The following is a 54799-nucleotide window of genomic DNA, read 5'->3' as shown; positions in this document are numbered from 1 at the left end:
ATCGAGCCCGACGAGGTCGAGCAGCTCCTCGACCCGGGCCCGGATCCGCGCCTTCGGCCAGCCGATCATCCTCGGCACCAGGGCGATGTTCTGCGCGACGGTCATGTGCGGGAAGAGACCGGCGGACTGGATGGCGTAGCCGACCTTGCGGCGCAGCTTCACCGGGTCGATGTCGGTGACGTCCTCGCCGCCGATCCGGATCCGGCCGCCGGTCGGCTCGATCAGCCGGTTGATCATCTTGAGCGTCGTCGACTTCCCGCAGCCGGACGGGCCGACGAAGACGACCGTCTCGCCCGCCTTGATCTCCATGCTCACGTTGTCCACGGCCGGCTGCGCGCCGCCCGGGTAGCGCTTGGTCAGGTTCTCCAGCTCGATCGAGGCGCCGTGCGCGGTCGTCTCCTGGGCGGCGGTCTCAGACACGGATCCCCCTGGGGATGGTCAGCCGCCCGATCAGGACGTACGCGGCGTCGAACGCAAGCGCGAGGATGATGATCCCGAGGGTGCCCGCGAGCACCTGGTTCAGCGCGTTCTTGCTGCCCAGGGAGGCGAGCCCGCGGAAGATCTCGTTGCCGAGCCCGGGGCCGGAGGCGTAGGCGGCGATGGCGGCGATGCCCATCAGCATCTGCGTGGAGACCCGGATCCCGGTCAGGATCGGCGGCCAGGCCAGCGGCAGCTCCACCCGCACCAGCCGCATCGCCCGGGACATGCCGATGCCCTGGGCCGCGTCCACCAGCATCGGGTCGACCCCGCGCAGGCCCACGATCGCGTTGCGCACGATCGGCAGCAGCCCGTACAGCGTCAGCGCGATCACCGTCGGCGGCACGCCCAGCCCGACGACCGGGATGAGCAGACCGATCAGGGCGAGCGAGGGGATGGTGAGAATCGTGGAGGTCGCGGTGGTGGCGAGGCTGCCCGCCCAGTCGGAGCGGTAGGTGACGACCCCGATCACCACCCCGATGACGGTCGCGAGGACCATGCACTGGAAGACCGCGCTGGCGTGCTGGTAGGCGTCCGCGAGCAACTGCTGATGACGATTGCCCAGGTACTCCCAGAAGTTCACCCGCGCTCACCCCAGACCGGTCACACCGCTACAGGTCACGTCCCTTCACTGTCCCGGGCGGCCTGCTCCACCAGCGGGATGATCCGCAGCGGAACGGGGTTCTCCATGACGATCGCCGTGGAGGCCCGGACGATGCCATCAAAACCGACGACGCGGTCGATCACCCGTTGAAGATCGGCGTTCGACCGGGCCACCAGCCGGCACAGCATGTCCCCGCTGCCGGTCGTGGTCAGCAGCTCCAGCACCTCCGGCACGGTCGTCAAGTGGGCCCGGACGTCGGGGCCTTGGCCCTGCCGGATCTGGAGCGTGGCGAAGGCGGTGACCGGGTAGCCGAGGGCCGCCGGCTCCACCTGGGGGCCGAATCCGCGGATGACTCCGTTCGACTGAAGCCGGTCCAGGCGCGCCTGCACGGTCCCGCGCGCCACCCCGAGCCGCCGGGACATCTCCAGCACCCCGATGCGCGGCTCGTTCGCCAGCAGCACGATGATCCGCCCGTCCAGATGATCGATCGCCACGGCACCTCCAGGGATGGTCATCCTGTACAGAAAGCTCGCCGGTACGGCAGTGCCGCTGTACAGACTGCCCAGCGGATACGCAAACTATTGCGCACCTTGCAGAGCGGGGCCACGCTTCCGCCATGACGCAGACCACACACCAGACCCCCGACACCGCCCGGCAGGCCGATCCCTTCCCGGTCAAGGGAATGGACGCGGTCGTCTTCGCCGTGGGCAACGCCAAGCAGGCGGCGCACTACTACTCCACCGCCTTCGGTATGAAGCTGGTCGCCTACTCCGGACCGGAGAACGGCAGCCGCGAGACCGCCAGCTACGTGCTGGAGAACGGCTCCGCCCGGTTCGTGTTCACCTCGGTGATCAAGCCGAGCACCCCCTGGGGCGAGTTCCTCTCCCGGCACGTGGCCGAGCGCGGCGACGGCGTCATCGACCTGGCCATCGAGGTCCCGGACGCCCGCGCCGCCCACGCCTACGCCGTCGCGCACGGCGCCCGCTCGCTCGCCGAGCCGTACGAGGTGAAGGACGAGCACGGCACCGTCGTCCTCGCCGCCATCGCCACGTACGGCGAGACCCGCCACACCCTCGTCGAGCGCACCGGCTACGACGGCCCCTACCTGCCCGGCTACGCCGCCGCCCGGCCGATGGTCGCCCAGCCCGCCCAGCGCACCTTCCAGGCCATCGACCACTGCGTCGGCAACGTCGAGCTCGGCAGGATGGACGAGTGGGTGGCCTTCTACAACAAGGTCATGGGCTTCACGAACATGAAGGAGTTCGTGGGCGACGACATCGCCACCGAGTACAGCGCGCTGATGTCGAAGGTGGTCGCGGACGGCACGCTCAAGGTCAAGTTCCCGATCAACGAGCCCGCCATCGCCAAGAAGAAGTCCCAGATCGACGAGTACCTGGAGTTCTACGGCGGCGCCGGCGTCCAGCACATCGCGCTGAACACCAACGACATCGTGCAGACCGTGCGCACCATGCGCGCGGCCGGCGTCGAGTTCCTCGGCACCCCGGACTCCTACTACGACACCCTCGGCGAGTGGGTCGGTGACACCCGCGTGCCGATCGACACCCTGCGCGAGCTGAAGATCCTCGCCGACCGCGACGAGGACGGCTATCTGCTGCAGATCTTCACCAAGCCGGTCCAGGACCGTCCGACGGTCTTCTTCGAGATCATCGAGCGGCACGGCTCGATGGGCTTCGGCAAGGGCAACTTCAAGGCCCTGTTCGAGGCGATCGAGCGCGAGCAGGAGAAGCGGGGCAACCTCTAGTCCCGTACAGGGCGCCCCTGCGGGTGCTGGTCGGGTACGCCGGTCAGCACCCGCAGCGCCGCCCGCGCCGGCGCCCGGACCACCGTGTGCGGCCGCTCCTGCGGCAGCAGCGTCAGCACCGCGGCCACGGCGGCACCGGCCGCCGGCAGAGCCAGCAACAACACCCGGCACGTACCCGGCATGGTCAGTCGGTTGTCCATGGCGCTCACTGTGCGTCAGTACGACGAGCACATCCGGGCGGCCCAAGGGAGGTCGGGACGGGGTTCACACCGATGGCCGTGAGTGTCACGCTGTGATCATGAGCCGTAGCGAAGCCCCTCGCTCCGAAGACACCGCAGAGACGAGCAACCTCACCGACCGGCTCCTGGCCGGCCTGCCCGCAGAGGCCGTCCTGACCGACCCCGACGTCACCGCGTCCTACGCCCGCGACATGGCGAGCTTCTGCCCGGCCGGCGCCCCCGCCGTCGTCGTCCTGCCCCGCACCGTCGAACAGGTGCAGCACGTCATGCGTGTCGCGACCGAGCTGCGCGTCCCCGTCGTCCCGCAGGGCGCCCGCTCCGGTCTGTCCGGCGCCGCGAACGCCACCGACGGCTGCGTCGTGCTGTCCCTCACCCGGATGGACCGGATCCTGGAGATCAGTCCCGTCGACCGGATCGCGGTGGTCGAGCCGGGCGTCGTCAACGCCACGCTCTCCCGCGCGGTCGAGGAACACGGCCTGTACTACCCGCCGGACCCCTCCAGCTGGGAGATGTGCACCATCGGCGGCAACATCGGCACGGCCTCCGGCGGCCTGTGCTGTGTGAAGTACGGCGTCACGGCCGAGTACGTGCTCGGGCTGGACGTGGTGCTGGCCGACGGCCGCTTGATGTCCACCGGCCGCCGCACGGCGAAGGGCGTCGCCGGCTACGACCTCACCCGGCTCTTCGTCGGCTCCGAGGGCTCCCTCGGCATCGTCGTCCGGGCCGTCCTCGCGCTGAAGCCGAAGCCGCCGCGGCAGCTGGTGCTGGCCGCCGAGTTCCCCTCCGCCGCGGCGGCCTGCGACGCCGTCTGCCGGATCATGGAGGCAGGCCACGTCCCCTCCCTCCTCGAACTGATGGACCGGACGACCGTCAAGGCGGTCAACGACCTCGCCCACATGGGTCTGCCGGAGACCACCGAGGCGCTGCTGCTGGCCGCCTTCGACACCCCGGACCCGGCCGCCGACCTCGCCGCCCTCGGCGCCCTGTGCGAGGCCGCCGGCGCCACCGAGGTCGTCCCGGCCGAGGACGCCGCCGAGTCCGAACTCCTCCTGAAGGCCCGGCGGCTCTCGCTGACCGCGCTGGAGGCGGTCAAGGGCACGACGATGATCGACGACGTGTGCGTGCCCCGCTCCCGGCTGGGCGCGATGCTCGAAGGCGTCGAGCGGATCGCCGCCACGTACGACCTGACCATCGGCGTCTGCGCGCACGCCGGCGACGGCAACACCCACCCCACCGTCTGCTTCGACGCCCAGGACGAGGACGAGTCCCGGCGGGCCCGCGCGTCCTTCGACGAGATCATGGCCCTCGGCCTGGAGCTGGGCGGCACCATCACCGGCGAACACGGCGTCGGCGTACTGAAGAAGGAGTGGCTGGCCCGGGAGATCGGCCCGGTCGGGGTGGAGATGCAGCGCGCGGTGAAGCACGCCTTCGACCCGCTGGGCATCCTCAACCCGGGCAAGCTGTTCTGAGCCCCCGGTGCCCCGTCGGCCGGCCGGGCCGGCCGGGTTCGCCGGGCTCACCGGGCGAGCAGCTGGTCGAGGGCGTCGTCGATGCCCAGCTGCTCGCCCTCCGTCCCCGGCGGCACCGCTGTCAGGGTCCGCTCCAGCCACGCCGACACCTGCGGGATCGGCGCCTCCAGCAGCGCGTCCCCGTCCGGCGAGCTGAGCGCGATCAGCACGACGCTGCGCCCGTCGGCCTTCGTCGGCCACACCCGCACGTCCCCCTGCCCGCATGGCCGGAACACCCCCTCCACCAGCAGATCGCGGGCGAACGTCCAGTTGACCGGGGACTCGGAGTTGATGTGGAAGGTGATGTGGACGGCGTACGGATCGTCGGAGCGGTAGGCGAGCCGGGCCGGGACCGGGATGCTGCGCTCCGGCGACAGGATGAGCTTCAGCTCCAGCTCCCGCTCCACCACGGTGTGATGCATGACGTTGCCCTTCGTCTCTTGCCGGGGGGCCTCGGAACGGGCCCGCACCGGGGGAGAGAGGGCAGGGGCCGCGCCATTACGCGGGTTCTGGGAAATTCTTTCCGGGGATCTGTGAGAGCCGGGTCCGGCGTTGCCCGGAAGGGGTTCGGTCGGGCGGGACTGGCGCTGCGGGCCGCCCCGGTCTGATAGATGTGGAGCCTTCAGCACACCCCCGAGCAGATACGGGACGACGGACATGAGCGCCCCAACCCCGGCCCCAGGTGACGACAGGCCCCGCGAGGGTTACTACCCGGACCCGTCCATCCCCGGCTACGTCCGGTACTGGAACGGCGCCTCCTGGGTGCCCGGCACCAGCCGCCCGGCGCCGCAGGACGGTGAGCCGCTCACCCCGCCCCCGGGCGTCCGCCCGGTGACCCCGGCCCCGGCCGTGGAGGAGACGGGGCCGCACTTCTTCGACGAGGACCCCCAGCCCGCGCCCACCGGGCAGCAGCAGGGGCAGCGCGATGGTGCGGGCGGGGCGCAGGGCCGGGCGGGCGCCGGTGACGGGCGTACCCCGTGGGGTGCCGATCCCAGGATCCCGGCGGCGGGGCAGGGCGGGCCGGGCGGCCGTACCGACGCGGCCTCGAACCCGCCGGCGCAGGACGACGGCCCGGACCCCGGCGGCACCTTCATCTTCCGCCGCCCGGTCCCCGGCCCCGCCGCGGTCAGGGACGAGGGCACGATGACGTTCCGCCCGGTACCGGGCCAGGGCCGGCCGGGCGACCGGCCGGCCGCCGCTCCGGACGCCGGGGCGGGCTCCGGTTTCGGCCCGCAGACCCCTGGCCCGCAAGCCCCCGGCCCGCAGAGCTCCGGCCCCGGAGCGCCCGCCGCCGGCCGGCCGGGTACGGGCTTCGTGCCGGGCCAGGCCGGGCCCGGCGCCGGTACGGCGAACTCCGCCGGCGCCCCGGGCGGCTTCGGCCCGCAGGGGCCCGTCGGCCGGGCCACCCCGCCCGACGCCGCGCCTTCTCAGGCCGCGGGCCCCGGATTCGGCGCGGGCAAGGCCGCCGCCGCGCGTGCCGCGGCCGCTCAGCCGCCGCAGCCGCCCCAGGCTGCCCAGCAGGCCCAGGCGCCCGCCGCCGTCGCCCCCTCGGTGCCGGCGCAGGGCGGTGCTCCCGCCGGGGGCCCCGGCACCCCGCTGACCAGCGGGCCGGGCGGCGGCCAGGCCTCCTGGGCGCAGCAGGTGCACCAGCTGGCCGGCGGCGGGGACGAGCAGCCCATGACGCCGTGGAAGCCGCCGGTGGAGGACGTCTTCCAGGCGGCCGCGCGCCGCCAGGCCGCGGCCCGGCCCGCCGGAGTCGGCAAGCGGCTCGCGGCCCGGCTGATCGACACCCTGATCGTGCTCGCCGTGACGGCCACCGCCGCCGTACCGCTCGGCCTGCGCGCCGCCGACCATGTCCAGCAGAAGATCGACGCGGCCAGGCTGTCCGGCCGTGAGGTCACCGTCTGGCTGCTCGACGACACGACCGCCACCAGCCTCGGCATCGTGCTCGCCGTCCTCCTCCTCGTCGGCGTCGCCTACGAGGTGGTGCCGACCGCCAAGTGGGGCCGCACCCTGGGCAAGCGGGCGCTGGGCCTGGAGGTGCGCGACATCGAGGCCCACGAGCCCCCGACCTTCGGCCCGGCGCTGCGCCGCTGGCTCGTCTACAGCATCCCCGGGTTGCTCGGCATCGGGATCGTGGGCGTGCTGTGGTGCCTGTTCGACCGGCCCTGGCACCAGTGCTGGCACGACAAGGCAGCGCACACCTTCGTCGCCGGCTGACGTACCGGCCGGCGTACGCGAGGGGCTACTCCGTACGGCCGCCCGCCGGGTGCGGAGCCGGGGTGTTCGCGATCCACTCGGGCCATGAGCAGCGAACCGCCCCCCGGCTCCGGAGAGCAGCCCCCCGAGGACGACCCGTTCAGGAAGCGGCCCCCGTCGGACCAGGGGCCGGGCTCGCCGTACGACACCCCGTACGGTGGTGCCCAGCCGCCCCCGCCGCCCGGCGGCGGACCGTACGGCGGCGGCCCCTACGGCGGCTACCCCGCCGACCCGCTGGCCGGCATGCCCCCGCTGGCCGACAGCGCCCGGCGCACCCTCGCGCGGATCCTCGACATGATCCTCGTCGGCATCGTCGTCTGGCTGCTCACCTGGGCGTTCGGGGTGCGCGAGTACAACATCAACGGCGATCACGTCGAGGTCGGCAAGTCCGTCGGGCAGTCGTTCATCGGCGCCGTGCTCTACATCGCGTACGACACCTTCACGATGAGCAAGTACGGCCAGACCCTCGGCAAGAAGTGGCTCGGCATGCGGGTGGCGAACCTGGACGACGGTGCCACCCCGTCCGTGCAGACGATGCTGATCCGCTCCCTGGTGCTGTGGGTGCCGTTCGCGTTCTGCTGCGCCTGCGTCTGGACCGCGATCTGCGGCGGCTGGAGCTACTTCGACAAGCCGTACAAGCAGGGCCTGCACGACAAGGCGGCCAAGACGGTGGTGGTCAGCACGGGTTGACGGGGTGCCGTGACCGGGTGCGGTGGACACGACACGAGAGCGGCGGGTCCGTGAGCTGTCACGAGCCCGCCGCTCTCGGGTCCGTCCCTCACAGGGAGACCGGCTCTTCCTGGGGCGCGGGCTCGACGGGGTCGGCCGGTGCCACGGCCGCGCGGGCCTTCGGCAGCGGCACCGTCATCGCGACGAGCAGTCCGAGGGCCAGGGCCGCGAGGGCGATGACGGTGATCCCGAGGCCCGAACTCGTCTGGGACAGCAGCAGCATGGCGAGCGTCGAGAAGATCACGGTGCAGGAACCGTAGGCGAGCTGTGCGGCGGTCGGACGAGGCATGGCAATCGTGTCCTCGGAAGTCTTCGGGGGATTGTCGGGGGAACAGGTGGGGTGCCGTTCGACTCTCTCCGCGTGCATGCCCGAGCGGGACGGCTGGTAAGCGTGACCTAACCCACGGTATCGGTGCACAGGGGGCGCACGGAGTCATGGGGTGGAGGCATAGTCCGCTTGCAGGTGCGTAAAGCGAACGTCAGCTCCGCATAGTGCACACGGCCTGAGCGAGTCAAGATCTGTCTTTTCTTCTAAACCTCTAGTCAAATTACGTCACTTGACATGCGTCGGACAGACGCAGGGGAGGAACTCAAGTGACCAGCAGATCCTGGACGTTCAGAGCGGCCGCGATCGGCGTGACGCTGGCGGCGGCCTCCGCCACGTTCGCCACCTTCGCCGTCGCGGAGGCCGCCACCCGGCCGGACCGCACCGCCGCCGCCCACCGGCACGACCCGGCCCCGGTGAAGCAGCAGGCGCACGACCTCGACGGCCCGCTCAGCAAGACGCAGAGGGCTCAGCGCCAGGAGGCCCTGAACCAGCTGATCGCGGGCAAGGCCAAGGCGAAGGACCGTGACGGCTCCAAGGTCGTGGAACTGGGGGGCAAGAAGGGCGACGGCAAGTACGTCGAGCTGAGCCGCGAGAAGACCGACAAGATCTTCACGATCCTGGTGGAGTTCGGGGACCGGACCGACCCCAAGTACGGCGGCACCGCGGGCCCGCTGCACAACACGATCGCCGCCCCCGACCGTACGAAGGACAACTCGACGGCCTGGCAGGCGGATTACGACCGGAAGCACTACCAGGACCTCTACTTCGGCACCGGCAGGACGACCGAGTCGCTGAAGAAGTACTACGAGAAGCAGTCCTCGGGCCGCTACTCGGTCGACGGCGAGGTCGCGGACTGGGTCAAGGTCCCCTACAACGAGGCCCGTTACGGCAACAACGCCTGCGGCTCCACCAACTGCCCGAGCGTGTGGAACGTGGTCAGCGACGGTCTGAACGCCTGGGTCGCGGGGGCGAAGGCGGCCGGGAAGTCGGACGCCGACATCAAGAAGGACCTCGCCCAGTACGACCAGTGGGACCGCTACGACCACGACGGCGACGGGAACTTCAACGAGCCCGACGGCTACGTCGACCACTTCCAGATCGTGCACGCCGGCGAGGACGAGTCCGCGGGCGGCGGCGCCCAGGGCACCGACGCGATCTGGGCCCACCGCTGGTACGCCTTCGGCACCGACGCGGGCGCGACCGGCCCGGCGGGCAACAAGCTCGGCGGGGCCCAGGTCGGCGACACCGGCATCTGGGTCGGCGACTACACCATCCAGCCGGAGAACGGCGGCCTCGGCGTCTTCGCGCACGAGTACGGCCACGACCTCGGGCTGCCCGACGAGTACGACACCGCGGGCGGCGACAACTCCACCGGCTTCTGGACCCTGATGTCCTCCGGCTCCTGGCTCGGCACCGGCAGGGAGGCCATCGGCGACCTGCCCGGCGACCTGAACGCCTGGGACAAGCTCCAGCTGGGCTGGCTGAACTACGACACCGCCAAGTCCGGCGTCTCCTCCTGGCACAAGCTGGGCTACGCCGAGTACAACACCAAGTACCGTCAGGCGGTGGTCGTCTCACTGCCGGACAAGGCGGTCACGACCGAGGTCGTCACCCCGGCGCAGGGCGCCTCCCAGTGGTGGAGCGGCAGCGGCGACAACCTCAAGAACACGCTGACCCGTTCCGTCGACCTCACCGGCAAGGCCTCGGCCACCCTGAGCCTGGACGGCTGGTACGACATCGAGAACGGCTACGACTACCTCTACACCGAGGTGTCCACCGACGGCGGCGCCGACTGGACCGCCCTGGACGGCACGGTGGACGGCCGGGCCGTCCCGCGCGACGGCTCCGGCAAGCCCGCGCTGACCGGCACGACCGACGCGTACAAGAAGCTGTCGTACTCGCTCGACGCCTACGCGGGCAAGAAGATCGACCTGCGCTTCCGCTACCAGACCGACGGCGGCGTGGCGTTGAAGGGCTTCGCGGCGGACGAGATCACGGTCGCGGCGGACGGGGCGCCGCTGTTCTCCGACAACGCCGAGTCCGCGGACGCCGGTTGGACCGCCTCCGGCTTCTCCCGCATCGGCGCGTCCTTCACCAAGGACTACAAGCAGTACTACCTCGCCGAGAACCGGCAGTACGTGTCGTACGACAGGACCCTCAAGTCCGGCCCGTACAACTTCGGTTACCAGAACACCGGCCGCCCCGACTGGGTGGAGCACTACCCGTACCAGAACGGTCTGCTGATCTGGAAGTGGGACACCTCCCAGGCGGACAACAACACCAACGCGAACGCCCACCCGGGCACCGGGCTGATCCTGCCGGTCGACGCCCACCCGAAGGCGCTGCGCTGGTCCGACGGCACGCTGCTGCGCAACCGGATGCAGGCCTACGACTCCACCTTCACGCTGGAGCCGACGGACGCGATCACGCTGCACCGGTCCGGCGTCGCGACCAAGATCAAGTCGCAGAAGGGGGTGCCGGTCTTCGACGACCACGCCGGCACCTACTACGACCCGGCGAACCCGACCGGCGGTGTCAAGGTCACTGACACCAACACCAGGATAAAGATCACCAAGCAGGCCCGAAACGGCTCGACGATCGAGCTGGAAGTCGGTCCCGCGATGAAGTAGTCGGCATTTGTGCAGGTCAGACGCGTATCGGCGGCAAACCCTTGGCGGGTTGCCGCCGATCGTGTTTAGGTGCGTCCTGTGGACCGCTTATTGACACCGACCGGAACGGGGATCTGACGGCATGGCCGCTGGAGGCTTCACCAAGCTGCCGAACGGCACGGTCGTGGTGGCACTCAACCTGCCCTACGACTCCGCCGGGGTGCGCGTACTCGTGCACGCCCAGAACCGGGCGCGCGCCCTGACCAGGCTGCGCAACCTGGGGTTGCGCGCGATCTATCTGCGGGGCAACGGCGCCCCGCCGACCCCGGACGAGATCACGGCGGTCCTGCACCACCCCGACGGCCTGATATGGCGGACGGCTCCCACCGACAACGGTGTCATCGTGACCGAGCTGTGGCACCCGATCAGGGCACTTCTTCGCAGATCGGCGGTGGCGTAGCCGTGCGGGGGAGCGGGGTCTAGCCGCTGACGACCGGCTTGCCCGTCAGCTCCACGCCCGCCTCCCGCAGCTCCTCCAGCGCGCGCTCCGTCGTCTCCGCGGCGACGCCCGCCGTGAGGTCCAGCAGGACCTGGGTGCGAAAGCCCTCGCGGGCGGCGTCCAGGGCGGTGGCGCGGACGCAGTGGTCGGTCGCTATGCCGACCACGTCGACCTCGTCGACGGCGCGCTCGCGCAGCCAGTCCGCCAGGGGGACGCCGTTCTCGTCCCTGCCCTCGAAGCCGCTGTAGGCCGCCGAGTACGCGCCCTTGTCGAAGACCGCGTCGATCGCCCCGGAGGCGACGGCCGGGGCGAAGTTCGGGTGGAAGCCGACGCCCTCCGTGCCCGCGACGCAGTGCGCGGGCCAGGAGCGGACGTAGTCGGGGTCGTCGGCGAAGTGGCCGCCGGGGGCGATGTGGAGGTCGCGGGTGGCGACCACGTGCCGGTATCCGCTCCCGGCCGCCTGGCCGATCAGCTCCGTGATCGCGGCGGCGACGTCGGCGCCGCCGGACACCGCGAGGCTGCCCCCCTCGCAGAAGTCGTTCTGCACATCTACGACGATCAAGGCGCGGCGCATGGTGGGTGTCCTTCGACTGTCGGTTAATCAACCGAGCCTAGAGACTTCCGGGCCCGGACGGGAGGGGGCGGACGAGAGGCGGACGGGCGGGTCCCGCTCCACGACAGGGCCTAGCTACCCGAGCGCTCCGTCAGGTACTCCGTCGGAAGGACGGGTTCCCCTCGGGAGAGCTGTGTGGCGGAGAGCGGGAGATTCGCGCGGGCGGCGATGTGCCGGCTGCGGGGGACGTCCAGCGGCTCGCGGCCCAGCACGTCCCCGCCCTTGATCAGCTGCACCAGCAGCTGCCGGTCCGCGAGCTCCGGCGGCACCGGGCCCGTGCCGACGACCTCGGCCTCGGCGACCCCGTCCGCGTCGAGCCGGCGCGCCGCCCACTTGCGGCCGCCGATGGAGGTCTTGCCGCCGCTGGACTTCTTCGCGACCGGCACCAGCGGCGCCTTCGGGTCGCCGGACTCGGCGCGCGCGACCAGCTTGTAGACCATGGAGCAGGTCGGGTGCCCGGAGCCGGTCACCAGCTGGGTGCCGACGCCGTACGCGTCCACGGGAGCGGCGGCGAGGGAGGCGATGGCGTACTCGTCCAGGTCGGACGTGACGACGATCTTGGTGTCGGCCGCCCCCAGCTCGTCCAGCTGCTGGCGCACCCGGTGCGCGACGAGCAGCAGGTCACCGGAGTCGATGCGGACCGCGCCCAGCTCGGGTCCGGCCACCTCCACGGCCGTACGGACGGCCTCGGCGACGTCGTACGTGTCCACGAGCAGCGTGGTGCCCCGGCCGAGGGTGTCGACCTGGGCCCGGAAGGCGTCGCGCTCATGGTCGTGCAGGAGGGTGAAGGCATGGGCCGAGGTGCCGACCGTCGGGATGCCGTAGCGGAAGCCGGCCGCCAGGTCGGAGGTGGTGGCGAAGCCGCCGACGTACGCCGCCCGGGCCGCGGCCACCGCCGCCAGCTCGTGGGTGCGCCGGGCGCCCATCTCGATCAGCGGGCGGTCCCCGGCGGCCGAGGCCATCCGGGAGGCGGCCGCGGCGATGGCGGAGTCGTGGTTGAGGATGGAGAGGATCACCGTCTCCAGCAGCACGCACTCGGCGAAGGTGCCCTCGACCCGCAGCAGCGGGGAGCCGGGGAAGTACACCTCGCCCTCGGGGTAGCCCCACACGTCACCGCTGAAGCGGTAGTCGGCGAGCCAGGCCAGGGTCCGCTCGTCGACGATGTTCCGCTCCCGCAGGAAGCCGAGGACGTCCGGGTCGAAGCGGAAGTTCTCCACCGCGTCCAGGACGCGTCCGGTGCCCGCCACCACGCCGTAGCGGCGCCCGTGCGGCAGCCGCCGGGTGAAGACCTCGAACACGCTCCGCCGTTCGGCCGTACCGGCCTTCAGAGCCGCCTGGAGCATGGTCAGCTCGTACTGGTCGGTGAAGAGCGCCGTCGAGGGAACGTCCACCGGCAGCCCAAGGTCCGCTGTGTTCATGGCCATGGATGCTACACCCCTTTTCGTCGGTGTGACGATTTTTCCTCGCCGTGGCAGCATGGGCACTGTGACGTCACCCGCGCCCGTAGAGATCGAACGCACCGAGTCGGCGGAGGAGGTCTTCGCCGTACCCGAGCCCGACGTCCCCTGGGTCACGATCGTGCACAACGACCCGGTCAACCTCATGAGCTATGTGACGTACGTCTTCCAGTCGTACTTCGGCTACACCAAGGACAAGGCCACCAAGCTCATGCTCGACGTCCACCACAAGGGCCGGGCGGTCGTCTCCAGCGGCACGCGCGAGGAGATGGAGCGCGATGTGCAGGCGATGCACGGATACGGTCTGTGGGCCACCCTCCAGCAGGACCGGAAGTAGCGAACCCCTTCAGATGCCCGGACATTTCGAACCGCTTCCCGGCGGCGGCGCGGCCGTCGCGCTCGACGACGTCGAGATCTCCATCATCCGGTCGCTGGCCGTCCAGCTCCTGGAGCTGATCGGCCCCGGCCCCGGCGCCGAGGCCCCCGAGGACCCGCTCGCCGAGCTGTTCGCGGAAGGGCCCAGCGAGCCGCCCGCCGACCCGGTGCTGCGCCGGCTCTTCCCGGACGCCTACAGCGACCCCGAGAAGGTCCCGGACTCGCCCGCCGAGGCCGAGGAACGCCGGGCCCACTCCGCCGAGTTCCGCCGCTACACCGAGAACGACCTGCGGGCCGGCAAGCGGGAGAACGCCCTCGCGGTGATCCGCGCCCTCGACGCGCTCGCCCCGGTGGGCGAGGGCGGGGCGGTGCTGAAGCTGGCGCCGCAGGAGTCGAGGCAGTGGCTCGGCGCCCTGAACGACCTGCGCCTCGCGATCGGCTCCCGGCTGGAGATCACCGACGAGGACGACACCGACCTGCTCTACCGGCTCCCGGACGAGGACCCGCGCAAGCCGATGGTGATGGCCTACCTGTGGCTCGGCGGCCTCCAGGAGACCCTCGTGACGACCCTGATGCCCTGATATGCCCGCTCTCGTGTTCGCTCAGCGGACGCTCAAATCCGGATAACGATCCCGTTACCATTGCGGCCGGTTATGCCGCATTTGGCCGTTCTTTGTCCGCTTTTTCCTGTGTGGTGCGCCACAACGCGCCCCTGCAATCAATATTGCGGCCGTGATAAATCTTCACGACCGCCCGGCCGACGCCACCCATGTCGGGCCGGGTGCGCCACCGAGCCGACGACCGTCGGCCAGGCACAACTCCATCAATCCGGGGGGATCGAAACCCGATCCGAGGCCGACGAGGGGCCGCGGTTCGGCATGGAGAAAGGCGCACCACACATGACCTCAGCGCAGGTCGATCAGCATCACGACGGCAATGAGGCCGTGCGGGACGGCGAGGGCGGCGAGGGGTATCAGCGCGGGCTCGGGGCCCGGCAGATCCAGATGATCGCCATCGGCGGTGCCATCGGCACCGGCCTGTTCCTCGGCGCGGGCAAGGGCATCTCCAAGGCCGGCCCGAGTCTGATCCTGGCGTACGCCGTCGCGGGCCTCGTCATCTTCCTGATCATGCGGGCACTCGGCGAACTGCTGATGTACCGCCCGGTGTCGGGTTCGTTCTCGGAGTACGCGCGCGAGTTCATCGGCCCCTTCGCGGGCTTCGTCACCGGCTGGACGTACTGGCTGTTCTGGGTGGTCACCGGCATCACCGAGGTCACCGCCGCGGCCGCCTACATGACGTACTGGTTCGCGATCCCGCAGTGGGTCTCGGCCCTGATCTTCACGATCGTGCTCTACGCCGCCAACCTGATCTCCGTGAAGCTCTTCGGCGAGCTGGAGTTCTGGTTCTCCATGGTCAAGGTCACCGCGATCATCGGCATGATCCTGATCTGCGTCGGCATCCTCACCGTCGGCTTCTCCGACGCGGGCAGGACCGCCTCCGTCAGCCACCTGTGGAACGACGGCGGCTTCTTCCCGCACGGCGTCGGCAGCACCCTGATGACCCTCCAGATGGTCATGTTCGCCTTCCTCGCCGTCGAGCTGGTCGGGGTGACCGCGGGCGAGTCCAAGGACCCGAAGAAGGTCCTGCCCAAGGCGATCAACACCGTGCCCTGGCGCATCGCCGTCTTCTACGTCGGCGCGCTGATCATGATCCTGTCGGTGGTGCCGTGGACCGAGTTCCACCCGGGCGTGAGCCCCTTCGTGGCCGCGTTCCAGAAGATGGGCCTGTCCGTCGGCGCCGGCATCGTGAACTTCGTCGTCCTGACGGCCGCGCTCTCCTCCTGCAACTCCGGCATGTACTCCACTGGCCGCATGCTGCGCGACCTGGCGCAGAACGGCCAGGGACCCCAGGCGTTCACCCGGCTGACGCGCAGCGGCACCCCGCTCGTCGGCACCACGTTCTCCGCCGCGCTGATGCTCGTCGGCGTCTGGATCAACTACCAGTGGCCGGGCAAGGCGTTCGACTACGTCGTCTCCTTCGCGACCATCTCCGGTATGTGGGCCTGGATCGTCATTCTGATCTGCCAGATCCGCTACCGGACGAAGGCCGACCGCGGACTGCTGCCGCAGAGCGAGTTCCGCGCGCCGTGGGCGCCGTACACCAGCTACGCCGCGCTCGCGTTCATCTTCATGGTGATCGTGCTCATGGGTATCGACAAGGACGCCCGGGTGTCGCTGTACTGTGCTCCGCTGTGGGCCGCGATCCTCGGCGTCTCCTACTGGGTGCTCAGGCGCCGCAACCCGCAGGCCGCGGCCTTCGTCAAGCGCTGACCTCCTCCCCGGGACGTCCGGCATATGGGCCGTTCCGTACCATCCCTCGGTACGGAACGGCCCTTCTGCTTTCCCGCCCGTCTCCCACCACCACCCCAAACGAGCGCTTCGCGCGCTCCGCTTATTCTGGCCAGCATGCTGACCATCACCCAGGCCCTCGTCGACCAGATCGTCGCCCACGCGCGCAAGGACCACCCCGACGAGGCGTGCGGCGTCGTGGCGGGCCCGGCGGGCTCGGACCGTCCCGAGCGCTTCGTCCCCATGCTGAACGCGGCGATGTCGCCCACGTTCTACGAGTTCGACTCGGGCGATCTGCTCAAGCTCTACCGCGAGATGGACGACCGCGACGAGGAGCCGGTGGTCATCTACCACTCCCACACCGCCACCGAGGCCCACCCCTCGCGCACCGACATCTCCTACGCCAACGAACCCGGCGCCCACTACGTCCTCGTCTCCACCGCCGACACCGACGGCCTCGGCGATTTCCAGTTCCGTTCCTTCCGGATCGTGGACGGCGAGGTCACGGAGGAGGAGGTCACGGTCGTGGAGGCCTACTGATCTCAGTCGTCGGACGAAATGCGTCCGGCATGCGGGATCACACTCCGGGACCCGGACCGGGAATCGTTACGATGAGCGCATGGTTCTGAACGACGTGAGCGAGAAAGCGCCGGGCATGCTGCTCGTGGCGCGGCTGCACGTCGATCTGTGCAGGCTGAACAGCGCCATCTGTTGACGTTTCCCGCCGCCGTACGGCCGTGAGCCACGGCGCGCTACGCCGTGCGCCCACTTTCCGACCCTTTCCGACAGGAGCCCGCAACCATGGCCATCGAGGTCCGCATCCCGACCATCCTCCGCACGTACACCAACGGTGAGAAGGCGGTGGAGGGCAAGGGGAACACCCTCGCCGAGCTGTTCGCCGACCTCGAGACCCGGCACGCGGGCGTCGAGGCCCGCATCGTGGACAACGGCCAGCTGCGCCGCTTCGTCAACGTGTACCTGAACGACGAGGACGTCCGTTTCGTGGACGGCATCAACACCAAGCTGTCCGACGGCGACACCGTGACGATCCTGCCGGCCGTCGCCGGCGGCATGCGCTGATCGGTCGCTGAGCAGCGATGCGCTACGACTCCCCGCTGGCCGCGGTGGGCAACACCCCCTTGGTGCGCCTGCCGCGGCTCTCGCCGTCCGCCGACGTCCGGATCTGGGCCAAGCTGGAGGACCGCAACCCCACCGGCTCGGTCAAGGACCGCCCCGCGCTGCACATGATCGAGCAGGCGGAGAAGGACGGCCGGCTGACCCCGGGCTGCACGATCCTGGAGCCCACCTCCGGCAACACCGGCATCTCGCTGGCCATGGCCGCCAAGCTCAAGGGCTACCGCATGGTGTGCGTGATGCCCGAGAACACCTCGCAGGAGCGCCGGGACCTGCTCGGCATGTGGGGCGCCGAGATCATCTCCTCGCCGGCGGCGGGCGGCTCCAACACCGCCGTGCGCGTGGCCAAGGAACTGGCCGCCGAGCACCCCGACTGGGTGATGCTCTACCAGTACGGCAACCCGGACAACGCCGGCGCCCACTACGCCACGACGGGCCCGGAGATCCTCGCCGACCTGCCGTCGATCACGCACTTCGTCGCGGGCCTCGGCACCACCGGCACCCTGATGGGCGTCGGCCGCTACCTGCGCGAGCACCGGCCGGGCATCCAGATCGTCGCCGCCGAACCGCGCTACGACGACCTCGTCTACGGCCTCAGGAACCTCGACGAGGGCTTCGTACCGGAGCTGTACGACGCCTCGGTCCTCACCACCCGCTTCTCGGTCGGCTCGGCCGACGCGGTCACCCGCACCCGTGAACTCCTCCAGCAGGAGGGCATCTTCGCGGGCGTCTCCACCGGCGCCGCCCTGCACGCGGCGATCGGCGTGGGCCGCAAGGCGGTCAAGGCGGGGGAGTCCGCCGACATCGTCTTCATCGTGGCCGACGGCGGCTGGAAGTACCTGTCCACCGGCGTCTACACGGCGGCCACCACCGAGGAGGCCATCGAGACGCTCCAGGGCCAGCTCTGGGCGTAACGCCGTAACACCGCATTAACGCGCATCAAGCGGTCGCCAGCCCCCTCTCATGAGGGGGCTAAGCCATTCCTATGGCGAGGCAAAGAAATCCCCCCGGTACTGCCGGTCCCGACCCCGCCGGAGCTACGTTCCTCGGCGCACCCTGTCATGTCACGCTCACTCGGCGCCATGGCAGGTGACTGCGAGTGTCATGCTCATGACTGCGCGGCACCGCCGCTACGCGCGTCACGGGCCTGCCAATCCAGTGAAATCCCCACTTCAACCGGAGGCAGCACCCCATGCGTGAGTCACGCCCGAGCAGCCGGAGACGCAGTCTGCGAAGACTCGTCGCCGTCGCCTTCCCCGCCCTCGCCCTCACCGTCGCCGGACTCACCGCGGCACCCACGGCAGGGGCGGCCCAGGCGGCCACCGCTCCCGCGCCCCACACCTCCAAGGTGACGCAGAACAGCAAGGCCCTGACCGACCCGAAGCGGCAGGCGTTCCACTCGACCGGCAAGGCCGGCCAGAAGGTGCCGACCCAGCACCTGTGCGCCACCGCCAAGCCCGGCGAGGCGTCCTGCTTCGCGCAGCGCCGCACCGACGTCAAGCAGCGGCTCGCCGCGGCGCTCGCCGCCGCCACCCCCTCCGGCCTCTCGCCGGCCAACCTGCACAGCGCCTACAACCTGCCGACGTCGGCCGGTTCGGGCATGACCGTCGGCATCGTCGACGCCTACAACGACCCCAACGCCGAGTCGGACCTGGCCACTTACCGCTCCACCTACGGCCTGTCCGCCTGCACCAAGGCCAACGGCTGCTTCAAGCAGGTCAGCCAGACCGGTTCCACCACCTCGCTGCCGACCAACGACACCGGCTGGGCCGGTGAAGAGATGCTCGACATCGACATGGTCAGCGCGGTCTGCCCGAACTGCAGCATCGTCCTGGTCGAGGCCAACTCCGCCACCGACTCCGACCTCGGCACCGCCGAGAACGAGGCCGTCGCGCTCGGCGCCAAGTTCGTCTCCAACAGCTGGGGCGGCTCCGAGTCCTCCGCCCAGACCAGCGAGGACTCCCAGTACTTCAAGCACCCGGGCGTCGCGATCACCGTCTCCGCGGGCGACTCCGCCTACGGCGCCGAGTACCCGGCGACCTCCCAGTACGTGACCGCCGTCGGTGGCACCGCGCTCTCCACCGCCTCCAACTCCCGCGGCTGGACCGAGTCCGTCTGGAACACCTCCAGCACCGAGGGCACCGGCTCCGGCTGCTCGGCGTACGACCCGAAGCCGAGCTGGCAGACCGACACCGGCTGCTCCAAGCGCATGGAGGCCGACGTCTCCGCGGTCGCCGACCCGGCCACCGGCGTGGCGGTCTACGACACCTTCGGCGGCTCCGGCTGGGCGGTCTACGGCGGCACCAGCGCCTCCTCGCCGATCATCGCGAGTGTCTACGCCCTCGCGGGCACCCCGGGCGCGAGCGACTACCCGGCGAAGTACCCGTACCAGCACACGAGCAACCTGTACGACGTGACGAGCGGCAACAACGGCTCCTGCTCTCCGTCGTACTTCTGCACCGCGGGCACCGGCTACGACGGCCCGACCGGCTGGGGCACCCCGAACGGCACCGCCGCCTTCACCTCCGGCGGCAGCAGCGGCGGCAACACGGTGACCGTCACCAACCCGGGCAGCCAGTCCACCACCACGGGCAGCTCGGTCAGCCTGCAGATCAAGGCCTCCGACAGCGGCAGCGCCTCCCTGACCTACAGCGCCTCCGGCCTGCCGACCGGCCTGTCGATCGGCAGCTCCACCGGCCTGATCTCCGGCACGGCGTCCACCGCGGGCACCTACCAGGTCACCGTCACCGCGACCGACTCCACCGGCGCGACCGGCTCGACCTCCTTCACCTGGACCGTCGGCACCTCCGGCGGCGGCTGCACCTCCTCCCAGCTGGTGGCGAACCCGGGCTTCGAGTCGGGCAGCACCGGCTGGACCGCGACCAGCGGCGTCATCACCAACGACACCGGTGAGGCGGCCCACAGCGGCTCGTACAAGGCCTGGCTCGACGGCTACGGCTCCAGCCACACCGACACCCTGTCCCAGTCGGTGACCATCCCGGCCGGCTGCAAGGCGAGCTTCACCTTCTACCTGCACATCGACACCGCCGAGACCGGCAGCACCGCGTACGACAAGCTGACGGTGAGCGCCGGTTCGACGACCCTGGCGAGCTACTCGAACCTCAACGCCAACTCGGGTTACGCGCAGAAGACCTTCGACCTGTCCTCGTTCGCGGGCCAGACGGTCACCCTGAAGTTCAACGGTGTCGAGGACTCCTCCCTCCAGACCAGCTTCGTCATCGACGACACGGCCGTGACGACCAGCTGATCCGCACCGCCTGAACCACCCGGACCACCCGTGATCCCGCACGCGGAAGGAAATATTCCGCGTGCGGGATCCGTTCGTCGTGCCGGTACGTCTCATCTGCACCAGGCGGCCGACTCCCCACGGCCACGGCAGAAAGGCGAAACCCATGCGTCGTAGCGCGACGTCCCTCGCAGCCCTCGCGGCCGCGGTGCTGCTGCTCGCCGGATGCGGCTCCAAGAGCGGCACGAGCGACCAGGGAGGCAAGGGCGGCAAGGGCACGGACACCGGAACTGCGGGCACGGTCTCGCCCTCGGCACCGGTCGGCGGCTGTGCCTCCACCGTCGAGCTGAAGGCGACCGACGCCGGCCGCACGGTCTGCGTGGCCAAGGGCGGCGAGGTCCGGCTGACCCTGGAGGGCACCAAGTCCCGCCCCTGGAAGCCGGTCCAGGCGAGCGGCACCGCCCTGAAGGCGGTCAACACCGGCTTCGTCATCCGGCCGGGCCAGGCCACGGCCGCCTACCACGCCGTGACGGCCGGCACCGAGAAGCTGACCACGTCCCGCCCGCTGTGCGCGCAGCCGACGAAGCCCGGCGGGGTGTCGTGCATGGGCATCCAGGAGTGGGCGGTCACGGTGACCGTGAAGTAGGGGCGCTCAGCCCGCCAGATGCCGGACCTGGTCCCACAGCACCGGGTCCACCACACCCACCCGGCGCCGGAAGTCGCCGACCGGCACTTCGCGCAGTTCGTCGGTCTCCAGGAAGCTGGGCCTGCCCCGGGCGTCGCCGACCGCGCCCGGGGGCAGCGGGATCACCCCGGACCGCTCGTCGTGGTACTTGCTGGTGATCTTCGCGACCGTTGCCCGGTTCCCGCGCACCGCCAGCACCAGACACGGCCGGTCCTTCGCCCTCCCGTCGCCCGCCACCGCCCTGTCCGACGCGCTAGCGCCCCCCTTTGATTCTGTCCGGTCCTCGTAGGGAACGTCCGCCCACCAGATGTCCCCCGGGACGGGCCGTCCGTCACGCGCGCGCGTACCGGCGCGCCCCGGCGGCCGCAGCCGCCGACCGCCGGGCCGGCGGCCACGGCCCCAGCCGTCGACGAGCGTGGCGACCAGCGCGAGCAGTACCACCGCCGCGAGCGCCAGCCACCAGGACGTGTCCATACGACGACGTTACCGGCGCGCGCTGCGGATCGCGCGCCCTTGGCGTTTCTTCTGCGCCCCCTTTCCAGCCGAACCGGTGACAGCGCAGGTGAGTTCGCCCACAACGGCCCTTTGCGGAGGAGCGACCCGCGCTTTCGCGCCTTACGCTCGACAAACCGCACGACCCCCGTTTTCCCGCCCATTTGATCTTGCTGTTCTGATCTTCACCGCCAACGGAGGTTTCTGCTTCATGAAGCTCACCGTCGTCGGCTGCTCGGGGTCGTTCCCGTCCGCGGAATCGGCCTGTTCGAGCTACCTCGTCGAGGCCGACGGCTTCCGGCTGCTTCTCGACATGGGCAACGGCGCCCTGGGCGAGCTGCAGCGCCACTGCGGTCTCTACGACCTCGACGCGATCTTCCTCAGCCATCTGCACGCCGACCACTGCATCGACATGCTCGCGTACTTCGTCGCGCGGTACTACCGCCACGACGGCGGCCGCTGCGACCCCATCCCGGTCTACGGCCCCGAAGGCACCGAGCACCGCCTCACCACGGCGTACGCCGACACCCCTTCCGCCTCCTCGATGAGCGAGGTCTTCGACTTCCACACGGTCAAGCCCTCCACGTTCGAGATCGGCCCCTTCACGGTCCACACCGACCTGGTCCGCCACCCCGTCGAGGCGTACGGCATCCGCGTCGAGCACGCCGGGAAGTCCCTGACGTACTCCGGGGACACGGGTGTCACCGAGGCCCTGGACGAGCTGGCCCGGGACACCGACCTGTTCCTGTGCGAGGCCGCGTTCACGCATGGCAAGGAAGAGATCCCCGACCTCCACCTCAACGGCCGCGAGGCGGGTGAGTCGGCCGCGCGCGCCGGCGCCCGGCGCCTGGTCCTCACCCACATCCCGCCGTGGACCGACCCGGAGGCCAACCTCCGTGACGCGCGCGCGGTGTTCGGCGGGCCGGTGGACCTGGCCGCGCCCCGGGCGACGTACGAGATCTGAGACCACGTACGAGAAAGGCCCCGGAACCGAACGGGTTCCGGGGCCTTCGCGTGGAGTGCTATGCCTTCGTCAGGTCCTCGACCTCTTCATCGGGCTCGCGGCCCGGGGTGGGGAGGTTGAACCTGGTGATCGCGAAGCGGAAGACCACGTAGTAGATCGCCGCGAACACCAGGCCGATCGGGATGATCAGCCAGGGCTTGGTCGCGAGGTTCCAGTTGAGCGCGTAGTCGATGAAGCCCGCGGAGAAGGTGAAGCCCGCGTGCACGCCGAGCGCCCAGGTGATCGCCATGGACAGGGCCGTCAGCACCGCGTGGATCGCGTACAGCATCGGGGCGATGAACATGAAGGAGAACTCGATGGGCTCGGTGACACCGGTGACGAAGGACGTCAGCGCGAGGGAGATCATCATGCCCAGCACGGCCTTGCGGCGCTCGGGGCGGGCGGAGTGCGCGATGGCGAGCGCGGCGGCCGGCAGACCGAACATCATGATCGGGAAGAAGCCCGACATGAACATACCGGCGTGCGGGTCACCGGCGAAGAAGCGGTTGAGGTCACCGTGGACGATCTGACCGGCGGAGTTCTTGTAGTCGCCGATCTGGAACCAGGAGACGGTGTTCACGAACTGGTGCATGCCGACCGGGATCAGCGCACGGTTGACCAGACCGAACAGTCCCGCGCCCAGCGCGCCGAGACCGGTGATCCACTCACCGGCGTTGGAGATGCCCTCACCGATGGGCTTCCAGACCAGACCGAAGAAGACACCCATGAGCGTGCCGACGAAGGCCATGATGATCGGCACCAGCCGGCGGCCGTTGAAGAAGCCGAGCCAGTCCACCAGCTTCTTGCGGTGGTAGCGCTGCCACAGCACGGCGGCGAACAGACCCATCAGGATGCCGCCGAGCACACCCGGGTTGTTGTAGGTGGCCTCGACTATCTTGCCGCTCTCGATGTGCTGCTGGGTCAGCGGGAACGCCTTCAGCACGTTGCTGTAGACCAGGAAACCGACCAGGGCGGCGAGCGCCGTCGAGCCGTCGGACTTCTTGGCGAAGCCGATCGCGACACCGATGCAGAACAGCATCGGAAGGTTGTCGAAGATCGCACCACCGGCCGTGGCGAACACCGCCGTGACCTTGTCGGGCAGGTGCAGCTTGTCATGGACGTCCTGCTGCCCCAGACGCAGCAGAATGCCCGCCGCCGGCAGTACGGCGATCGGCAGCTGGAGACTGCGGCCGACCTTCTGCAGGCCCTGGAACAGGCCGGATCCCCGCTTCTTCGCGGGAGCCGCCGTGGCGGTGGCGGTGCTCATGGTGGGTTCCTCCATCGGTGGTGGTCTACACCACTCAGTGGTGTAGACCTGTTGTAGCACGATGAAGGTGGGATAAGGAACCACGAAATCCGCTACCAGAACGCTACGCGGTGTGCCGGTGTGCTAAAGGGGACCGGGCCCGGCTCAGGCCTTGGTGATGTCCTCGACCTCTTCCTCGGGCTCCCGGCCGGGGGTCTTCAGGTCGAACCTCGTGATCGCGAACCGGAAGACGACGTAATAGACCGCCGCGAAGCACAGACCGATCGGAACGATCGCCCACGGTCTCGTCGCCAGGTTCCAGTTGATCACGTAGTCGATCAGGCCCGCCGAGAAGCTGAAGCCGTCGTGCACCCCGAGCCCCCACGTCACCGCCATCGACACGCCGGTGAGCACGGCGTGGACGGCGTACAGCAGGGGCGCGATGAAGAGGAAGGAGTACTCGATGGGCTCGGTGATGCCCGTCACGAACGACGTCAGCGCCACCGAGAGCATGAGACCGCCGACCTCCTTGCGACGGCTCGGCCGCGCGCAGTGCGTGATGGCGAGCGCGGCGGCCGGCAGCGCGAACATCATGATCGGGAAGAAGCCCGAGGTGAACTGCCCCGCGTGCGGGTCGCCGGCCAGGAACATGTTGATGTCGCCGTGCACCACCGTGCCGTCCGGCTTGGTGAAGCTGCCGAACTGGAACCAGATGGGCACGTTCAGGAACTGGTGCAGGCCGACCACCAGCAGCGCGCGGTTCGCCAGCCCGAAGACGCCCGCGCCCCAGGCGCCCGCGTCCCGCAGCCAGTGGCTGAAGCTCTCCAGCCCGCTGCCGATCGGCGGCCAGATCCACAGGCACAGCGCCGCGAACACGATCGCGACGAACGCCATCAGGATCGGCACCAGCCGGCGGCCGTTGAAGAAGCCCAGCCAGTCCACCAGCTTCGTGCGGTGGAACCGCGCCCAGAAGAACGCGGCCAGCAGACCCATCACGATGCCGCCGAAGACACCCGGGTTCTGGAAGGTGTAGGGCGTCACCGACCCCACGCCCGCACCGGTGCTGACCTGACAGCCGACCTGCGGGACCGCCTTCGAGCCGCCCGGACAGGACTCGGGGAACTGGTGCAGCACGCCGTAGTAGACGAGGAACCCGGCCACCGCCGCGAGCGCCGTCGAGCCGTCCGCCTTCTTCGCCATGCCGATGGCCACGCCCACGCAGAACAGCAGCGGCAGGCCGAGCGAGCCGTCGAGCAGGGCACCGCCCGCGCCCGTCATCACCTTGGACACGTTCGTCCAGCCCAGTCCGTCCTTGCCGAACACGTCCGGCTGGCCGAGGCGGTTGAGGATGCCCGCCGCGGGCAGCACCGCGATCGGCAGCTGGAGGCTGCGGCCCATCTTCTGCAGGCCCTGGAAGGCACGGTTCCAGCGGGCGCGGGCGGGGCTCACCTCGGCCTCTGTGGTCATCGGTTGGCGACCGCCTGTCCTGTGGTGTAGACCAGTCGTGGACGATTGAGTTTGCTGTGACGTCATCCTTCGGTACGCACGGCGCAATCGCTCGCGAAGTTGGGCCAACTGTGCGTGAGGAGACCAAATGGCCAGCAAGGCTGAGAAGATCGTCGCCGGCCTCGGCGGTATCGACAACATCGACGAGATCGAGGGCTGCATCACCCGGCTGCGCACCGAGGTGCACGACGCCGCCAAGGTCGACGAGGCCGCCCTGAAGGCCGCCGGCGCCCACGGCGTCGTCAAGATGGGCACCGCCATCCAGGTCGTCATCGGCACCGACGCCGACCCGATCGCCGCGGAGATCGAAGACATGATGTGAACCGCGCCGGTTCACCTGTAAGGGGCTCTTCCCGACGCGGGAGGAGCCCCTTCCCCGTGTGCGGCTAGGCTCGTCGCCATGTCTCGCATCGACGGCCGTACCCCCGAACAGCTCCGCCCGGTCACCATCCAGCGCGGGTGGAGCAAGCACGCCGAGGGCTCCGTCCTCGTCTCCTTCGGCGACACCAAGGTGTTCTGCACCGCCTCCGTGACCGAGGGCGTCCCGCGCTGGCGCAAGGGCAGCGGCGAGGGCTGGGTCACCGCGGAGTACGCCATGCTGCCCCGCGCCACCAACACCCGCGGCGACCGCGAGTCCGTCAAGGGCAAGATCGGCGGCCGTACCCACGAGATCTCCCGCCTCATCGGCCGCTCCCTGCGCGCCGTCATCGACTACAAGGCGCTCGGCGAGAACACCATCGTCCTCGACTGCGACGTCCTCCAGGCCGACGGCGGCACCCGCACGGCCGCGATCACCGGCGCGTACGTCGCCCTCGCCGACGCCGTCGCCTGGGCCCAGGGCAAGAAGCTGATCAAGGCCGGCCGCCAGCCGCTCACCGGCACGGTCTCCGCCGTCTCGGTCGGCATCGTCGGCGGCGTCCCCCTCCTCGACCTCTGCTACGAGGAGGACGTGCGCGCCGAGACCGACATGAACGTCGTCTGCACCGGCGACGGCCGCTTCGTCGAGGTCCAGGGCACCGCCGAGGCCGAGCCCTTCGCCCGCGACGAACTGAACGCCCTGCTCGACCTCGCCGTCAGCGGCTGCGACGAACTGGCCCGGATCCAGCGCGCCACCCTGGACGCCACGCTCGGGAAGTAAAGCGCGGACCAACAGAAGGGGTGCGCGGGGGCAACCCGCGCACCCCTTCCCGGCGTCCTTCGGGTACAGCAGCCCAACCAGGGGAGGGGACCACCACCATGGCCGTCAGCCGACGCCGCCGTCTCACCGCCGTCGCCGTCGTCGCGGCGACCGTCGCGCTCACCGCCGGCCTGACCACCGGATGCGACAGCGTCGGCAAGGCCCTCGACTGCGTGCACACCGCCGACTCCATCGCGGACAGCGTCACCGGCCTGCAACAGGCCGTGGAGAACGCGGCGAACGACCCGACCCAGGCCGACGACTCGCTGAACTCCATCGAGAAGAACCTCGACAAGATCGGCGACAAGACCGACCACGCGGACGTCAACAAGGCGGTGGACGACGTGAAGAAGGCGGTGGACAACGTCCGCACGGCCATCAAGAACGGTGACCGCACTCCGGACGTGAGCCCGGTGACGGACGCGGCGGGTGAATTGACCAAGGTGTGCACCAAGTGACCTAGGGCCTGTCGTCGAATTCCCGTCCGTGCGGCGTCTGGCACGCGCTCCCCCGGAGGGGCACCCCCAGCGGCGTTGTCGTCGGTCGCCGACTCCCCCGCGCTCGGCTTCGCTCGGGCGGGAGGGGCCTCACGCGTCGACTCCCTCCTCCGCCGTGCAGCAGACGCCGCGCGGCCCGCCCTTCGGGCGGACGACGGGAAGGTGACGACAGGCCCCAGGGGCGCGGGGCCGTATCGACATGCGGCTCTGCCGCGCGGGCGCGAACAACCACAACGCACCCGCACCCGCCGACGCCGCTCAGTACCCCCGGTCCCGGCGTTCCTCCCGCCGCTCCCGCTGCAACTCGCGCCGCGCCTCGCGCCGCTCCACCCGCTCCTGCCGCCGCTGCTCCTTGAGGCGGAGCCGTTCCGCCCGGGTCACCTTGCGCTCCACGCCGACCCCGCCCCAGAAGGCGAAGCCCCCGATGACCACCCGCGGCGCGCCCGGCTCCGGCGGGTCGTCGTCACGGGGGTGCTCGAAACCGCCCATGACGCCGATGCCCCGGACCACGACCTCGACCCCCGGCGGCACGACGACCTGCACGCCACCCATGATCGCCACACAGTTGATCTCGACCTCGCGGTCCGCGAAGTTCGCCTCGCGCAGATCGATCTCGCCGCCGCCCATGAACGCGAAGCAGTTGAACCGCTTCGGCACCGTCCAGCGGCCCTTGCGCTCGAACCCCGACAGGACCGCCACCCCGCCCGCCGAGGACCCCTCGCCGCCGACGATCCGGGACGCCCAACCCCCGCTCTCCGCAGGCGCCTTGGTGAACGACACCGGCGCGGGCGACGCCGCAGCGGCCGTCGGCAGATCGCGGGTGAGCGGGGTCAGCTCGCCGTAGGTGCGCGCCCGGTAGGCCGCCTCCAACCGCTCCTCGAACTCCGCCATGTCGAGCCGGCCCTCGGCCAGCGCGTCCCGCAGCACCTCGGCCACCCGCTCACGGTCGGCGTCGGAGGCCCGCAGGTCGGGGGCGGGAGCAGGGGCCCGGTGGTCCCAGGCCGCGTCGTCGGTCATGACAGCAGCCTACGAGACGGCCTTCTCCGCGTACATCTTGGCGATGACGGCTTCGATGTCCGGCTCCCGCACCGACAGGTCCACCAGCGGATACCGCGCCGCCAGATGCGCCACGAGCGGCGCCGCCGACTGCCCCGCCGGGAACGCCAGCGACTGCCGGGGCCCCTCGACCCGCACCACCCGCGCCCCGGGCACCTCCACCGGCGGCAACTCCCGCTCCAGGTCCACCACCAGCGTCCGCTCGCTCTCCCCGGCCTCGTGCAGCCCCGCGAGCGGGCCGTCGTACATCAGCCGGCCGTGGTCGATCACCATCACCCGGGAGCACAACTGCTCGATGTCCTGAAGGTCATGGGTGGTCAGCAGCACCGTCGTGCCGCGCTCGGCGTTCAACTCCCGCAGAAATCCCCGTACCTTGGCCTTCGACACGACGTCCAGGCCGATCGTCGGTTCGTCCAGGTACAGCACCTCGGGATCGTGCAGCAGCGCCGCCGCGATGTCCCCGCGCATCCGCTGGCCCAGCGACAGCTGCCGCACCGGCACGTCCAACAGGTCGCCCAGTTCCAGGAGTTCGACGCAACGGTCGAGGTTCTCCCGGTAACGGGCCTCGGGGATGCGGTACATGCGGTGCGCCAGCCGGTACGAGTCGATCAGCGGCAGGTCCCACCACAGCGTCGTACGCTGCCCGAACACCACACCGATCCGCCGCGCGAGCCGCGTCCGCTCCCGGGACGGATCGATGCCCGCCACCCGCAGCCGGCCGCCGCTCGGCGTCAGGATGCCGGTCAGCATCTTGATCGTGGTCGACTTCCCGGCACCGTTCGGCCCGATGTAGCCGACCATCTCGCCGCGCGCCACGGAGAACGACAGCGAGTCCACCGCCCGCACCTCGCGCCGCTCCCGCTTCATGAACCCGGTCCGCTTGCGCACCTCGAAGACCTTCTCGACGTCTTCGAGCATGATGAAGTCACTGTCCGGCACGTGCTAGCTCCCTGTGCTCCGGTACGAACGAAGTCCCGCCCGCCACGCCAGCCCCGCCAGCGCACAGCAGCCCGCCGCGACCAGTGGAGGCGTGAACGCCACCCACCCGGGCAGGTCCAGCGGATACGGCCGCCCCAGCACGTACGTCGCGGGCAGCCAGTTGACGAAGGCCAGCGGCAGCACGAACGTCACCCCGCGCACCAGCTCCTTCGCGAACACCGTCGGCGGATACTGCAGCAGCGTCGTCCCGCCGTACGTGAAGGCGTTCTGCACCTCGGAGGCGTCCTGCGCCACGAACTGGAACGCCGCCCCCGCCACGAACACCGCGCAGAAGATCGCGAAACCGCTCGCCACCGTCACCGGCATCAGCAGCAGCTTCAGCGGCGTCCAGTCGATCCCCACCCGGGTCAGCGCCCAGCCCAGCACCAGCGAGCCCTGCACCACCCGGCCGAGCCGCCGCAGCGCGAACCGGTCGGCGGCCACCTGCGCCAGCACCGGCACCGGCCGCACCAGCAGCGTGTCCAGCGTGCCGTCCCGCACCCGCCGCCCCAGCCGGTCCATCGAGCCGATCACCAGATCCGCCAGCCCGAAGGACACGGCCGACAGCCCGTACAGGAACGCCACCTCCGCCAGCGTGTACCCGCCGAGCGCGTGCACCCGCGAGAACATCAGCATGATCGCGACGAAGTCGAAGAAGGTCGCCGCGAAGTTCCCGAACGTGGTCATGGCGAACGACGCCCGGTAGGCCATCGTGGACCGCACCCACATCCCGGCGATCATCCCGTACGCCCGCACCCCCGCGAGCACCCGGCCGCGCTCACCCACCCTGGACCACCACCCGCCGCGTCGCCGCCGACTGCAACAGCCGGCCCAGCCCCAGCAGCACCGCCGCCCACGCCCCCTGGAACAGATACGTCCGCAGCGGATCCGCGTGCCCCAGCAGCACGTCCGCCGGACCCTGCAGCAGCGACGACCACGGCAGCGCCCTCACGACCTCGCCGAGCGCGCCCGGGAAGACGTTCAGCGGCAGCAGCATCCCGCTGCAGAAGTAGCCCGCCAGCCACATCATCTGGCTCACGCCCGTGCCGTCCAGCAGCCAGAACGCGCTCAGCGCCACCAGGTAGCGGATCCCGAAGCCGACCACCATCGCCAGCACGACGGCGACGAGGAACGCCAGCCAGGTGCCGGCGTCCGTGGGCAGGTACGCCGGAAAGCACAGCGCCCCGAAGACGAACGGGATCACGCCCCGCCCCAGCAGCTGGAAGAAGGCCCGGCCCAGATCGGCGGCGAGCCACCACAGCTGGAGGTCGGCGGGCCGGTAGAGATCGATCGCCACGTCCCCCGTACGGATACGATCCATCAGCTCCTCCTCGACGCCCCCGCCCCCGATGGCGAGCGTCGACAGGAAGGCCTGCCCGAGCCAGACGTAGGTCACGACCTGCGCCTCGTCATACCCCCCGAGGTGCGGCTTCGCGTCCCACAGGGCGCGGTACGTGTACACGAGGATCAGTCCGAAGACCGTGTTCGTGAACACCCCTGCCGCAGTGGCCGCCCGATACGTCGCGTACCGTCTGAATCCCCCCGCTGCGACGGCCACGTACAACCGTCCCGCGCCCACGCCAGTCCACCTCCCGGGACCGCTCGACACCGAAGCGCAGGAGCCTAGTCCGGAGACCCGGCGGCCGGCCACGCATTTTCGTGCCCGAACCGTGCCGGAATCCGGGAACGGAACGCCAGGTGCGAGAGTCTTCACTCCGGGGGCGTAGAAGGCGTACGAGGCGTACGGAAACGACGTACGACGAAACAGGAGTCCGTGCACGACATGAGCGACGAGCCACAGCCGCAGGAACCGAAGGAAGGCGTGGCGCCGGAAAAGCCGCTGCCGGCTGCGACAGGGGAGGCCGAAAAGCCCTCCGGTCCGGCCCGGGACGAGAAGGCCGACGAGGGGGCGGAGACGAGGGAACCGGCTTCGGCCACACCCACGCCCACGCCTGCTCCTTCGACCGAGCCGGAGGAGTCCGCACGGACGAAGCAGGGAGACTCGGCGCGGGCCGAGCGGGCCGAGCGGGCCGAGCGGGGCGAGCAGGCAGCGCAGGGCGAGCGGGGCGGAGTCGGCCAAACGGGTGAACCGACGGCGTCCGAGGCCCGCTCGGCCCAGGACCGCACCGCCTCGATGGCCCGCGCCCGCCAGGCGGCGCGCGGGGGACGCACGGAGTCCGACGCGACGACCTCCGCGACGACCTCCACCGGCCCCGACGACGCGGCTCCGGCATCCGGTGCGGCGGGCGGTGGCAGTGGCGGTGGCTCCGGTGCCGAGAAGCCCCGGTCTCCCGAGAGCACGCAGGTGCTGCGGCGCGTCGGCGCGCCCCGGGGACCCCGGGAGGACGCGTCGAACGCGTCGGCCGGGGCAGGTCAGGGCCCCGGTGAGCCGCGGACGCCCGAGACCACCCAGGTCCTGCGCCGGGTCGGCGCACCCCGCTCGGGTGAGCCCGGTGTCACCGGTGATCCCGGCGGCACCGGCACGAACCCGGGCACCGCGTCCCGCGCCGCCCGGACGGCCGGAGCGCTCGGCGCCGCCAGCACGGCCGCGGCCGCCGGCGCGGGTGCCGCGAACGCCGCCGGCCAGGCGGGTGCCGCGGGTGCCGCGGGCCCCGCGGCAGGCGCGGGCACCCGACGCCCCCGAACCGGCCGTACCACCCCCGCCGCCCCCGCCAGTCCCTCTTCCTCCGAGGACGCCACCGCCCTGCTCGCCGCAGCCGACGGCCCCGCCGGTGCGCCCGGCGGACCCGGCGGACCCGGCGGTCCCGGCGACGGCGGAGGCAAGGGCGGCAAGGGCAAGAAGAAGCGGCCCAAGCGGACCGGGTGGCGGCGGATCATCCCCACCTGGCGCATGGTGCTCGGCACCTTCCTCTTCGGCGTGCTGCTGATCATCGGCCTGTTCTTCCTCGGCTACTCGATGGTCAACATCCCGCCCGCCAACGCCCTCGCGACCAAGCAGAGCAACGTCTACCTCTACGCCGACGGCTCCCAGCTCGCCCGCGACGGACAGATCAACCGCGAGAACGTCAACCTCGCCCAGGTCTCCAAGGACGCCCAGCACGCCGTACTGGCCGCCGAGGACCGCGACTTCTACATCGAGTCGGCCGTCGACCCCAAGGCGATGCTGCGCGCCGCCTGGAACACCGCGACCGGCAAGGGCACGCAGTCCGGCTCGACGATCACCCAGCAGTACGTGAAGAACTACTACCTGGCCCAGGAACAGACGGTCACCCGTAAGGCCAAGGAGTTCTTCATCGCGATCAAGCTGGACCGGCAGAAGTCCAAGAACGAGATCCTGGAGGGCTACCTCAACACCAGCTACTTCGGCCGCAACGCCTACGGCATCCAGTCCGCCGCCCAGGCCTACTACGGCGTCGACGCCCAGAACCTCGACCCGGCCCGCGCCGCCTACCTCGCCGCGCTCGTCAACGCGCCCAGCGAGTACGACGTCGTGGCCCACCCCGAGAACAAGGCCGCGGCCGTCGCCCGCTGGAACTACGTCCTGGACGGCATGGTCAAGAAGGGCTGGCTCAGCGCCTCCAAGCGCGCCGGGATGACGTTCCCGATGCCGAAGGAGCAGACGGTCTCCACGGGCATGTCCGGCCAGCGCGGCTACCTCGTCGAGGCGGTCAAGCACTACCTGACCACCAACAACATCCTCACCGACGACCAGCTCGCGACCGGCGGCTACCGCATCACCACCACCATCCAGAAGGGCCGGCAGGACGCCTTCGTCAAGGCGGTGAACGACCAACTGGTCGCCAAGCTGGACAAGAAGAACAACAAGGTCGACAACTACGTCCGGGCCGGCGGCGCCTCCGTCGACCCCAAGACGGGCGAGGTCGTCGCGATGTACGGCGGCATCGACTACGTGAAGCAGTACACCAACGGCGCGACCCGCGGTGACTTCCAGGTCGGCTCGACGTTCAAGCCGTTCGTGTTCACCTCCGCGGTGCAGAACGGCTCGACCACGCAGGACGGCCGCCAGATCACGCCGAACACGATGTACGACGGCACCAACGAGCGGCCCGTGCAGGGCTGGAGCGGCGGCGCCTACGCCCCGCAGAACGAGGACCAGAAGTCGTACGGCCAGATCACGGTCACCAAGGCCACGGACCTGTCCGTGAACGCGGTGTACGCGCAGATGGCGGTCGACGTCGGCCCGTCCAAGGTCAAGCAGACCGCGATCGACCTCGGCATCCCCTCCGGCACCCCGGACCTCCAGCCGTACCCGTCGATCGCCCTCGGCACCGCCACCGCCAGCGTCCTGGACATGGCGGAGGGCTACGCGACGCTCGCCAACCACGGCAAGCACGGCCAGTACTCCCTGGTGAAGAAGCTCACCAGGGACGGCGGCACAGCCGAGATCAAGCTGCCCGACCCGACGGTCAAGCAGGCCGTCAGCCGGGAGGCCGCCGACACCACCACGGCGATGCTCCAGAGCGTGGTCGAGAACGGCACCGCCTCGGCCGCGCAGGCCGCGGGCCGTCCGACGGCCGGCAAGACCGGCACCGCCGAGAGCGACACCGCCGCCTGGTTCGCGGGCTACACCCCCGACCTGGCCACGGTCGTCGCCGTCATGGGCCAGGACCCGGTGACCGCCCAGCACAAGTCGCTGTACGGCGCCCTCGGCCTGCCGCGCATCAACGGCGGCGGTGCGCCGACCCAGATCTGGACGCAGTACACGCAGGCCGCGCTCCAGGGCACCCCGGCCTCCGACTTCGACCTCCAGCTGGCCTCGGGCGCCGACCAGCCGCAGGAGCCCAGCACCGGCACCTCGGCCACGCCGGGCACGACCGGCGGCCAGAACACCGGCGGCACCAGCACCAGCACCCCGACCACCGGCGGTACGACCGCGAGCCCGACCACCGGAGGCACCACGGGCACCCCGACCACCGGCGGCACGACCACCACCGGCGGCGGCACCGGTACGACGGGCGCCACCACGACCGGCGGCGGCACCGGCACGACGGGAGCCACCACCGGCGGGAACACGACGACCGGCGGCGGGACCACGGGCACCGACACGACCGGCGGCACGACCGCCAGTCCCAGCGGCGGCACCCTCGGAGGCGGCGGCACACCCGGCGGCGGCACGACGGGCACGACCACCGCCGGCGCGGGCGGCGGCCCCGGCACATGACGCGGTGACAACAGCAGCAGCCTGACGTCTCAGTGACCGCTGGTCGCCTTCAGCCCGACGACGGCGACCAGCAGGAGACAGACGAAGAAGATCCGGGCGGCGGTGACCGGCTCACCCAGCACCACCATGCCGAGCACCGCCGCCCCGGCCGCCCCGATGCCCACCCACACGCCGTAGGCGGTACCGATGGGCAGGGACTTGGCGGCGTACGACAGCAGCACCATGCTCGCGACGATCCCGGCGCCCGTGAGCACACTCGGGACCAGCCGCGTGAATCCCTCGCTGTACTTCATCCCGATCGACCAGCCGACTTCGAGCAGACCGGCGACGACAAGCAGAACCCAGGCCATGAGGAGCACCTCCGAGACTTCATGCGGTCGGGGTGCGTCGTCTTTGCCTGCATCCCGGTACGGCGCGTCTCGTCGGGCTCGCTCTCGAACATAGCAAAGCCCACGCAAAAGGGGCTGGTGACAACCGTCACCAGCCCCCTTGAGCAGCGGGACTACAGGTACAGGCCGGTCGAGTCCTCGGACCCCTCGAACCGGTCCGCGGCCACGGCGTGCAGATCACGCTCGCGCATGAGCACGTACGCCACACCCCGCACCTCGACCTCGGCCCGGTCCTCCGGGTCGTACAGGACCCGGTCGCCGGGCTCCACGGTCCGTACGTTCTGCCCGACCGCGACGACGTCGGCCCAGGCCAGCCGCCGGCCGACCGCCGCCGTGGCGGGAATCAGAATGCCGCCTCCCGACCGCCGCTCGCCCTCGCCGGCGTCCTGCTTGACCAGAACCCGGTCGTGCAGCATCCGGATGGGCAGCTTGTCGTGCTGAGGGGTGCTCTCGTTTCTGTTGGCGCTCACGCCTCGAACCTACCTGCCTTCGCCCCGCCCGTCCGCTTCCGGGTCAGCCCTTGCGCCGCCTGCGGCCGACGGCGAACAGCCCGACGACACCGACGGCGAGCAGCGCGACCGGCACGATCCGCTCCAGCCGGGGCGCGCCCTCGTCGTCCACGAACTGCGCCCGCACGTCACTGACCACCCGATTGACCTGCACATACGCCCGCCCGACGGTGTGGTCGAGATGGGCGGCGGCCTTGGCCTTCGCGTCCCCGATGATCGTCTGCGGATGGACCCGCACGCCGATCTCGTCGAGCGTCTCGGCCAGCACTTCGCGGCGGCGCTTGATGTCCGCCTCGATCTGCGCCGGGGTTCTGGTGTCCGACGTGTCCGCCACCGTACGGCCTCCGAAGTCATCTGATGCTGTCCCGGACAGTCTGTCAGCTTCTCCTCCCGCCGCACCGCAAGGCCCCCCGGTTACCCTGGCCCGATGAGCGAGCGACTCCAGCCGGGGGACGTGGCCCCCGCCTTCACCCTCCCGGATGCCGACGGCAACGAGGTCTCCCTGTCCTCCTACGAGGGCCGCAAGGTCATCGTCTACTTCTACCCCGCCGCCCTGACCCCGGGCTGCACCAAGCAGGCCTGCGACTTCACGGACAACCTGGAGGTCCTCGCCTCCGCCGGCTACGACGTCATCGGCATCAGCCCCGACCAGCCGGAGAAGCTCGCGAAGTTCCGCGAGAAGGAGTCCCTGAAGGTCACCCTCCTCGCCGACCCGGACAAGAAGGTCCTCGACGCCTACGGCGCCTTCGGCGAGAAGAAGAACTACGGCAAGACCTACATGGGCGTCATCCGCTCCACAATCGTCGTGGACGAGCACGGCAAGGTCGAACGAGCCCTCTACAACGTCCGCGCCACCGGCCACGTGGCCAAGATCATCAAGGACCTGGGCATCTGAGGGCCCGTTCCTACGGCCGGCGGCCCGCACCGGGGAGACCCGAAGCGGGCCGCTTTCTCTTTCCCGGCTTCCGGGCGTGACTGTCCGATAAGCGGTTCGTTGATCCGTGCGGGCTGCGAACGCGTGGCCGGAAAGGAGGGGGGCTCGCATGGGGGCCAGTGCGTACACCAGGGAGCGTCTGGAAGAGGCGGCTCGCGGGGCACGGACGTTGTCGGAGGCGTTGGAGAGGCTGGGGGTGGATCAGAAGGGCTGGAAGCGGCGCTACGTGTACGAGCGGATGAAGAAGCTTGGGGTGGACGTCTCTCACTTCGAGCGGGAGGGGGCCAAGTGGACCCGGGACATTCTTGAGCCTATTGTCGCGGCGTCGACGAGCGTGAACGAGGTGCTGCGGCGGCTCGGACTTGAGGTGGTCGGCGGGCACCACACGAACATCTCTCGGCGCATCAAGGCCTATGGCCTCGACACCTCGCATTTCACGCCCGTGGCCCGAACCGAGCGGATGCGGCACAATCAGCGCCGCCGGACGGCCGAGGAGATCCTCGTCGAGGACGCGTCGGCGCATGCTCCGCGCATCCCGAGTCAGCGACTCAAGAGGGCGATGACCGAGTTGGGCATGGAGGAGTGCTGTGGCCTGTGCGGTATCAAGCCGGTTTGGCTCGGTGAACGGCTCCCGCTGGAGGTCGATCACATCGACGGCAACTGGCGTGACAACCGGCGCGAGAACCTTCGGTTCCTCTGCCCCAACTGCCATTCGGTCACGGACAATTACCGGGGACGCGGGAAGCGCCGTGCGCAGGGTGGTGCCGTATGAGAACCGACTCCGGTAATGCTGGCCGACCCGAGCCCGAGGAGTTGCGCGTGGCGGTTGCCGCGTCGGTCTCGATCGCAGAGACGCTACGCCGCCTTGGGCGCCCGGACACTGGAACGCAGCGCGCGTGGCTCCGTCAGCGGGTTGCCGAGGAAGGCCTGTCCACGGTGCATTTTCTCGGCCAAGCACATCAGCGAGGGAAGCCGGCTACGAACGCCAAGCGGCAGGAAGACGTTCTGGTGCGGCACGACGGCGGACACCGGATCGCGACTAGACGCCTCCGCCGTGCGCTCAGTGAAGTGGGCGTACCTGAGCAGTGCGCCAGGTGCGGGGTCGGCCCCGAGTGGCGGGGTAGACCCATGACACTGGAGGTCGACCACATCAACGGGGACTGGCGTGACAACCGGCGCGAGAACCTGCGGTTGCTGTGTCCCAACTGTCACGCGATCACCAGCACGTGGTGCAGAGGGGGCCGACGACGTACCCCTGATGCGAGCACCACATGACCGGTACCATGGCCGTGCGCGCGGCCGTGTCGTAACTGGCAGCCGAGCTGCGTTTAGATCGCAGTGGGAGAAATCCCGTGTGGGTTCGAGTCCCACCGGCCGCACAGGTGAGGGGCCGTCCGTCCGGGCGGCCCCTCTTCCATGCTCAGCCCAACAACTCCCGCACCACCGGCACCAACGCCCGGAACGCCTTCCCCCGGTGGCTGATCGCGTTCTTCTCCTCCGCGCTCAGCTCGGCGCAGGTCCGCGTCTCGCCGTCCGGCTGGAGGATCGGGTCGTAGCCGAAGCCGTTCGTGCCGGCGGGGGCGTGCCGGAGCACACCCCGCAGCTGTCCCTCGACCACGCGCTCCCTCCCGTCCGGCAACGCCAGCGCCGCCGCGCAGGCGAAGTGCGCGCCCCGGTGTTCCTCGTCGATGTCGGCGAGCTGGGCCAGCAGCAGTTCCAGGTTGGCCAGGTCGTCGCCGTGTTTGCCCGCCCAGCGGGCGGAGAAGATGCCGGGGGCGCCGTTGAGGACGTCGACGCACAGGCCCGAGTCGTCGGCGACGGCCGGCAGGCCGGTGGCCCGCGCCAGGGCGTGGGCCTTGAGGAGGGCGTTCTCGGCGAAGGTGACGCCGGTCTCCTTGACGTCGGGCACCTCGGGGTAGGCGTCCGCGCCGACGAGTTCGTGGGGCAGTCCGGCTTCGGTGAGGATGGCCCTCAGCTCGGTGATCTTTCCGGTGTTACGGGTGGCGAGGATCAGGCGGGTCATGCGCGCCAGTATTCCTCCCCTACAGCTCCGTCTGCCCGCCGCCCTCCAGGCTGCGCAGGTCGAACACCTCGGCCATGCGGGCGAAGCCGCGGTCGCTGGGGTGGAGATGGTCGCCGGAGTCGTAGTCGGGGCGCAGGCGGCGGGGGTCGTACGGGTCGCGCAGGGCCTTGTCGAAGTCGACGACCGCGTCGTACACCGTGCCGGTGCGGATCTGTGCGTTGATCTGCTGCCGGACGGCCTCGCGTGCCCGGGTGTAGCCGCGGTGGCCTTGGAAGGGCATCAGGGTGGCGCCCACGACCTTCAGGCCGTGGGCGTGGGCCTGTGCGGCGAGCGTGCGCAGGCCGGCGACGATGCGGTCGGGGTCGGCGAGGCCGGGGTTGCGCAGGATGTCGTTGACGCCCAGGTCGATGACGACGACCTTGGTGTTCGGGCGGGAGAGCGCGTCGCGGCCGAAGCGGTCGAGGCCGCTCTGGTTCTCGGCGGGCCGGCCGAGGCCGCTCGCGAGGACCTGGTTGGCGCTGATGCCCTCGTTCACGATGCCGTAGCGCGGCAGCCGGCCTCCGCTCTCCAGTGCCGTGCGCAGCCGGTCCGAGAGGAGGTCGGGCCAGCGGTGGTCGGCGTCGGTGGTGGAGGTGATGCCGTCGGTGATGGAGTCGCCGAAGGCGACGACGGTGCCGTCGGCCTCGTTGCTGAGCACGTCCAGCGCGGTGACGTAGCGCCAGTACGGCGTCTGTGCGGTGTACGGCGTGCCGGTCGCGTCCTCGGTGCGGTCGCCGGTGGCGACGTAGGAGATCTGCCGGGCGTGCGGGTGGTAGGTGACCGGGCCGGAGGGGGTGGGGGAGTAGGTGGTGACGAGGACGTCGCTGTCGTGCGGGACGGCGAGCCGGACGGCGTCGCTGGTGATCTGGTCGCCGGGGGGTACGACGACGCCGGTGGCGCCGTTGAAGGTGAGGCGGCGCATCGACGCGGGGTCGGCCGCGGCGGTGCCGTTCCCGGCGGACAGCGCGACGGAGGCGTGGGTGAGGGTCAGCGGCGACTGGCCGTACAGGTTGGACAGCGTGATCCGGGCGCTGGTGCCGCCGGTGTCGGCGTGCACCACGTTGCGCACCGAGTGGCCCGCCAGGCCCTGGGTCTCGGTGCCGGGTTCGCCGCCGACCGGTGCGGTGGCCCAGGAGCCCACCCAAGTGCCGGTCGAGGCGGGGGCGGCGGAGGAGTCGTGGTGCGGGCGGTCGTCGGCGAGGGTGCCGCGCGCGGTGCCGTCGTCGGCGCCCGCGGTGAGGTAGATGGCGGCGGATATGGCCACGACCAGCGCGATGAGCGCGGTCATCAGTACGCAGTGTCTTGCGGGGGACGCCCCCGCACCCCCGTCACGACGCTTGGTCACGCTTGTTCTGTTCCCCTCGGGGGATCGGGAGCCCGATGCTCCGATGGTTCCCTGATGATCAGCCCATGATGCGGCATGGGCCGGGGAGAGCTGTCAGGGCCCTGCCCAGAACTCCCCCGTGGACAGACGCCGGGAACTCCTGTTCCGTTCCGGGAGTCGGTCAGGAAGGGACAATTGTGTGCGGGATCGCCGCACGGGTGGACCGGAACGGGTGGAGCCGATGGAAGCGACGGAAGCGACGGAAGCGTCCGAGACGGAGACGGCGCGGGGTGTGTCGTACAAGACCATGACGGCCTTCACCCCGGCCGACGAGGAGCGTCGGCGCGGGGTGCGCCGGATGAAGCTCACGGCGACCGGCCTGCTGCTGTTCGTGGCGCTGGTGTACGTCCTCGCCAAGCTCGCCACGCACGAGGGCGCAGGTCCGTGGGCGGGTTACGTCGCCGCGGCGGCCGAGGCGGGCATGGTGGGTGCGCTGGCGGACTGGTTCGCGGTCACCGCGCTCTTCCGCCACCCCCTCGGCCTGCCCATCCCGCACACCGCGATCATCCCCACCAAGAAGGACCAACTGGGTGTTTCGCTCGGCGAGTTCGTCGGCGAGAACTTCCTCTCCGAGGACGTCGTACGGCAGCGGCTGCGCGCCGTCGGCATCGGCACCCGGCTCGGCGTCTGGCTGGCGGAGCCCGAGCACGCGGACCGGGTGACGGCCGAGCTGGCGACGGCGCTGCGCGGCGCGCTGACGGTGCTGCGGGACTCGGACGTGCAGGCGGTGGTCGGGGAGGCGATCACCCGCCGGGCGAACGCCCAGGAGGTCGCGCCCGGCATCGGCAAGATGCTGGAGAAGATCGTCGCCGACGGCGGGCACCGGCGCGTGGTGGACCTGGTGGTGACCCGGGCGCACGACTGGCTGGTGCTGCACCGGGACGACGTGATGGTCGCCGTGGAGGGCGGCGCGCCGGGTTGGACCCCGAGATTCGTGGACCGCAAGGTCGGCGAACGCGTCTACAAGGAGCTGCTCCGCTTCGTCACCGAGATGCGGGACATGCCCGCGCACCCGGCGCGCGGCGCCCTGGACCGCTTCCTCACCGACTTCGCCTCCGACCTCCAGTCCGACACGGAGACGCGGGCGCGGGTGGAGCGGCTCAAGGGCGAGGTGCTGGGCCGGGGCGAGGTGCAGGACCTGATCGCGTCCGCGTGGACGGCCGTACGGTCCATGATCGTGGCGGCGGCGGAGGACGAGCGCAGCGAGCTGCGGCTGCGGGTGCGGGCCGCGCTGCTGTCGCTGGGCACGCGGATGGCGACCGAGCCGAAGGTGCAGGAGAAGGTCGACAGCTGGGTGCAGGGCGCGGCGGTGCACGTCGTGACGACGTACCGCAAGGAGATCACCTCGCTGATCACCGACACCGTGGCCGCCTGGGACCCGGAGCACACCACCCGCAAGATCGAGGCGCACATCGGCCGTGATCTGCAGTTCATCCGGATCAACGGCACGGTGGTGGGATCCCTGGCGGGACTGCTGATCTACGTGGTGACGCGGACGCTGGGGGCGTGAGGGGGCTCCCCTCACCCGAGGCCCGTCCCCGTGCTCACGCCCCGGTGGTGGAACCGGGCCGCACGATCATCAGGACGGTCACGGCGGCCCAGAGCAGATTGAAGACGCCGGTGAGCATGGCGAGCCGCGCGGTGTCCGTGCCCCGGCCCTCCACGACCGCGCTCTGTCCCGGCAGGACGAGGGCACCGAGGACGACGGCGGCGAGGGCCGTCAGCACGATCGACGCGATCAGCCAGCCGCTGCCGAGCACCCCCATCCGGCTCGCGGTGGCGAACCCGAAGACCGGGACGACGACGCCGACGACGGCGTAGACACGGCAGATCCGGTGCAGCAGGTCCAGCGTCCCGGCGGCACCCGGGTCCTCGGGTGCGGCGAGGGCCCGGCGTGCGACGGGCGGAAACATGCTGGCGGCGACGGTCACGGGTCCGACGGCGACGATGGCGGCGAGGACGTGCACGGCGAGGAGGAACTTGGTCACGGCGGTGACGCTAGGCGGGCCGGGGACGCCGGAGAAGTGGCGAGAGTGCCAGTAACCGACGGATTATCGCCAGCGGGCATCTGGCTGCCGCCACCCGGAACACACCAGCCGCGCACCTGGGTGTGCTGTCGGCCGGAATCCGTCGTACCCGTACGATCTCGCCATGCACACCGTGGCCGTACTGGCGCTGGACGGCGTCGTCCCGTTCGATCTCTCCGCCCCCATCGACACCTTCGGCTGGGCCCGGCTGCCGGACGGCCGGGAGCCGTACCGGGTGCGGGTGTGCTCGGTGCGGGAGGAGGTGAGCGCCGGCGCGTTCACGGTGCGGGCGCCGTACGGCCTGGAGGCGCTGGCGGAGGCGGACACGATCATCCTGCCGGGCGTGGCCGAACCCCCCTCGGCGCTCCCGCCCGGGGTGGCCGAGGCCCTGTGCTCGGCGGCGGCGCGGGGCACCCGGATCGCCTCGATCTGCGTCGGGGCGTTCCTGTTCGCGGCGACGGGCCTGCTGGACGGCCTGCGCGCGACGACCCACTGGATCGCCGCCGGCCGGTTGGCGGAGCTGTACCCGAGGGTGACGGTCGACCCGAACGTCCTCTACGTGGACAACGGGCAGTTCCTGACCTCGGCGGGCGCGGCGGCGGCGCTGGACATGTGCCTGCACATGATCCGCAACGACTTCGGCTCGGCGGTCGCCGCGCACGCGTCCCGGATGTCGGTGATGCCGCTGGAACGGGAGGGCGGCCAGGCCCAGTTCATCGTCCACGACCTGCCCCCGGCCCCCTCGGGCGCCGCCCTGGAGCCCCTCCTGGCCTGGCTGGAGGACCACTGCGACCGCGATCTGCGGCTGGAGGAGATCGCGGCACGCGCGGGCATGAGCACCCGCACCCTCAACCGCCGCTTCCGCGAGCAGACGGGCACGACACCGCTCCAGTGGCTGCACCGGGCCCGGGTGCGACGCGCCCAGCACCTGCTGGAGACGACGCCGTACCCGGTCGAGCGCATCGCCACGCAGACGGGCTTCGGCTCCCCGACGGCGTTCCGGGAGCGCTTCCGCCGGGTGGCGGGCACGAGCCCGCTGGCGTACCGCAAGTCGTTCAGGACGGGTACGCCGTAATCGGGGTGTCCGCTGCCTCAGGCCCTACGGTCGGCGACGGCCCAGGAGGCGAGGGCGACGGCGCCGGCGACTCCGACGACGGACGGCCAGGCGCCGACCTTCTTGGCCAGCGGGTGGGACCCGGCGAACGCGCCGACGTACGTGGTACTCAGCACACCGGCGGCCTTCGGGCCCGCCTGCTTGCGCCACTGCTGCGCGGCGGCGACCCCGGCCACGGCCAGCACGGCCCCGCCCAGCTGCCGCTTCTTGGTCCAACGGGCCACGCCGTACCCACCGACGAGCCCGCCGGCGGCGACGACCGCACTGGGAACCTTGGCCACGACTGCCTCCTCTGTTGTCTCTCGTGTTGCCTTTTGTGCTGCCTTTTGTACGGAACCGAGGCTAACGAGCCCCGCCGGGACACCACGCACCAGCCCCTGCCATCCTGCGCGTGTGGAGGAACACGACGTGGATGTGGACCTGGACCGCGCGCTGACGATCGCGACCGACCTGGCGGCCTGGGCATCGGAGACGATCCGCCGCCCACGCCACGGCGAGGAGGTACGGGAGAAGGCGGGCCCGGCGGACATCGTCACGCAAACAGACGAGACGATCGAAGCCCACGTCCGCTCCGCCCTCCGGACGGCCTTCCCGACACACGGCATCGAGGGCGAGGAGTACGGCGTAACCGAGCCTGCATGTCCGATCGCCCCGTACTGGGTCGTGGACCCGGTCGACGGCACCACGAACTACGCCCACGGCATCGGCTGGTGCTCCTTCTCCCTGGGCCTGGTGTCCCCCGACGGCACCCCGCTCCTCGGCCTGGTCGCCGACCCCTGGCGCCGCGAGACCTTCACCGCGATCCGAGGCCGCGGCGCCCACCTGAACGGCACCCCGATCCACGCCTCGCCCCACACCACCCTCACGGGCCACCTCTTCCTCACGGAATGGGCCGCCCACTCCCACTGGCCCGGCCTGGACCCCCTCCTGGCCGCCCTCTCCCACCGCCACTGCACCACCAGGGTGATGGGCTCCACGGCCCTCTCCCTCTCCCAGGTCGCGGCAGGCCGCGCCACGGCAGCGGCGATCGGTGAATTCCACGCAGTGGACGGCCTGCCGGCGTACCTGATCGCGATCGAGGCGGGCGCGGTGGCTTACCCCCAATTCCCCACGTACAACGAGCCGTTGCTGCTGGCGGCGCCGGGGGTGGCGGAGGAGTTGGCGGAGCTGTGGGAGGCGAGCCGCCAGGGCTTGTGACTGTCCCCCTCCTCCTCGGCCCTCCTGTCAGCCAACCTCAGGGCGGACCGACCTTGTCTCTCCCTCCCGCTTTCCCGGGTCTTCGAAGTTGAGCGGTGCGTGGACCAGCGGTGGCAGGGCCACGACCGTCAGCCGGATCGGCGATTGGCAGATATAGGCCAGCTCCGACGGCCGTGACACGGGCTTCGCCGAGGCACCGGTGTCCCAAATCCACCCATCGCTCGCAGGCAGGCCGCCACTCAACTTCGAAGGCCCGCTCTACCGGACGGTTCACAGCTAGCTCGCCGCCGACTGCTGGGCACACCAGTTCTTCCTGTCCAACGGACAGGCCGGTTCCCCCACCTAATGAGGTGAGTTTGTACTCAGCGTGCGGGACACCCAGCTCCCACACCGCCTCAAAGACGTTGACGCACAGCTTGAGTTCCTGGAAGTCAGCGCTCAGGGACGGCTCAAGCCACTCACCCTCGCCATCGAAATGGTTCACGAGGAGCAGGGACGAGTCGAACAGCCAGAAGTCATTGCCGGGATCGACGTTTGCGTCATCCGAACCTCCAAGGACTTGACAACTTCCCTGTTCTAGTGAACTCCGCTACCAGGTCGGAACCGGTCCCGAATCGGCTCAACGTTCCAGTCGCCCTCGCTTCAGCGCATGGGTGAAAGCCTGCCAGGCCTGAGTATCGACGGATATCACGGGCCCGCAGTTACGTTTCGAGTCACGCACAAGTCTCTGATCTCCGTCGTGCGCGCACTCCACGCACTCAGTCCCGCTGCCGCCGCTGTAGGACGACGTGAACCACCGGTACGTCGAGGGTGCTGCCATCAGAGCTCCTTGCTTATGCGGTCGACGATCTCGGCTGAGGATTCCAGGTCGAGTGCCTGGGCGCTGAGGTACTCGAACGCCAACCTATAGCGATCGAGTTCCTTCGGCTTCTCCATGAAGAGTCCGCCACCGAGGAGATCGACGTAGACCACGTCCAGTTCCCGCCTCGGCCCGCGGAGGATGGCGAAACTGCCAACGGCAGCGGCGTGGGCGCCTCTTGAGAAGGGAAGCACCTGCACGGTGATGTGCGGGCGCTCGCCCATGGCCTGCAGGTGTCGGAGCTGCTCCTGCATGACTTCTCGTCCGCCCACGATGCGTCGGATGGCGGCCTCATCGACTACACACCAGATGTGCGGAGGCTCGTCTCGATCGAGGAGCTCTTGCCTCTTCATGCGGATGTCGACCATGTGCTGCACCTCCCGCTCAGGGCAGCCCACTTCGGAAGCACGGTGGACTGCTTCGGCGTAGGCGCGGCTCTGCAGGAGGCCGGGCACATACATGCAGGCGTAGTGATCTTCTCGTACGACCTCATCCTCCAGTGTCAGCATCAGGTTCATGGACTCGGGGATGGGGTCAGCCAGAGACCTCCACCATCCCTGGATCTTGGCACCCTTGGCGAGTTCGACCAGGGCCAAGCGCTCCTCGTCTGAGGCACCGTACTCGCGGCAAAGCGCGTCAACGGCAGGCCACTTGACCGTGCCCTCCTTCGTCTCGTAGCGACTGAGGGTCGCCTTGGAGATGCCGACACGTGCGCCGGCCTCCTCAAGGGTCAGGCCCTTGAGTTCACGAAGTCGGCGCAGGTCAGCGCCCAGTTGGCGACGGCGAGTCGTGGGTCCGACTGGCATGTGGTGAGCCTTTCGTTTCGCTCTGTCAGATGCTCCGGGCTCATGCGTCACGGCGGCAAGATGGCGTGCGCTGGGGGCGCGCGGTTTATGGTTGCGCTCCGATCCCCCTCGAAATGAGAGTTCCATTTTGAGAGTTCCAATGCAACTCTGAGTGAGCGCTTCATTGCGATCCGCAACCTACTGTCTCGCACAGGGAGTTGATTGATGGACTGCATCGTCTGCATGCCGAGGAAGCCGTGGGATCTACCGTTCCTGGCGGAACCCCAGGAGGTGGCGGCTCTGCGACGCATCTTGCGGCTCCACCTGGCCCTGTGGCGCGTGCCTGAAGTAACCGATGTGGCTCAGCTCTGCGTCAGTGAGCTTGTTTCCAACGTGATCAACCACGTTGGCCTTGAGGCGCCGACGACCCTCGCTGTCTCCATGAACGGCAGCTACCTGCGCATCGAGGTTCACGACCCCGACGCTCGTGCACTACCGACGCTGGTTCAGGCGGGACTGGGCAGTGAAGCCGGGCGGGGGGTGGCCCTCGTCGATGCCGTGGCCGACCGCTGGGGTGTCGAGCTTCGCGCCGATCGCAAAGTGACGTGGTGCGAAATGGACACGGGTCTGCCTTCGATCTGTGCACACACCGTGCGTCCACCGACCGCCGGCATCGACGAGCTGCTCAACGGCTACAGAGCGAGGAAGGTGTCGAGTCCGTCCGGTGTGGAATCCGAGCCACTGGCTTTGGCCGCGGCGGAGGAGGCAGCGATCGACATCATCGCCGACCTCCTCCGCTGGATGCAGTCGCGCGGTCGTGATGCGGACGATGTGCTTGATCGGGCTCAGATGCACTTCGAGGCTGAGGTCGAGAAGTTCACCCGGTAGTGATCGCCGCGGAGTACGACCACACGTCGGCAGGCAGCTCATGCTCAAGGTCCCAAGTGATCGCCATTGGCTTGCTGCCGCTGTGCTTCACATAGGTGGCTGGGCCGAGAAGCATCCATGGTTCGGACTTGCCGATGCTGTTCTCTTTGTAGCGGCGCAGGAACAGTAGGACGTGGCTGTCCTGTGCTGCGTGGCGCTGGTAGCGCAAGCCTGTCCGGGAGCTCTCAGACGTGTTGTTCTGGGACTCCCAGTGGTAACGGGTGGGGCTGATTGCGTAGTCCTTGTAGCGAACGTTGGGGGAGAAGTCCTTTTCGTTCTTCTCCGAGGTGATGAAGAGGACGTCGGTCTTGATGTCCTCGACCCAGCTCACTCCCTGGGCGAAGACGCCCGGCATCTGGCCGCCCAGCCGTGCCACGCCGAGCGCCGCGAGGATCTCGGAGCGGTTGTAGGAGCTGTGAATCTTCAGTGGAAGGTGGCTGAGTGGGGCGCTCAGCGGGATGGGGAAGTGATCTGTCCGGTCGAGGACGTACGTCAGAGCCTGGCGCAGTTCGTCGCGCACCCGTTCCTGGACACGCAGGGATTCCAGCCCCTCCCGGTAGCTGGAGAAGCCGCCCGCCTTGTCCCACAGGTTGAAGAAGAGCATGCGGCCGTACGCTTGCTCGGCCGGGGACAGGCAGTCGTAGTCGGGGGCGTCGTCCGCGAGGAGGCGTAGGTAGGCCTGCGCTCGGTCGGGGTCGTCTACGTGAAGGAATGCGTGGACGCGCTTGAGGAGATCCTCCTCGCCCGGCAGTGGAGCCGCTTTGATGATCGTTGCCTTGCGCAAGACCGTGGTCCACGAGTTCTTGTTTTTGTAGAGCTCCGTAATGTCCCGCTGGCTCTCGCGGAGATAGGCGTCGAGCGTGGGTGTGCTGTAGGTCCGGACCTCCTTCACGAGAGTGTTGATGGTGGCGTCCACCTGGGTGCGGATGTTGTTGAGAACGAGGTCCCGGGACTTGCCCTCCAGGATGATCTGGCAGCCAGAGGGCAGATGAGGGAAGCCGCGCTCGATGTTGTCGATGAGGCGGTTGCGGGACAGGTTCGTCAGTGCGCGGAACTGCTCCTCGAAGCGGAACTCTGCCCGGTGCTGGCCGATGAAGTCGAGCACGGTCAGTACGGGCTTGTTCGGCGTACGACGCAATCCGCGTCCGAGTTGCTGGAGGAAGACGGTCGCGCTGTTCGTGGGGCGCAGAAGCAACAGCGTGTCGATCTCCGGGATGTCAACACCCTCGTTGAACAGGTCGACAGAGAAGACCACTTGGATTCGGCCGGCCTTGAGATCCGACAGCTTCTGCTCACGCTCTGTGGCAGAGGTATCGCTGTCGAGGGCAGCGGCCTGGAACCCCGCCTTGCGGAACTCTTCGGCCATGAAATGGGCGTGTGCCTTGGTCACGCAGAAGCCCAAGGCACGCATGGTGGAGGGGTTGCAGATCTTGTCTTTGACCTGCTTGATGACGATGAGAGCTCGTGCGTGGCTCGCTGTGAGGACGTTACTGAGTTCGTCCCTGTCGTAGTTGCCCGCCCGCCAGTGCAACTGCGTTAGATCCGTGCCATCGGGGATTCCGAAGTAGTGGAACGGGCACAGCAGGTCGGCCTCAAGAGCTTCCCACAGGCGCATCTCGGCCGCGATGCGCCCTCCGAAGAACTCGTCTTGAACATTGAACCCGTCCATCCGCTCTGGTGTAGCGGTGAGGCCGAGTAGTTCGGTGGGTTGGAAGTGGTTGAGGAATCGGCGGTATGTACTGGCCGTGGCGTGGTGGAACTCATCGATGACGATGACGTCGAAGTGGCCGGGATCGATCTGTTCCAGCCGCTGGAGGTTGAGGGACTGGACGCTCGCGAATACGTGGGTCCAGTCGCGGGGTTCCTGGCCGTTGTAGAGCAACTCGCCGAAGGAGGCGTCGCCGAGGACCTCCTGGTAGGTGCGCAGAGACTGCCTCAGGATCTCCTTGCGGTGTGCCACGAAGAGCAGCCGAGGTAGCTCACCGTGAAGCTTGTCGCGTAGAGCGCGGTAGTCCAGGGCGGCCATGACTGTCTTGCCGGTGCCGGTGGCTGCGACCAAAAGATTCTCCTGGTGGCCGCGGATCTCGCGCTCTACGCGGAGGCGTTCCAGCATGTCCCGCTGGTGCGGGAAGGGCTGCACTTCGAGTCCGGAGAGGTTGATCTTGAGGTCGACGCCAACTCCGCCTCCTCCCGCCTGGCCTAGCGCTTCATCGAGGCGTTTCCCGTCCTCATCGGGGTCGTACAGCTCGAAGGCGGGGTCATCCCAGTAGGCGTCGAAGGTCGCCTCGAACTTGTCGAGCACCCGAGGTGTGGCGACCGAGGACAGCCGTACGTTCCACTCCAGGCCGTCGAGTAGTGCGGCCTTGGAGAGGTTGGAGCTGCCCACGTAGGCAGTGTTGAAGCCGGTTCGGCGACGGAATAGCCAGGCTTTCGCATGCAGACGCGTTGACCGGATCTCGTAGTTGACCTTCACCTCGGCACCGAACTCGCGGACCAGGCGATCCAACGCGTGCCGGTCGGTGGCCCCGATATAGGTGGTGGTGATGACCCGGATGGGGACGCCCCGCTTCTTGGCTGCACGGAGTGAGTCCTCAAGTACCCGAATCCCGTGCCACTTCACGAAGGCGCACAGCAGGTCGATGCGGTCGGCCGTCGCGAGCTCCGCCCGCAGCTCAGCCCCGAGGTTGGGGTCGTCTGGGGCATTGGTGATCAGCGCAGTTTCGGAGAGGGGCGTCAGAGGGCGGATCGCGTAGACGCCGGGGGCCTCCTGTTCGGCGAGAGCGAGGAGTTGGCGAGGACCGTCAGCGATGGTTGCCTCTACCTCGTCTTCATACGGATCAGGCGCACTGGCGACCAGCGATTGCATGATCTGATTGGCCGCTGCGACCTGTTTGTCACGGGGCAGTTGGGTCAACCGGCGCGCCACTGCCTCGCCGATGTGGCGGGCTAGCACGTGCGGTGCGGACTCCGCGCTGACCTCGGCATCGACGGCCTTCCACCCTGCGGCTTCGAGTTCGACCATCCGATCGTGCAGCTCTTGCGTGACGAGCTTCTCGTAGACGCCTGGATGTTTCAGGTCCCCCGGTTCCGCCACGGTCGCTCCTCCGATTTCTCGGGTTGATGTGGACCTGTTCTAACACCAACCACTGACAGTCGAAGGCTGTGCGTCAAGAGGTGATCGTTTTCAGACATGGGGGAGTTCGTGTCGGCGTCACTGTGAAGTGGCCGTGAGGCCGCCCTTCTCGGGATTGTTGTGCTTCCGCGGCCCGGCCTCAAGGGCGCTTCCGCTCCGCTGCGCTGCGCTCTCGCGTCGGCTGGCGCCGATGGCTCTTCGAGCCACCCTTGACCCCGGGCCGCTCCAGTACGGGGGAGAAGCGAGCGGGCGGCCCGGGGTAGCGGGTGGGGAAGTGGGTGGCGGCTCAGTCGCCTTGATTGGGCACCGGTGCCGGGCGGGCTGGTGATACGGCGAGTGGTCCTGTGGCCTGCGGAGTTGTGGGCCGTGATGCGGTTGCGGCCCTACGCTCCGTGACAGGCCCCGTACCCCTCCGTCGAGCCGCACCAGCACCCCGCCCCCCTCTCCGGTGGCCAAGCCTCCGCCCTTCCCCTCGCCGCCAGCGTCGTCGCGTACTGCGGCAGCAGGGTCACGTCGTCCGGGGAGGAGCCCTCCGATGCGGCGAAGGCCTCATAAGAAGGGACCGTGCCCGTCACGATGCCCAGGTTCGGGGTGCCGGAGGAGGACAGTTCGCGGAGGGACGACTCTATGGTCGACAGGTGTTCCTCGCGGGACGGGTACTCCGAGGACAGGGTCGGGTACGTCGACACGAGTTCCGACAGTTCCGTGGCCGGCCAGTGCAGGACCGCCACCGGGAAGGGGCGGGAGAGGGCCTCGCGGTAGGCGCCCAGTTCGGCTTGGAGGCGGGAGATCTCGGCGGCCAGTTCGGCGGGGTTGTCCGAGCCGAGGGACCAGACCCTTTTCGGGTCGTGGAGTTCGTCCAGGGAGACGGGGGCCGAGTGGAGGGTGTCCGCCAGGGTGTCCCAGTCGTCGTGGGGGAGGCCCAGCATGCGGCGGACGCGGTGGCGGGCGTAGAGGAGGGGGTGGGTGGGGGCAGGGGGTTCCGTGCCCTCCGGCAGGAGCGAGCGGGCGGCTTCCGTGAGGGTTTCGGCCGCCGCCTCCAGCTCGTCGTGGGACTCCAGGGACTCCGCCACGATCAGCCAGGGGGCCGGGTCGCGCGGGGCGGCGAGGCGGATGCCCTCGATGATCGCCCTTGCCTCGGCCTCGTGGCCGTACTCCCAGAGGTTCGAGGCCTTCAGGGCCCGGATCAGGGGAGGGTTGTCCAGGTCGGCGGTGGTCGACAGCAGGCGGTCGTAGAGCGTGGTCGCGGCGGGGCGGTCGCCGGACAGTTCCAGGTGGGCCGCGGCGCGCAGGAGGAGGGCCTCGGCGTCCTCGGGGTACAGGCCGGCGGTCCGCTCCAGGCGTGCCGCTTCCGCGGTGTGGTCGACGTTCTCGGCAGGCGAGGCAGGCGTGTCGGGGCGCATGGGGGACACCGTACTGCCGCGCGGTGACAAAAGTGAGGCGTGGAGGGGGCGGGGGGGGGAGGGGCCGCGGGCCTTCGTCTATCTTCGTGGGAGCTCGGGTGTGGGCATCCAGTGGGGGTTGCGTGAAGAGCGCCGGTGGGGTGGGGCTGGTAGAGGCCGAGGCCGAGGCCGAGGCCGAGGCGGAGGCCGACGGAGGTCGGCAGGGGGCGGCGTTGCCGCCGTACTGGCCCCTGTTGCTCGTCGCGGCGGCCGTCGTGCCCGGTGTCCTGCTGTTCGTCGTCGGGCGGTGGGGGGACGCGCCGGCGGTGCAGGCCTGGCGGACCGTCTGCCTGGCCGTGACCGTGCAGGCCACGCCCTTTCTGCTGCTCGGGACCGCGCTGTCCGGGGCGATCAACGCCTTTGTGCCGGAGCGGGTCTTCCAGCGCATCCTGCCCCGGCGGGCCGCGCTCGCCGTGCCCGTGGCCGGGGTCGCGGGGGTGGTGCTGCCGGGGTGCGAGTGCGCCTCGGTGCCCGTCGCCGGCAGTCTCATCGGGCGGGGGGTTCCGCCGGCCGCGGCGTTCGCGTTCCTGCTGTCCGCGCCCGCCATCAATCCCGTCGTACTGACCGCCACCGCGATCGCCTTCCCCGGACAGCCCGCCATGGTGCTGGCCCGGCTGCTCGCCTCGCTCGCCACCGCCGTCGTCATGGGCTGGCTGTGGCTGCGGTTCGGGAAGGCGGAGTGGTTGCGGCCCGTCGTGCGGGAGCAGCACGGCGGGCACCGGGACGGGCGCAGCCGGTGGGACGAGTTCCGGCGCGGGTTCCAGCACGACTTCCTGCACGCCGGGGGCTTTCTCGTGCTCGGGGCGATGGCGGCGGCCACGTTCAACGTCGCCGTGCCGCGCTCCGTGCTGGACACCTTCGCCGGGTCGCCCTGGCTGTCCGTGCTGTTCCTGGCGGGGCTGGCGGTGCTGCTCGCCGTGTGTTCCGAGGCCGACGCCTTTCTCGCGGCCTCCCTCACCGCCTTTCCGGCGGTGGCGCGGCTCGCGTTCATGGTCGTCGGGCCGATGGTCGACCTGAAGCTCATCGCGCTCCAGGCGGGGACCTTCGGGCGGGCCTTCGCCGTACGGTTCTCGGCCGCCACCGTCGTCGTCGCCGTCGCGTGCAGCGCGCTGATCGGGGGAGCACTGCTGTGAAGGGGAGTACGGCCGTGAAGAGGTGGCTGCGGGCGGGGCTGCTCGCGCTCTGCGGGCTCGGGCTGCTGCACATCTCCCTCTTCAGCGACCTCTGCCTGCGGTACGTCAAGGAGAGCATGCGGCCGCTGCTCATCGCCTCCGGCGTCGTCCTCGTGCTGCTGGGCGTCGCCGGTGCCCTGCTCGATCGCCGGCAAGAAGACGAAGAAGTCCGTCACGGGCACGATCACTCCGGCCTGCCCCGCGTCGCCTGGCTGCTGCTCCTGCCCGCGCTCAGTCTGCTCTTCTACGCCCCGCCCGCCCTCGGTGCCTACACCGCCTCCCGGCAGCCGGCCAAGCCCGTCGCCGAGCGGCAGACGTTCGCTCCGCTGCCGGCCGGCTCGCCGGTGCCGATGACCCTGTCCGACTTCACCGGCCGGGTGCAGCAGGACCCGGCGCGGGACATCAAGGGGCGGACCATCCTCATGACCGGGATCGTCACGCCCCGCGGGGGAGGCAGCTGGGATCTGACGCGGATCATCATCAACTGCTGTGCCGCGGACGCCCAGTCGGTGAAGGTGCGGATCTACGGCGGTGACGTGCCGCCCGCCGGCGCCTGGGTGTCGGTCACCGGGACCTGGCACCCGGGCGGGCGGCTGGGCACCAGGTCCGCGCCGGTCGCGCTGGACGCCCTCACGGTGAAGAAGGTGCCCCGGCCGGTCAACGGCTACCAGGACGCCCTTCCGCTGCCTTCGGCCGTCACACGCTGACCCCGTCCACCTGGAGCGTCTGGACCGACTTCGCGGCGAAGGGGACGGCCACGGACCTGCCGGACAGGTAGGTGTCCGAGTGGGCCGTGTAGAGGTCCGAGCCGCCCGTCGTCACCGTGTTCCAGCGGGGGACCAGTCCGCCCGAGCCGCCGGTCACCGAGGAGAAGGACGAGAGGTCGAAGGTCAGGGTCTGGGCGGAGGCGGACGTGTTCGCGGCCACGATCACCAGGCGTTTCGCGGATCTGTCCAGGGCCGCGACCGCGTAGCCCACGCCCGTGTCGAGGATCGTCATTCCGGGGCGGATGTGCCGGGTGAACTGGGCCAGCGTGTAGTACTTCGTCTGCACCGCACCGGGCTGGAGGGTGGAGGCGTCGTAGACGATCGTCGCCCAGCCCGAGCTGGGGTCCATCACCTGCCAGTAGACCCAGGCCGTGGGGTGCAGCCAGCGGAAGTCGTAGAGGAGGTTGCTCGCCAGGGTCAGGCCCGTCGAGTCGCTGTCCCCGTACTCCGAGTTCCACAGGGCCTTGCCGGACGTCGTCACCACGTCCGAGTAGAGGAGGTCGCGGCGGCCGCCGGAGCCCTGGTAGCCGTGGACGTTGACCCGGTCCACGTAGCCCTTGGTCGTGGCGGAGAAGGAGTCCCAGGTGGTGCGGGCCAGGTCGTAGGTGTTCTCGTCCGATGCCGAGATCTTCGTCGACGTGAGGCCGCGTTTGTCCAACTCGCTGCGCACGTACGGCAGTACGGCCGCCTGGACGGTCGCGTCCATGTGGCAGCCCTCCTGGGTGCCGGTCGCGGTCCACCAGGAGGACGAGGGCTCGTTGAAGGCCTCGACCGTCGAGAAGGTCACGCCCCAGTTCTGCTTCGCGTAGAGGGCGACGGCGGCCAGGTGGGAGGCGTGCTGGCGGTAGTTCCAGGACTGGAGGTTGTTGCCGCCGCCGGAGGCGCCCGAGGGGTTGTGGTTCAGGCACATCCACCACATCGGGGAGTTGGCGAACAGCTCGGTGGTCGCGCCGCGCCCGGCCGCCTTCACCAGCATCGCGCGCTGGGTGGCGTCCGCGGTCCACTTGAAGGACGACGACGTCGGGTCCTCGTTCGTCCAGTCCTGCCAATACCCCTCGATCTGCTTGAACCTGGGGATGTCGGCGGAGGCGACCATCGACTCGCCGCCGACGCTGTTCCAGCTGCAGGCGCCCAGGTTGTAGCGGGCGATGTTCAGGCCGAGGCCGGGCAGCGACGTGCCGTTGTACGTCGTCGACCTCGTCGTGAAGAAGATGTCCGCGAAGTCGTCCCGCGTGCCGAAGACGTTGGCCCACCAGGCCAGGGACGTGCCCCAGCCCTCCCATGCGCCGTAGGCGGCGGACGGGTCGACCGGGATCGTCGCGTCCGCGCGCGCGGTGCCCGTCGACAGGGCGCTGCCCAGGACGCCGCCGCCCGCTGCGGCCAACAGTGTTCTGCGTCGGATCATGGCTTCTCCGCCTCTCCCGTTCCCCGTTGCGGCCTCCGGCAGCAGGAAGCATCGGGGGTGGCGGGTGGGGCTGTCGAGAGTTCTGACAGTACTTTCTCAAACCCATTGAGGAAGGCTGTTCGGCATCCCGAACCCCCTGCGGCTATGGCCAGTTGGGCCCGTCGCGCCTATCGTGCGGGCGGCCTTCGTGGAGGTGGGTGCGGATGCTCGCGGCGTCTGGGGTGCGGGTCGTAGGGCACGGCGACCGGCGCCGGCGTGCCCGGCGCCGGCGGATGCTGTGGGGTGGGGGCGAGGCGCTCGTCACGGTCGGGGTGCTGCTCGCGCTGCTGGTCGTGCACCAGCTGTGGTGGACCAACCGGGAGGCGCGGCGCGGCGCCGAGCGTCAGGTGCAGGCGCTGGAGCGGGAGTGGGGGAGCGGCAACGGCCGCAGCGCCGACCCGAGTTCGAGTCCCGGTCCCGCGTCGCCCGGCCCTTCCGGTACGACGGGGCGGGCACCCGCGCCGCGGCCGTCGTCCGTCCCCGTCGTCGCCCCGCCCCGGCGCTCCCAGGCGTACGCCGTCCTCGACATCCCCCGGCTCGGGCTGCGCGTCCCCGTCGCCGAGGGCGTGAGCAAGGCCGACGTCCTCGACAGGGGGTACGTCGGCCACTACCGCGGCACCGGGCAGCCGGGCCAGGCCGGGAACTTCGCGCTCGCCGGGCACCGCAACACGCACGGCGAGCCC

General features: G+C 70.0%; 57 protein-coding genes, 1 tRNA gene, 1 pseudogene and 1 riboswitch (2 of these 60 only partly in view). Of the genes and pseudogenes, 31 read left to right on the top strand and 28 right to left on the bottom strand.

Annotated elements, in window-relative coordinates:
* The 3 genes in view from ACZ4MF_RS29100 to ACZ4MF_RS29090 are tightly spaced (at most 35 nt apart) and all read right to left on the bottom strand, a layout consistent with a single transcriptional unit that may run on beyond the window.
* Positions 1-420, bottom strand: partial view of a betaine/proline/choline family ABC transporter ATP-binding protein gene (locus ACZ4MF_RS29100; protein ID WP_356036888.1) — the 5' end (the start) only. It extends 834 nt beyond the left edge of the window; only the first 420 of its 1254 coding nucleotides appear in the window; the start codon lies at positions 418-420; its stop codon lies off the left edge, out of view.
* Complete coding sequence (locus ACZ4MF_RS29095; protein WP_467494823.1) at positions 413-1060, bottom strand: ABC transporter permease; 648 nt, start codon at positions 1058-1060, stop codon at positions 413-415. The genes ACZ4MF_RS29100 and ACZ4MF_RS29095 overlap by 8 nt, the downstream gene beginning before the upstream one ends.
* A 35-nt stretch (positions 1061-1095) precedes the next feature.
* Positions 1096-1575, bottom strand: coding sequence for an Lrp/AsnC family transcriptional regulator (locus ACZ4MF_RS29090; RefSeq protein ID WP_356036884.1), 480 nt, complete (start codon positions 1573-1575; stop codon positions 1096-1098).
* 122 nt (positions 1576-1697) lie between these two features.
* Here ACZ4MF_RS29090 and hppD point away from each other — a divergent pair, with 122 nt between their 5' ends.
* Entirely contained in the window at positions 1698-2843 is a 1146-nt protein-coding gene (hppD, locus tag ACZ4MF_RS29085) for a 4-hydroxyphenylpyruvate dioxygenase (protein WP_467494822.1), read from the top strand.
* On the opposite strand, the gene ACZ4MF_RS29080 is transcribed toward hppD, so the two are convergent.
* The gene (locus ACZ4MF_RS29080; RefSeq protein WP_467494821.1) at positions 2840-3043 is read right to left on the bottom strand and encodes a hypothetical protein; all 204 of its coding nucleotides are present in this window, start codon (positions 3041-3043) and stop codon (positions 2840-2842) included. The genes hppD and ACZ4MF_RS29080 overlap by 4 nt on opposite strands.
* A 92-nt stretch (positions 3044-3135) precedes the next feature.
* On the opposite strand from ACZ4MF_RS29080, the gene ACZ4MF_RS29075 reads away from it, so the two are divergent.
* Complete coding sequence (locus ACZ4MF_RS29075) at positions 3136-4551, top strand: FAD-binding oxidoreductase (RefSeq protein WP_467494820.1); 1416 nt, start codon at positions 3136-3138, stop codon at positions 4549-4551.
* Positions 4552-4598: 47 nt separating this feature from the next.
* On the opposite strand, the gene ACZ4MF_RS29070 is transcribed toward ACZ4MF_RS29075, so the two are convergent.
* Complete coding sequence (locus tag ACZ4MF_RS29070; RefSeq protein ID WP_467494819.1) at positions 4599-5012, bottom strand: SsgA family sporulation/cell division regulator; 414 nt, start codon at positions 5010-5012, stop codon at positions 4599-4601.
* A gap of 235 nt (positions 5013-5247) precedes the next feature.
* On the opposite strand from ACZ4MF_RS29070, the gene ACZ4MF_RS29065 reads away from it, so the two are divergent.
* Both ACZ4MF_RS29065 and ACZ4MF_RS29060 read left to right on the top strand, forming a co-directional pair.
* Positions 5248-6810: an RDD family protein gene (locus tag ACZ4MF_RS29065; RefSeq protein WP_467494818.1), complete on the top strand. Its 1563-nt coding sequence runs from the start codon at positions 5248-5250 to the stop codon at positions 6808-6810.
* Positions 6811-6894: 84 nt separating this feature from the next.
* Positions 6895-7539 carry an RDD family protein gene (locus tag ACZ4MF_RS29060; protein WP_467494817.1) on the top strand — a complete coding sequence of 215 codons (645 nt, stop codon included), beginning with the start codon at positions 6895-6897 and terminating at the stop codon, positions 7537-7539.
* 88 nt (positions 7540-7627) lie between these two features.
* Here ACZ4MF_RS29060 and ACZ4MF_RS29055 read toward each other — a convergent pair whose 3' ends face one another.
* Positions 7628-7867, bottom strand: coding sequence for a hypothetical protein (locus ACZ4MF_RS29055; RefSeq protein ID WP_071372259.1), 240 nt, complete (start codon positions 7865-7867; stop codon positions 7628-7630).
* 305 nt (positions 7868-8172) lie between these two features.
* Here ACZ4MF_RS29055 and ACZ4MF_RS29050 point away from each other — a divergent pair, with 305 nt between their 5' ends.
* Both ACZ4MF_RS29050 and ACZ4MF_RS29045 read left to right on the top strand, forming a co-directional pair.
* Positions 8173-10536 (top strand): immune inhibitor A domain-containing protein, encoded by a 2364-nt coding sequence (locus ACZ4MF_RS29050; RefSeq protein ID WP_467494816.1) that lies wholly within the window; start codon positions 8173-8175, stop codon positions 10534-10536.
* A 121-nt stretch (positions 10537-10657) separates the two neighbouring features.
* The gene (locus ACZ4MF_RS29045; protein ID WP_467494815.1) at positions 10658-10975 is read left to right on the top strand and encodes a hypothetical protein; all 318 of its coding nucleotides are present in this window, start codon (positions 10658-10660) and stop codon (positions 10973-10975) included.
* A 19-nt stretch (positions 10976-10994) separates the two neighbouring features.
* Here ACZ4MF_RS29045 and ACZ4MF_RS29040 read toward each other — a convergent pair whose 3' ends face one another.
* A complete protein-coding gene (locus tag ACZ4MF_RS29040; protein ID WP_467494814.1) occupies positions 10995-11588 on the bottom strand; it encodes a nicotinamidase in 594 nt (197 codons plus the stop codon).
* Between the two features lie 110 nt (positions 11589-11698).
* Entirely contained in the window at positions 11699-13045 is a 1347-nt protein-coding gene (locus tag ACZ4MF_RS29035) for a nicotinate phosphoribosyltransferase (protein ID WP_467494813.1), read from the bottom strand.
* Between the two features lie 58 nt (positions 13046-13103).
* On the opposite strand from ACZ4MF_RS29035, the gene clpS reads away from it, so the two are divergent.
* The 9 genes from clpS (at position 13104) to ACZ4MF_RS28990 (ending at position 20834) form a co-directional block, all read left to right on the top strand.
* On the top strand, positions 13104-13421 hold the full coding sequence (gene clpS / locus ACZ4MF_RS29030; RefSeq protein WP_071372255.1) for an ATP-dependent Clp protease adapter ClpS: 318 nt from the start codon (positions 13104-13106) through the stop codon (positions 13419-13421).
* Positions 13422-13434: 13 nt separating this feature from the next.
* Complete coding sequence (locus ACZ4MF_RS29025) at positions 13435-14040, top strand: DUF2017 domain-containing protein (protein WP_467494812.1); 606 nt, start codon at positions 13435-13437, stop codon at positions 14038-14040.
* Between the two features lie 318 nt (positions 14041-14358).
* Positions 14359-15789, top strand: coding sequence for an amino acid permease (locus ACZ4MF_RS29020; protein ID WP_467494811.1), 1431 nt, complete (start codon positions 14359-14361; stop codon positions 15787-15789).
* Between the two features lie 135 nt (positions 15790-15924).
* Positions 15925-16347, top strand: a complete 423-nt coding sequence (locus ACZ4MF_RS29015; RefSeq protein ID WP_071383822.1) for a M67 family metallopeptidase — start codon at positions 15925-15927, stop codon at positions 16345-16347.
* Positions 16348-16426: 79 nt separating this feature from the next.
* Positions 16427-16522 (top strand): putative leader peptide, encoded by a 96-nt coding sequence (locus ACZ4MF_RS29010; RefSeq protein WP_023550193.1) that lies wholly within the window; start codon positions 16427-16429, stop codon positions 16520-16522.
* Positions 16523-16608: 86 nt separating this feature from the next.
* Positions 16609-16887 (top strand): MoaD/ThiS family protein, encoded by a 279-nt coding sequence (locus ACZ4MF_RS29005; protein WP_356034121.1) that lies wholly within the window; start codon positions 16609-16611, stop codon positions 16885-16887.
* A gap of 17 nt (positions 16888-16904) precedes the next feature.
* Positions 16905-17855, top strand: coding sequence for a PLP-dependent cysteine synthase family protein (locus ACZ4MF_RS29000; RefSeq protein WP_356034123.1), 951 nt, complete (start codon positions 16905-16907; stop codon positions 17853-17855).
* Between the two features lie 278 nt (positions 17856-18133).
* Entirely contained in the window at positions 18134-20209 is a 2076-nt protein-coding gene (locus tag ACZ4MF_RS28995; RefSeq protein WP_467494810.1) for a putative Ig domain-containing protein, read from the top strand.
* A 145-nt stretch (positions 20210-20354) separates the two neighbouring features.
* A complete protein-coding gene (locus ACZ4MF_RS28990) occupies positions 20355-20834 on the top strand; it encodes a hypothetical protein (RefSeq protein WP_467494809.1) in 480 nt (159 codons plus the stop codon).
* A 6-nt stretch (positions 20835-20840) separates the two neighbouring features.
* On the opposite strand, the gene ACZ4MF_RS28985 is transcribed toward ACZ4MF_RS28990, so the two are convergent.
* Positions 20841-21347 carry a type II toxin-antitoxin system PemK/MazF family toxin gene (locus ACZ4MF_RS28985; protein ID WP_467494808.1) on the bottom strand — a complete coding sequence of 169 codons (507 nt, stop codon included), beginning with the start codon at positions 21345-21347 and terminating at the stop codon, positions 20841-20843.
* A 229-nt stretch (positions 21348-21576) separates the two neighbouring features.
* Here ACZ4MF_RS28985 and ACZ4MF_RS28980 point away from each other — a divergent pair, with 229 nt between their 5' ends.
* Positions 21577-22329, top strand: coding sequence for an MBL fold metallo-hydrolase (locus ACZ4MF_RS28980; protein WP_467494807.1), 753 nt, complete (start codon positions 21577-21579; stop codon positions 22327-22329).
* A gap of 58 nt (positions 22330-22387) precedes the next feature.
* Here the strand turns inward: ACZ4MF_RS28980 and ACZ4MF_RS28975 are convergent, their stop codons facing one another.
* Entirely contained in the window at positions 22388-23635 is a 1248-nt protein-coding gene (locus ACZ4MF_RS28975; protein ID WP_467494806.1) for a PTS transporter subunit EIIC, read from the bottom strand.
* 144 nt (positions 23636-23779) lie between these two features.
* A complete protein-coding gene (locus ACZ4MF_RS28970; RefSeq protein WP_467494805.1) occupies positions 23780-25081 on the bottom strand; it encodes a PTS transporter subunit EIIC in 1302 nt (433 codons plus the stop codon).
* A gap of 127 nt (positions 25082-25208) precedes the next feature.
* Between ACZ4MF_RS28970 and ACZ4MF_RS28965 the strand changes: the two genes are divergently transcribed.
* The 3 genes from ACZ4MF_RS28965 to ACZ4MF_RS28955 all read left to right on the top strand — a co-directional run bounded on the left by ACZ4MF_RS28965 (position 25209) and on the right by ACZ4MF_RS28955 (position 26755).
* On the top strand, positions 25209-25442 hold the full coding sequence (locus ACZ4MF_RS28965) for a PTS sugar transporter subunit IIB (RefSeq protein WP_356034141.1): 234 nt from the start codon (positions 25209-25211) through the stop codon (positions 25440-25442).
* A 78-nt stretch (positions 25443-25520) separates the two neighbouring features.
* The gene (gene rph, locus ACZ4MF_RS28960) at positions 25521-26258 is read left to right on the top strand and encodes a ribonuclease PH (RefSeq protein WP_467494804.1); all 738 of its coding nucleotides are present in this window, start codon (positions 25521-25523) and stop codon (positions 26256-26258) included.
* Positions 26259-26356: 98 nt separating this feature from the next.
* Positions 26357-26755, top strand: a complete 399-nt coding sequence (locus tag ACZ4MF_RS28955; RefSeq protein ID WP_467494803.1) for a hypothetical protein — start codon at positions 26357-26359, stop codon at positions 26753-26755.
* Between the two features lie 297 nt (positions 26756-27052).
* Here ACZ4MF_RS28955 and ACZ4MF_RS28950 read toward each other — a convergent pair whose 3' ends face one another.
* From ACZ4MF_RS28950 to ACZ4MF_RS28935, 4 genes are read right to left on the bottom strand one after another with little or no spacing between them, the layout of a single operon-like run.
* The gene (locus ACZ4MF_RS28950) at positions 27053-27811 is read right to left on the bottom strand and encodes a DUF1707 SHOCT-like domain-containing protein (protein WP_467494802.1); all 759 of its coding nucleotides are present in this window, start codon (positions 27809-27811) and stop codon (positions 27053-27055) included.
* 9 nt (positions 27812-27820) lie between these two features.
* Positions 27821-28768, bottom strand: coding sequence for an ABC transporter ATP-binding protein (locus ACZ4MF_RS28945; RefSeq protein ID WP_356034273.1), 948 nt, complete (start codon positions 28766-28768; stop codon positions 27821-27823).
* Positions 28769-28792: 24 nt separating this feature from the next.
* Positions 28793-29569 carry an ABC transporter permease gene (locus tag ACZ4MF_RS28940; RefSeq protein WP_467494898.1) on the bottom strand — a complete coding sequence of 259 codons (777 nt, stop codon included), beginning with the start codon at positions 29567-29569 and terminating at the stop codon, positions 28793-28795.
* A gap of 37 nt (positions 29570-29606) precedes the next feature.
* Positions 29607-30407 carry an ABC transporter permease gene (locus ACZ4MF_RS28935; RefSeq protein ID WP_356034151.1) on the bottom strand — a complete coding sequence of 267 codons (801 nt, stop codon included), beginning with the start codon at positions 30405-30407 and terminating at the stop codon, positions 29607-29609.
* A 726-nt stretch (positions 30408-31133) separates the two neighbouring features.
* Between ACZ4MF_RS28935 and ACZ4MF_RS28930 the strand changes: the two genes are divergently transcribed.
* Positions 31134-33971, top strand: coding sequence for a transglycosylase domain-containing protein (locus ACZ4MF_RS28930; protein WP_467494897.1), 2838 nt, complete (start codon positions 31134-31136; stop codon positions 33969-33971).
* A gap of 29 nt (positions 33972-34000) precedes the next feature.
* Here the strand turns inward: ACZ4MF_RS28930 and sugE are convergent, their stop codons facing one another.
* The 3 genes from sugE to ACZ4MF_RS28915 form a co-directional block, all read right to left on the bottom strand.
* Positions 34001-34321, bottom strand: a complete 321-nt coding sequence (sugE, locus tag ACZ4MF_RS28925; protein WP_353754266.1) for a quaternary ammonium compound efflux SMR transporter SugE — start codon at positions 34319-34321, stop codon at positions 34001-34003.
* A gap of 31 nt (positions 34322-34352) precedes the next feature.
* Positions 34353-34421: riboswitch (guanidine-III (ykkC-III) riboswitch) on the bottom strand.
* A 52-nt stretch (positions 34422-34473) separates the two neighbouring features.
* The gene (locus ACZ4MF_RS28920; RefSeq protein WP_107304396.1) at positions 34474-34776 is read right to left on the bottom strand and encodes a GroES family chaperonin; all 303 of its coding nucleotides are present in this window, start codon (positions 34774-34776) and stop codon (positions 34474-34476) included.
* A 97-nt stretch (positions 34777-34873) separates the two neighbouring features.
* A complete protein-coding gene (locus ACZ4MF_RS28915) occupies positions 34874-35203 on the bottom strand; it encodes a DUF3618 domain-containing protein (protein ID WP_356034157.1) in 330 nt (109 codons plus the stop codon).
* A gap of 93 nt (positions 35204-35296) precedes the next feature.
* On the opposite strand from ACZ4MF_RS28915, the gene bcp reads away from it, so the two are divergent.
* From bcp to ACZ4MF_RS28895, 4 genes are all read left to right on the top strand, one after another.
* Positions 35297-35764: a thioredoxin-dependent thiol peroxidase gene (gene bcp, locus ACZ4MF_RS28910; RefSeq protein ID WP_356034160.1), complete on the top strand. Its 468-nt coding sequence runs from the start codon at positions 35297-35299 to the stop codon at positions 35762-35764.
* A 148-nt stretch (positions 35765-35912) separates the two neighbouring features.
* Entirely contained in the window at positions 35913-36575 is a 663-nt protein-coding gene (locus ACZ4MF_RS28905) for an HNH endonuclease signature motif containing protein (RefSeq protein WP_467494801.1), read from the top strand.
* A complete protein-coding gene (locus tag ACZ4MF_RS28900; protein WP_467494800.1) occupies positions 36572-37078 on the top strand; it encodes an HNH endonuclease signature motif containing protein in 507 nt (168 codons plus the stop codon). Before ACZ4MF_RS28905 ends, ACZ4MF_RS28900 begins: the two co-directional genes overlap by 4 nt.
* Before the next feature lie 20 nt (positions 37079-37098).
* Positions 37099-37182 (top strand) — tRNA-Leu (locus tag ACZ4MF_RS28895).
* A 41-nt stretch (positions 37183-37223) separates the two neighbouring features.
* Here ACZ4MF_RS28895 and rdgB read toward each other — a convergent pair.
* Complete coding sequence (rdgB, locus tag ACZ4MF_RS28890) at positions 37224-37826, bottom strand: RdgB/HAM1 family non-canonical purine NTP pyrophosphatase (protein WP_467494799.1); 603 nt, start codon at positions 37824-37826, stop codon at positions 37224-37226.
* A gap of 19 nt (positions 37827-37845) precedes the next feature.
* Positions 37846-39153: an SGNH/GDSL hydrolase family protein gene (locus tag ACZ4MF_RS28885; RefSeq protein WP_467494798.1), complete on the bottom strand. Its 1308-nt coding sequence runs from the start codon at positions 39151-39153 to the stop codon at positions 37846-37848.
* Positions 39154-39496: 343 nt separating this feature from the next.
* Between ACZ4MF_RS28885 and ACZ4MF_RS28880 the strand changes: the two genes are divergently transcribed.
* Positions 39497-40759, top strand: a complete 1263-nt coding sequence (locus tag ACZ4MF_RS28880; protein ID WP_467494896.1) for a DUF445 domain-containing protein — start codon at positions 39497-39499, stop codon at positions 40757-40759.
* Between the two features lie 34 nt (positions 40760-40793).
* Here ACZ4MF_RS28880 and ACZ4MF_RS28875 read toward each other — a convergent pair whose 3' ends face one another.
* Positions 40794-41237 (bottom strand): hypothetical protein, encoded by a 444-nt coding sequence (locus ACZ4MF_RS28875; RefSeq protein WP_467494797.1) that lies wholly within the window; start codon positions 41235-41237, stop codon positions 40794-40796.
* 163 nt (positions 41238-41400) lie between these two features.
* On the opposite strand from ACZ4MF_RS28875, the gene ACZ4MF_RS28870 reads away from it, so the two are divergent.
* Entirely contained in the window at positions 41401-42351 is a 951-nt protein-coding gene (locus tag ACZ4MF_RS28870; protein WP_467494796.1) for a GlxA family transcriptional regulator, read from the top strand.
* A 17-nt stretch (positions 42352-42368) separates the two neighbouring features.
* Here the strand turns inward: ACZ4MF_RS28870 and ACZ4MF_RS28865 are convergent, their stop codons facing one another.
* Positions 42369-42671 carry a hypothetical protein gene (locus ACZ4MF_RS28865; RefSeq protein WP_467494795.1) on the bottom strand — a complete coding sequence of 101 codons (303 nt, stop codon included), beginning with the start codon at positions 42669-42671 and terminating at the stop codon, positions 42369-42371.
* Between the two features lie 112 nt (positions 42672-42783).
* Here ACZ4MF_RS28865 and ACZ4MF_RS28860 point away from each other — a divergent pair, with 112 nt between their 5' ends.
* Positions 42784-43587 carry an inositol monophosphatase family protein gene (locus tag ACZ4MF_RS28860; protein ID WP_467494794.1) on the top strand — a complete coding sequence of 268 codons (804 nt, stop codon included), beginning with the start codon at positions 42784-42786 and terminating at the stop codon, positions 43585-43587.
* 37 nt (positions 43588-43624) lie between these two features.
* Here the strand turns inward: ACZ4MF_RS28860 and ACZ4MF_RS28855 are convergent.
* The 3 genes and pseudogenes from ACZ4MF_RS28855 to ACZ4MF_RS28845 form a co-directional block, all read right to left on the bottom strand.
* Positions 43625-44110, bottom strand: a pseudogene (locus ACZ4MF_RS28855) (DUF6879 family protein); the annotation flags it as partial.
* A 96-nt stretch (positions 44111-44206) separates the two neighbouring features.
* Positions 44207-44407 (bottom strand): DUF397 domain-containing protein, encoded by a 201-nt coding sequence (locus ACZ4MF_RS28850; protein ID WP_467494793.1) that lies wholly within the window; start codon positions 44405-44407, stop codon positions 44207-44209.
* Entirely contained in the window at positions 44407-45252 is an 846-nt protein-coding gene (locus ACZ4MF_RS28845) for a helix-turn-helix domain-containing protein (protein ID WP_467494792.1), read from the bottom strand. Before ACZ4MF_RS28845 ends, ACZ4MF_RS28850 begins: the two co-directional genes overlap by 1 nt.
* A 204-nt stretch (positions 45253-45456) precedes the next feature.
* Between ACZ4MF_RS28845 and ACZ4MF_RS28840 the strand changes: the two genes are divergently transcribed.
* Positions 45457-46119, top strand: a complete 663-nt coding sequence (locus tag ACZ4MF_RS28840; RefSeq protein ID WP_467494791.1) for an ATP-binding protein — start codon at positions 45457-45459, stop codon at positions 46117-46119.
* On the opposite strand, the gene ACZ4MF_RS28835 is transcribed toward ACZ4MF_RS28840, so the two are convergent.
* Positions 46109-49180, bottom strand: a complete 3072-nt coding sequence (locus tag ACZ4MF_RS28835) for a DEAD/DEAH box helicase (RefSeq protein ID WP_467494895.1) — start codon at positions 49178-49180, stop codon at positions 46109-46111. The genes ACZ4MF_RS28840 and ACZ4MF_RS28835 overlap by 11 nt on opposite strands.
* A 494-nt stretch (positions 49181-49674) precedes the next feature.
* Positions 49675-50694, bottom strand: a complete 1020-nt coding sequence (locus ACZ4MF_RS28830; RefSeq protein WP_467494790.1) for a hypothetical protein — start codon at positions 50692-50694, stop codon at positions 49675-49677.
* A 212-nt stretch (positions 50695-50906) separates the two neighbouring features.
* On the opposite strand from ACZ4MF_RS28830, the gene ACZ4MF_RS28825 reads away from it, so the two are divergent.
* Positions 50907-51866, top strand: a complete 960-nt coding sequence (locus ACZ4MF_RS28825) for a permease (RefSeq protein ID WP_467494894.1) — start codon at positions 50907-50909, stop codon at positions 51864-51866.
* A 14-nt stretch (positions 51867-51880) separates the two neighbouring features.
* Entirely contained in the window at positions 51881-52612 is a 732-nt protein-coding gene (locus ACZ4MF_RS28820) for a TIGR03943 family putative permease subunit (protein ID WP_467494789.1), read from the top strand.
* On the opposite strand, the gene ACZ4MF_RS28815 is transcribed toward ACZ4MF_RS28820, so the two are convergent.
* Complete coding sequence (locus tag ACZ4MF_RS28815) at positions 52602-54077, bottom strand: glycoside hydrolase (protein ID WP_467494788.1); 1476 nt, start codon at positions 54075-54077, stop codon at positions 52602-52604. The two genes, ACZ4MF_RS28820 and ACZ4MF_RS28815, sit on opposite strands and share 11 nt — an antisense overlap.
* A 203-nt stretch (positions 54078-54280) precedes the next feature.
* Here ACZ4MF_RS28815 and ACZ4MF_RS28810 point away from each other — a divergent pair, with 203 nt between their 5' ends.
* On the top strand, positions 54281-54799 hold the 5' portion of the coding sequence (locus ACZ4MF_RS28810; RefSeq protein WP_467494787.1) for a class E sortase. 270 nt of this gene lie beyond the right edge of the window; the window shows 519 of its 789 coding nt (coding positions 1-519); the start codon lies at positions 54281-54283; its stop codon lies beyond the right edge, outside the window.

It is taken from the genome of Streptomyces sp. NPDC025793 (assembly GCF_055558375.1).
This window is presented reverse-complemented; position numbering and strand designations above follow the sequence as displayed.

Bases quoted from the DNA above. Each gene is read 5' to 3' on its own strand.
- hppD (WP_467494822.1), top strand. From the start codon at position 1,698: ATGACGCAGACCACACACCAGACCCCCGACACCGCCCGGCAGGCCGAT.
- ACZ4MF_RS29080 (WP_467494821.1), bottom strand. From the start codon at position 3,043: ATGGACAACCGACTGACCATGCCGGGTACGTGCCGGGTGTTGTTGCTG.
- ACZ4MF_RS29070 (WP_467494819.1), bottom strand. From the start codon at position 5,012: ATGCATCACACCGTGGTGGAGCGGGAGCTGGAGCTGAAGCTCATCCTG.
- ACZ4MF_RS29065 (WP_467494818.1), top strand. From the start codon at position 5,248: ATGAGCGCCCCAACCCCGGCCCCAGGTGACGACAGGCCCCGCGAGGGT.
- ACZ4MF_RS29060 (WP_467494817.1), top strand. From the start codon at position 6,895: ATGAGCAGCGAACCGCCCCCCGGCTCCGGAGAGCAGCCCCCCGAGGAC.
- ACZ4MF_RS29055 (WP_071372259.1), bottom strand. From the start codon at position 7,867: ATGCCTCGTCCGACCGCCGCACAGCTCGCCTACGGTTCCTGCACCGTG.
- ACZ4MF_RS29045 (WP_467494815.1), top strand. From the start codon at position 10,658: ATGGCCGCTGGAGGCTTCACCAAGCTGCCGAACGGCACGGTCGTGGTG.
- ACZ4MF_RS29040 (WP_467494814.1), bottom strand. From the start codon at position 11,588: ATGCGCCGCGCCTTGATCGTCGTAGATGTGCAGAACGACTTCTGCGAG.
- ACZ4MF_RS29035 (WP_467494813.1), bottom strand. From the start codon at position 13,045: ATGAACACAGCGGACCTTGGGCTGCCGGTGGACGTTCCCTCGACGGCG.
- clpS (WP_071372255.1), top strand. From the start codon at position 13,104: ATGGGCACTGTGACGTCACCCGCGCCCGTAGAGATCGAACGCACCGAG.
- ACZ4MF_RS29025 (WP_467494812.1), top strand. From the start codon at position 13,435: ATGCCCGGACATTTCGAACCGCTTCCCGGCGGCGGCGCGGCCGTCGCG.
- ACZ4MF_RS29020 (WP_467494811.1), top strand. From the start codon at position 14,359: ATGACCTCAGCGCAGGTCGATCAGCATCACGACGGCAATGAGGCCGTG.
- ACZ4MF_RS29015 (WP_071383822.1), top strand. From the start codon at position 15,925: ATGCTGACCATCACCCAGGCCCTCGTCGACCAGATCGTCGCCCACGCG.
- ACZ4MF_RS29010 (WP_023550193.1), top strand. From the start codon at position 16,427: ATGGTTCTGAACGACGTGAGCGAGAAAGCGCCGGGCATGCTGCTCGTG.
- ACZ4MF_RS29005 (WP_356034121.1), top strand. From the start codon at position 16,609: ATGGCCATCGAGGTCCGCATCCCGACCATCCTCCGCACGTACACCAAC.
- ACZ4MF_RS29000 (WP_356034123.1), top strand. From the start codon at position 16,905: ATGCGCTACGACTCCCCGCTGGCCGCGGTGGGCAACACCCCCTTGGTG.
- ACZ4MF_RS28995 (WP_467494810.1), top strand. From the start codon at position 18,134: ATGCGTGAGTCACGCCCGAGCAGCCGGAGACGCAGTCTGCGAAGACTC.
- ACZ4MF_RS28990 (WP_467494809.1), top strand. From the start codon at position 20,355: ATGCGTCGTAGCGCGACGTCCCTCGCAGCCCTCGCGGCCGCGGTGCTG.
- ACZ4MF_RS28985 (WP_467494808.1), bottom strand. From the start codon at position 21,347: ATGGACACGTCCTGGTGGCTGGCGCTCGCGGCGGTGGTACTGCTCGCG.
- ACZ4MF_RS28980 (WP_467494807.1), top strand. From the start codon at position 21,577: ATGAAGCTCACCGTCGTCGGCTGCTCGGGGTCGTTCCCGTCCGCGGAA.
- ACZ4MF_RS28975 (WP_467494806.1), bottom strand. From the start codon at position 23,635: ATGAGCACCGCCACCGCCACGGCGGCTCCCGCGAAGAAGCGGGGATCC.
- ACZ4MF_RS28970 (WP_467494805.1), bottom strand. From the start codon at position 25,081: ATGACCACAGAGGCCGAGGTGAGCCCCGCCCGCGCCCGCTGGAACCGT.
- ACZ4MF_RS28965 (WP_356034141.1), top strand. From the start codon at position 25,209: ATGGCCAGCAAGGCTGAGAAGATCGTCGCCGGCCTCGGCGGTATCGAC.
- rph (WP_467494804.1), top strand. From the start codon at position 25,521: ATGTCTCGCATCGACGGCCGTACCCCCGAACAGCTCCGCCCGGTCACC.
- ACZ4MF_RS28955 (WP_467494803.1), top strand. From the start codon at position 26,357: ATGGCCGTCAGCCGACGCCGCCGTCTCACCGCCGTCGCCGTCGTCGCG.
- ACZ4MF_RS28950 (WP_467494802.1), bottom strand. From the start codon at position 27,811: ATGACCGACGACGCGGCCTGGGACCACCGGGCCCCTGCTCCCGCCCCC.
- ACZ4MF_RS28945 (WP_356034273.1), bottom strand. From the start codon at position 28,768: ATGCTCGAAGACGTCGAGAAGGTCTTCGAGGTGCGCAAGCGGACCGGG.
- ACZ4MF_RS28940 (WP_467494898.1), bottom strand. From the start codon at position 29,569: ATGATCGCCGGGATGTGGGTGCGGTCCACGATGGCCTACCGGGCGTCG.
- sugE (WP_353754266.1), bottom strand. From the start codon at position 34,321: ATGGCCTGGGTTCTGCTTGTCGTCGCCGGTCTGCTCGAAGTCGGCTGG.
- ACZ4MF_RS28920 (WP_107304396.1), bottom strand. From the start codon at position 34,776: ATGCTGCACGACCGGGTTCTGGTCAAGCAGGACGCCGGCGAGGGCGAG.
- bcp (WP_356034160.1), top strand. From the start codon at position 35,297: ATGAGCGAGCGACTCCAGCCGGGGGACGTGGCCCCCGCCTTCACCCTC.
- ACZ4MF_RS28905 (WP_467494801.1), top strand. From the start codon at position 35,913: ATGGGGGCCAGTGCGTACACCAGGGAGCGTCTGGAAGAGGCGGCTCGC.
- ACZ4MF_RS28900 (WP_467494800.1), top strand. From the start codon at position 36,572: ATGAGAACCGACTCCGGTAATGCTGGCCGACCCGAGCCCGAGGAGTTG.
- rdgB (WP_467494799.1), bottom strand. From the start codon at position 37,826: ATGACCCGCCTGATCCTCGCCACCCGTAACACCGGAAAGATCACCGAG.
- ACZ4MF_RS28885 (WP_467494798.1), bottom strand. From the start codon at position 39,153: ATGACCGCGCTCATCGCGCTGGTCGTGGCCATATCCGCCGCCATCTAC.
- ACZ4MF_RS28880 (WP_467494896.1), top strand. From the start codon at position 39,497: ATGACGGCCTTCACCCCGGCCGACGAGGAGCGTCGGCGCGGGGTGCGC.
- ACZ4MF_RS28870 (WP_467494796.1), top strand. From the start codon at position 41,401: ATGCACACCGTGGCCGTACTGGCGCTGGACGGCGTCGTCCCGTTCGAT.
- ACZ4MF_RS28850 (WP_467494793.1), bottom strand. From the start codon at position 44,407: ATGGCAGCACCCTCGACGTACCGGTGGTTCACGTCGTCCTACAGCGGC.
- ACZ4MF_RS28845 (WP_467494792.1), bottom strand. From the start codon at position 45,252: ATGCCAGTCGGACCCACGACTCGCCGTCGCCAACTGGGCGCTGACCTG.
- ACZ4MF_RS28840 (WP_467494791.1), top strand. From the start codon at position 45,457: ATGGACTGCATCGTCTGCATGCCGAGGAAGCCGTGGGATCTACCGTTC.
- ACZ4MF_RS28835 (WP_467494895.1), bottom strand. From the start codon at position 49,180: ATGGTCGAACTCGAAGCCGCAGGGTGGAAGGCCGTCGATGCCGAGGTC.
- ACZ4MF_RS28830 (WP_467494790.1), bottom strand. From the start codon at position 50,694: ATGCGCCCCGACACGCCTGCCTCGCCTGCCGAGAACGTCGACCACACC.
- ACZ4MF_RS28815 (WP_467494788.1), bottom strand. From the start codon at position 54,077: ATGATCCGACGCAGAACACTGTTGGCCGCAGCGGGCGGCGGCGTCCTG.